Origin of the sequence: Pseudomonas sp. ES3-33, assembly GCF_000952175.1 — a bacterium.
Taxonomy (GTDB): Bacteria; Pseudomonadota; Gammaproteobacteria; order Pseudomonadales; family Pseudomonadaceae; genus Aquipseudomonas; species Aquipseudomonas gregormendelii.
This window is the reverse complement of sequence record NZ_JZRI01000002.1, coordinates 1-56,988: the sequence shown is the minus strand read 5'-3', so window position 1 is coordinate 56,988 and position 56,988 is coordinate 1. Positions and strand designations below refer to the sequence as shown.

General features: G+C 61.3%; 48 protein-coding genes, 1 tRNA gene and 2 pseudogenes. 25 read left to right on the top strand and 26 right to left on the bottom strand.

Annotation, left to right across the window (positions count from 1 at the left end; translation table 11 throughout):
* The first annotated feature begins 58 nt into the window (after positions 1-58).
* Positions 59-439 (top strand): RidA family protein, encoded by a 381-nt coding sequence (locus tag UB23_RS00285; RefSeq protein WP_045057389.1) that lies wholly within the window; start codon positions 59-61, stop codon positions 437-439.
* A 249-nt stretch (positions 440-688) separates the two neighbouring features.
* Positions 689-763, top strand: a tRNA-Gln gene (locus UB23_RS00280).
* A 133-nt stretch (positions 764-896) separates the two neighbouring features.
* Here the strand turns inward: UB23_RS00280 and UB23_RS00275 are convergent.
* On the bottom strand, positions 897-2,087 hold the full coding sequence (locus UB23_RS00275) for a trans-sulfuration enzyme family protein (protein ID WP_045057388.1): 1,191 nt from the start codon (positions 2,085-2,087) through the stop codon (positions 897-899).
* Positions 2,084-3,460: a pyridoxal-phosphate dependent enzyme gene (locus tag UB23_RS00270; RefSeq protein WP_045057407.1), complete on the bottom strand. Its 1,377-nt coding sequence runs from the start codon at positions 3,458-3,460 to the stop codon at positions 2,084-2,086. Before UB23_RS00270 ends, UB23_RS00275 begins: the two co-directional genes overlap by 4 nt.
* 247 nt (positions 3,461-3,707) lie before the next feature.
* On the opposite strand from UB23_RS00270, the gene UB23_RS00265 reads away from it, so the two are divergent.
* The gene (locus tag UB23_RS00265) at positions 3,708-3,917 is read left to right on the top strand and encodes a hypothetical protein (RefSeq protein WP_045057406.1); all 210 of its coding nucleotides are present in this window, start codon (positions 3,708-3,710) and stop codon (positions 3,915-3,917) included.
* Positions 3,918-3,954: 37 nt separating this feature from the next.
* Here the strand turns inward: UB23_RS00265 and UB23_RS00260 are convergent, their stop codons facing one another.
* Positions 3,955-4,485, bottom strand: coding sequence for a glyoxalase superfamily protein (locus tag UB23_RS00260; protein ID WP_045057387.1), 531 nt, complete (start codon positions 4,483-4,485; stop codon positions 3,955-3,957).
* A 337-nt stretch (positions 4,486-4,822) separates the two neighbouring features.
* Between UB23_RS00260 and UB23_RS00250 the strand changes: the two genes are divergently transcribed.
* Positions 4,823-5,329, top strand: a complete 507-nt coding sequence (locus tag UB23_RS00250) for a DUF1543 domain-containing protein (protein WP_045057385.1) — start codon at positions 4,823-4,825, stop codon at positions 5,327-5,329.
* A gap of 84 nt (positions 5,330-5,413) precedes the next feature.
* Here UB23_RS00250 and UB23_RS00245 read toward each other — a convergent pair whose 3' ends face one another.
* The 3 genes from UB23_RS00245 to UB23_RS00235 form a co-directional block, all read right to left on the bottom strand.
* On the bottom strand, positions 5,414-6,748 hold the full coding sequence (locus UB23_RS00245) for an amidohydrolase (protein ID WP_045057384.1): 1,335 nt from the start codon (positions 6,746-6,748) through the stop codon (positions 5,414-5,416).
* A 235-nt stretch (positions 6,749-6,983) separates the two neighbouring features.
* Positions 6,984-7,676 (bottom strand): RES family NAD+ phosphorylase, encoded by a 693-nt coding sequence (locus UB23_RS00240; protein WP_045057383.1) that lies wholly within the window; start codon positions 7,674-7,676, stop codon positions 6,984-6,986.
* Positions 7,670-8,074 carry a hypothetical protein gene (locus UB23_RS00235; protein WP_045057382.1) on the bottom strand — a complete coding sequence of 135 codons (405 nt, stop codon included), beginning with the start codon at positions 8,072-8,074 and terminating at the stop codon, positions 7,670-7,672. The genes UB23_RS00240 and UB23_RS00235 overlap by 7 nt, the downstream gene beginning before the upstream one ends.
* A gap of 191 nt (positions 8,075-8,265) precedes the next feature.
* On the opposite strand from UB23_RS00235, the gene UB23_RS00230 reads away from it, so the two are divergent.
* From UB23_RS00230 to UB23_RS30610, 6 genes and pseudogenes are all read left to right on the top strand, one after another.
* On the top strand, positions 8,266-8,700 hold the full coding sequence (locus tag UB23_RS00230; protein ID WP_045057381.1) for a hypothetical protein: 435 nt from the start codon (positions 8,266-8,268) through the stop codon (positions 8,698-8,700).
* Positions 8,697-10,157: an ATPase domain-containing protein gene (locus UB23_RS00225; RefSeq protein ID WP_045057380.1), complete on the top strand. Its 1,461-nt coding sequence runs from the start codon at positions 8,697-8,699 to the stop codon at positions 10,155-10,157. Before UB23_RS00230 ends, UB23_RS00225 begins: the two co-directional genes overlap by 4 nt.
* Before the next feature lie 8 nt (positions 10,158-10,165).
* Positions 10,166-11,185 (top strand): sensor histidine kinase, encoded by a 1,020-nt coding sequence (locus UB23_RS00220; protein WP_045057379.1) that lies wholly within the window; start codon positions 10,166-10,168, stop codon positions 11,183-11,185.
* A 79-nt stretch (positions 11,186-11,264) separates the two neighbouring features.
* The gene (locus tag UB23_RS00215; protein WP_045057378.1) at positions 11,265-11,831 is read left to right on the top strand and encodes a nucleotidyltransferase family protein; all 567 of its coding nucleotides are present in this window, start codon (positions 11,265-11,267) and stop codon (positions 11,829-11,831) included.
* Positions 11,832-12,012: 181 nt separating this feature from the next.
* Positions 12,013-12,777, top strand: a pseudogene (locus UB23_RS30615) (MCP four helix bundle domain-containing protein); the annotation flags it as partial.
* Entirely contained in the window at positions 12,772-13,635 is an 864-nt protein-coding gene (locus UB23_RS30610; protein ID WP_374091309.1) for a methyl-accepting chemotaxis protein, read from the top strand. The pseudogene UB23_RS30615 and the gene UB23_RS30610, both read left to right, overlap by 6 nt.
* 187 nt (positions 13,636-13,822) lie before the next feature.
* On the opposite strand, the gene ilvD is transcribed toward UB23_RS30610, so the two are convergent.
* Positions 13,823-15,505 (bottom strand): dihydroxy-acid dehydratase, encoded by a 1,683-nt coding sequence (gene ilvD / locus UB23_RS00205; protein WP_045057377.1) that lies wholly within the window; start codon positions 15,503-15,505, stop codon positions 13,823-13,825.
* Positions 15,506-15,890: 385 nt separating this feature from the next.
* Here ilvD and mqo point away from each other — a divergent pair, with 385 nt between their 5' ends.
* The 3 genes from mqo to yecR all read left to right on the top strand — a co-directional run bounded on the left by mqo (position 15,891) and on the right by yecR (position 19,141).
* Positions 15,891-17,540 (top strand): malate dehydrogenase (quinone), encoded by a 1,650-nt coding sequence (gene mqo, locus UB23_RS00200; RefSeq protein ID WP_045057376.1) that lies wholly within the window; start codon positions 15,891-15,893, stop codon positions 17,538-17,540.
* Positions 17,541-17,896: 356 nt separating this feature from the next.
* Positions 17,897-18,208, top strand: a complete 312-nt coding sequence (locus UB23_RS00195) for a DUF6124 family protein (RefSeq protein ID WP_045057375.1) — start codon at positions 17,897-17,899, stop codon at positions 18,206-18,208.
* Between the two features lie 462 nt (positions 18,209-18,670).
* The gene (gene yecR, locus UB23_RS00190; RefSeq protein ID WP_045057374.1) at positions 18,671-19,141 is read left to right on the top strand and encodes a YecR family lipoprotein; all 471 of its coding nucleotides are present in this window, start codon (positions 18,671-18,673) and stop codon (positions 19,139-19,141) included.
* A 388-nt stretch (positions 19,142-19,529) separates the two neighbouring features.
* Here the strand turns inward: yecR and katG are convergent, their stop codons facing one another.
* The 6 genes from katG to UB23_RS00160 all read right to left on the bottom strand — a co-directional run bounded on the left by katG (position 19,530) and on the right by UB23_RS00160 (position 26,824).
* The gene (gene katG, locus UB23_RS00185) at positions 19,530-21,788 is read right to left on the bottom strand and encodes a catalase/peroxidase HPI (RefSeq protein ID WP_045057373.1); all 2,259 of its coding nucleotides are present in this window, start codon (positions 21,786-21,788) and stop codon (positions 19,530-19,532) included.
* Between the two features lie 228 nt (positions 21,789-22,016).
* Positions 22,017-23,030: a proline racemase family protein gene (locus UB23_RS00180; protein ID WP_045057372.1), complete on the bottom strand. Its 1,014-nt coding sequence runs from the start codon at positions 23,028-23,030 to the stop codon at positions 22,017-22,019.
* Positions 23,031-23,067: 37 nt separating this feature from the next.
* Positions 23,068-23,856 (bottom strand): ABC transporter permease, encoded by a 789-nt coding sequence (locus UB23_RS00175; RefSeq protein ID WP_045057371.1) that lies wholly within the window; start codon positions 23,854-23,856, stop codon positions 23,068-23,070.
* Positions 23,853-24,695, bottom strand: a complete 843-nt coding sequence (locus tag UB23_RS00170; protein ID WP_045057370.1) for an ABC transporter permease — start codon at positions 24,693-24,695, stop codon at positions 23,853-23,855. The genes UB23_RS00175 and UB23_RS00170 overlap by 4 nt, the downstream gene beginning before the upstream one ends.
* Complete coding sequence (locus UB23_RS00165; RefSeq protein WP_045057369.1) at positions 24,692-25,759, bottom strand: ABC transporter ATP-binding protein; 1,068 nt, start codon at positions 25,757-25,759, stop codon at positions 24,692-24,694. The genes UB23_RS00170 and UB23_RS00165 overlap by 4 nt, the downstream gene beginning before the upstream one ends.
* Before the next feature lie 15 nt (positions 25,760-25,774).
* The gene (locus UB23_RS00160) at positions 25,775-26,824 is read right to left on the bottom strand and encodes an ABC transporter substrate-binding protein (RefSeq protein WP_045057368.1); all 1,050 of its coding nucleotides are present in this window, start codon (positions 26,822-26,824) and stop codon (positions 25,775-25,777) included.
* A 116-nt stretch (positions 26,825-26,940) separates the two neighbouring features.
* Between UB23_RS00160 and UB23_RS00155 the strand changes: the two genes are divergently transcribed.
* Positions 26,941-27,972: a GlxA family transcriptional regulator gene (locus UB23_RS00155; protein ID WP_045057404.1), complete on the top strand. Its 1,032-nt coding sequence runs from the start codon at positions 26,941-26,943 to the stop codon at positions 27,970-27,972.
* Between the two features lie 223 nt (positions 27,973-28,195).
* Complete coding sequence (locus UB23_RS00150) at positions 28,196-29,323, top strand: GGDEF domain-containing protein (protein ID WP_045057367.1); 1,128 nt, start codon at positions 28,196-28,198, stop codon at positions 29,321-29,323.
* A 31-nt stretch (positions 29,324-29,354) separates the two neighbouring features.
* On the opposite strand, the gene UB23_RS00145 is transcribed toward UB23_RS00150, so the two are convergent.
* From UB23_RS00145 to UB23_RS00130, 4 genes are all read right to left on the bottom strand, one after another.
* Positions 29,355-31,574, bottom strand: coding sequence for an LTA synthase family protein (locus UB23_RS00145; RefSeq protein WP_152644214.1), 2,220 nt, complete (start codon positions 31,572-31,574; stop codon positions 29,355-29,357).
* Positions 31,575-31,679: 105 nt separating this feature from the next.
* Positions 31,680-33,716 (bottom strand): LTA synthase family protein, encoded by a 2,037-nt coding sequence (locus UB23_RS00140; protein WP_045057366.1) that lies wholly within the window; start codon positions 33,714-33,716, stop codon positions 31,680-31,682.
* Between the two features lie 29 nt (positions 33,717-33,745).
* The gene (locus UB23_RS00135) at positions 33,746-34,357 is read right to left on the bottom strand and encodes a hypothetical protein (protein WP_045057365.1); all 612 of its coding nucleotides are present in this window, start codon (positions 34,355-34,357) and stop codon (positions 33,746-33,748) included.
* Positions 34,354-35,646: a sialidase family protein gene (locus tag UB23_RS00130; protein WP_442963616.1), complete on the bottom strand. Its 1,293-nt coding sequence runs from the start codon at positions 35,644-35,646 to the stop codon at positions 34,354-34,356. Before UB23_RS00130 ends, UB23_RS00135 begins: the two co-directional genes overlap by 4 nt.
* 490 nt (positions 35,647-36,136) lie before the next feature.
* Between UB23_RS00130 and UB23_RS30535 the strand changes: the two genes are divergently transcribed.
* The 5 genes from UB23_RS30535 to UB23_RS30010 all read left to right on the top strand — a co-directional run bounded on the left by UB23_RS30535 (position 36,137) and on the right by UB23_RS30010 (position 41,475).
* Positions 36,137-38,140 (top strand): aminotransferase class I/II-fold pyridoxal phosphate-dependent enzyme, encoded by a 2,004-nt coding sequence (locus UB23_RS30535; protein WP_045057364.1) that lies wholly within the window; start codon positions 36,137-36,139, stop codon positions 38,138-38,140.
* A gap of 24 nt (positions 38,141-38,164) precedes the next feature.
* A complete protein-coding gene (locus UB23_RS00120; protein ID WP_045057363.1) occupies positions 38,165-38,947 on the top strand; it encodes a transporter substrate-binding domain-containing protein in 783 nt (260 codons plus the stop codon).
* Between the two features lie 103 nt (positions 38,948-39,050).
* Entirely contained in the window at positions 39,051-39,764 is a 714-nt protein-coding gene (locus UB23_RS00115; RefSeq protein WP_045057362.1) for an ABC transporter permease, read from the top strand.
* A 5-nt stretch (positions 39,765-39,769) separates the two neighbouring features.
* A complete protein-coding gene (locus tag UB23_RS00110; RefSeq protein WP_045057401.1) occupies positions 39,770-40,468 on the top strand; it encodes an ABC transporter permease in 699 nt (232 codons plus the stop codon).
* Entirely contained in the window at positions 40,468-41,475 is a 1,008-nt protein-coding gene (locus UB23_RS30010) for a DMT family transporter (protein WP_045057361.1), read from the top strand. Before UB23_RS00110 ends, UB23_RS30010 begins: the two co-directional genes overlap by 1 nt.
* Here UB23_RS30010 and UB23_RS28090 read toward each other — a convergent pair.
* Positions 41,431-41,916, bottom strand: a pseudogene (locus UB23_RS28090) (TetR/AcrR family transcriptional regulator); the annotation flags it as partial. The gene UB23_RS30010 and the pseudogene UB23_RS28090 overlap by 45 nt on opposite strands.
* Before the next feature lie 163 nt (positions 41,917-42,079).
* Between UB23_RS28090 and UB23_RS00095 the strand changes: the two are divergent.
* Together UB23_RS00095 and UB23_RS00090 are read left to right on the top strand one after the other, a co-directional pair.
* Complete coding sequence (locus UB23_RS00095; RefSeq protein ID WP_045057360.1) at positions 42,080-43,096, top strand: succinylglutamate desuccinylase/aspartoacylase domain-containing protein; 1,017 nt, start codon at positions 42,080-42,082, stop codon at positions 43,094-43,096.
* 230 nt (positions 43,097-43,326) lie between these two features.
* Positions 43,327-43,794, top strand: coding sequence for a cupin domain-containing protein (locus UB23_RS00090; protein WP_045057359.1), 468 nt, complete (start codon positions 43,327-43,329; stop codon positions 43,792-43,794).
* 71 nt (positions 43,795-43,865) lie between these two features.
* On the opposite strand, the gene UB23_RS00085 is transcribed toward UB23_RS00090, so the two are convergent.
* Positions 43,866-44,648 carry an alpha/beta hydrolase gene (locus UB23_RS00085; protein ID WP_045057358.1) on the bottom strand — a complete coding sequence of 261 codons (783 nt, stop codon included), beginning with the start codon at positions 44,646-44,648 and terminating at the stop codon, positions 43,866-43,868.
* Between the two features lie 91 nt (positions 44,649-44,739).
* On the opposite strand from UB23_RS00085, the gene UB23_RS00080 reads away from it, so the two are divergent.
* Together UB23_RS00080 and UB23_RS00075 are read left to right on the top strand one after the other, a co-directional pair.
* Entirely contained in the window at positions 44,740-46,026 is a 1,287-nt protein-coding gene (locus UB23_RS00080) for an NTP/NDP exchange transporter (protein WP_045057357.1), read from the top strand.
* Positions 46,013-46,954, top strand: coding sequence for an aldo/keto reductase (locus UB23_RS00075; RefSeq protein ID WP_082069086.1), 942 nt, complete (start codon positions 46,013-46,015; stop codon positions 46,952-46,954). Before UB23_RS00080 ends, UB23_RS00075 begins: the two co-directional genes overlap by 14 nt.
* Before the next feature lie 156 nt (positions 46,955-47,110).
* Here the strand turns inward: UB23_RS00075 and UB23_RS00070 are convergent, their stop codons facing one another.
* From UB23_RS00070 to UB23_RS00040, 7 genes are all read right to left on the bottom strand, one after another.
* Entirely contained in the window at positions 47,111-49,279 is a 2,169-nt protein-coding gene (locus tag UB23_RS00070) for a TonB-dependent siderophore receptor (protein WP_045057355.1), read from the bottom strand.
* 92 nt (positions 49,280-49,371) lie between these two features.
* Entirely contained in the window at positions 49,372-50,259 is an 888-nt protein-coding gene (gene yghX, locus UB23_RS00065) for a YghX family hydrolase (RefSeq protein WP_045057354.1), read from the bottom strand.
* Between the two features lie 49 nt (positions 50,260-50,308).
* Positions 50,309-50,722, bottom strand: a complete 414-nt coding sequence (locus tag UB23_RS00060) for a heme-binding protein (RefSeq protein ID WP_045057353.1) — start codon at positions 50,720-50,722, stop codon at positions 50,309-50,311.
* Positions 50,719-51,960, bottom strand: coding sequence for a glycolate oxidase subunit GlcF (glcF, locus tag UB23_RS00055; RefSeq protein ID WP_045057352.1), 1,242 nt, complete (start codon positions 51,958-51,960; stop codon positions 50,719-50,721). The genes UB23_RS00060 and glcF overlap by 4 nt, the downstream gene beginning before the upstream one ends.
* Before the next feature lie 3 nt (positions 51,961-51,963).
* Positions 51,964-53,028, bottom strand: coding sequence for a glycolate oxidase subunit GlcE (gene glcE / locus UB23_RS00050; protein ID WP_045057351.1), 1,065 nt, complete (start codon positions 53,026-53,028; stop codon positions 51,964-51,966).
* Complete coding sequence (gene glcD, locus UB23_RS00045) at positions 53,028-54,527, bottom strand: glycolate oxidase subunit GlcD (protein WP_045057350.1); 1,500 nt, start codon at positions 54,525-54,527, stop codon at positions 53,028-53,030. Before glcD ends, glcE begins: the two co-directional genes overlap by 1 nt.
* An 85-nt stretch (positions 54,528-54,612) precedes the next feature.
* Positions 54,613-56,376: an L-lactate permease gene (locus UB23_RS00040; RefSeq protein ID WP_045057349.1), complete on the bottom strand. Its 1,764-nt coding sequence runs from the start codon at positions 56,374-56,376 to the stop codon at positions 54,613-54,615.
* 181 nt (positions 56,377-56,557) lie between these two features.
* On the opposite strand from UB23_RS00040, the gene UB23_RS00035 reads away from it, so the two are divergent.
* The gene (locus UB23_RS00035; protein ID WP_045057348.1) at positions 56,558-56,800 is read left to right on the top strand and encodes a hypothetical protein; all 243 of its coding nucleotides are present in this window, start codon (positions 56,558-56,560) and stop codon (positions 56,798-56,800) included.
* The last annotated feature ends 188 nt before the right edge of the window (positions 56,801-56,988 follow it).

Below are 56,988 nucleotides of genomic sequence, written 5' to 3'. Positions count from 1 at the left end.
TGTAGACTATGCCCGCTCAAGGCGTACCCCAGCCGATCACTTTATGAAAGAGACCCCCATGGCCAACCAAGACATCACCTTCGTCCCTGATCCCGACGCCGATTCCATCTCCTCCGACGTGGCCGGCTTCGGCGGTCTGCTGGTTTCCACGCAGATCCCGACCCACGCCGATGGCAGCCTGGAGCTGGGCGATATCACCCTGCAAAGCGAATGCACCCTGCAGGCACTCAAGGTTGCGCTGGAGCGCGCCGGCAGTTCCATGGATCGTGTCCTGCACCTGACCATCTACCTCACCGACATGGCCGATCGCGCCGCCTTCAACGAAGTCTACAAGCGCTTTTTCGCCAAGCCATGGCCCGTACGCGCCGCTGTCGGCGTGGCCTCGCTGGCGGTGGAAGGGATGCGCGTGGAAGTCACGGCGATGGCGGCCAAGGGCTGAATCCGATCTGTCCGGCGGCCAGGTCAAATGAGCCAAGTCGCCGGTGCAAACCTGCGAATACGATAAGCAGCTGTTTTAAAACAAAATTATTTCCACTTTTTGCTTCCAACATGGCGCAGAAGTTGGTAAATTTGCGCCCATTCCTGCACAGGGCCTCAGCGGACTGGCAGCGAACGTAGCAACGCTCGCCGTTGCTCACCCGCTTCACCATCAAAAAAGACAGTGCCCAGCACTCGTCGCGATCGATACAGGGGCGTCGCCAAGCGGTAAGGCAGCAGGTTTTGATCCTGCCATGCGTTGGTTCGAATCCAGCCGCCCCTGCCATTTTTCTGATTCATATTCCACTGCACAGACGCACCCATCGACTGTAAGAGCTTGCTCGCGATGGGCGTTAACGCTGGCGCTGCGTACCTGAATTTCCACATCGCTCTTGCTCACATCGCGAGCAACCTCGCTTCTACATTGGGTTGTCGATCCTCTGCAACGCCTGAGCCAGATCCGCACGCAGATCCTCCACGTCCTCAACCCCCACCGACAAGCGCACCAGTCCATCGCCGATGCCCAGTTGTGCCCGGGTTTCGGGCGGGATGGTGGCGTGGGTCATGATGGCCGGGTGTTCGATCAGGCTTTCTACACCGCCCAGGCTCTCGGCCAGGGCGAAGATGTGAACGTTCTCCAGGAAGCGCCTGGCGCCGGCCAGGTCGGTGTTGAGGTCGATGGAGATCATGCCGCCGAAGCCGCGCATTTGGCGTTTGGCCAGCTCGTGCTGGGGATGTGAAGGCAGGCCGGGGTAGTAGACGCGGGCGACTTGCGGTTGGCGTTCCAGCCACTGCGCCAGGTCCAGTGCGTTGCTGCAGTGGCGCTCCATGCGCAGGGCCAGGGTTTTTATGCCGCGCAGGGTGAGGAACGCGTCGAATGGGCCGGCAATGGCGCCGACGGCGTTTTGCAGGAAACCCAGGCGCTCGGCAAGTTCAGGGTTCTGGCCGACCACGGCGATACCGCCGATGACGTCCGAGTGGCCGTTGAGGTATTTGGTGGTCGAGTGCAGCACGATGTCGAAGCCCAGCTCCAGCGGGCGCTGGATCCACGGACTGGCGAAAGTGTTGTCGGCCACGCAGATGATGCCTCGCGCGCGGCAGATGCGGGCAATCGCGGCGAGGTCGGTCAGGCTCAGCAGCGGGTTGGTCGGCGTCTCGACCATCACCATCCGCGTGTCGTCCTCCAGGGCTGCTTCGAAGGCGGCCAGGTCCGTCATGTCGACGAAGCTGAAACGGTGCCCGGCGCTGCGTTTGCGAACTTTGTCGAACAGGCGGAAGGTACCGCCGTACAGGTCATTGCCGGAGACGATGTGGGCGTTGGCGTCGAGCAGTTCGAGCACCGTGGAGATGGTCGCCAGCCCCGAGGCGAAGGCGAATGCCTGGGTGCCACCTTCGAGGTCTGCGACGCAACGCTCCAGGGCAAAGCGCGTCGGATTGTGGGAGCGGCCGTAATCCAGGCCCTTGTGCACGCCGGGGCTCTGTTGCAGGTAAGTGGAGTTGGCATAGATCGGCGGCATCAACGCCCCGGTGGATGGGTCCGGCGTCTGCCCCGCGTGAATCACGCGAGTGGCGAAGGCGTGGGCCGGGGCGTTTTCGTCATGCTGGCTCATGCAAGGGATCTCCGTAGGTGGTTGAGCAGGTCGAAGCGGGTGATCAGGCCGTGGAAGCCCGAGGCGTCAGCGATGATCGCCACCAGCCCGCGGTCGAGCTCGGCTTGCAGTTCCGCCAGGCTGGCAGCGGGTGCGAGGGTCTGGACTTTGTCGGTCATGGCGCTGGCGACGCTGAGGCGAAAGTGCGAGGGGTCCTCCTGCATGCCGAACAGGATGTCGGATTCGTCGATGACGCCCACCAGTTGCTTGCCGTTCACCAGCACCGGCAGTTGTGAGACATCGGCCAGGCGCATGCGCTGGAAGGCGGTGAGCAAGGTATCGTCCGGGCCCACGCTGATCACCCGGCCGTCTTCGAAACGCCGCGCGATCAGGTCGCGCAGGTCGCCGTAGCGTTTGTACTGAAGCAGGCCCTGATCATTCATCCACTGGTCGTTGTAGACCTTGGACAGGTAGCGGGTGCCGGTGTCGCAGACGAAACTGACCACGCGCTTGGGCTGGGTTTGTTCGCGGCAGTAACGCAGCGCGGCAGCGAGCAGGGTGCCGGTGGACGATCCACCGAGAATGCCTTCGACCCGCAGCAGTTGGCGCGCGTGATCGAAGCTTTCCTCGTCGCTGATCGAGTAGGCCTTGCGCACGCTGGACAGGTCGCAAATGGAGGGGATGAAGTCTTCGCCGATGCCTTCCACCGCCCACGACCCGGGCGTGCCGAGCGTGCCGCTGCGGCTGTATTCGGCCATGACCGAGCCGACTGGGTCGGCCAGGACCATTTCCAGGTCCGGTTGCACCCGTTTGAAGAAGCGGGTCAGGCCGGTCAGGGTGCCGGCAGAACCGACGCCGACGACGATGGCGTCCAGGTCGTGCTGGGTTTGCGCCCAGATTTCCGGCGCGGTGCTGCATTCATGGGCGAGGGGGTTGGCCGGATTGTTGAATTGATCGGCGAAGAACGCGTCGGGAATGTCCTGGGCCAGGCGTGCGGCCACGTCCTGGTAGTACTCCGGATGGCCCTTGCCGACATCGGAACGGGTGATGTGCACTTCGGCGCCCATGGCCTTGAGGTGCAGGACCTTCTCGGTGGACATCTTGTCCGGCACCACCAGTACCACCCGGTAACCCTTGGCGCGACCCACCAGTGCCAGGCCGAGCCCGGTGTTGCCGGCAGTCGCTTCGACGATGGTGCCGCCGGGTCTGAGGCGCCCGTCACGCTCGGCCGCGTCGATCATGGCCAGGCCGATGCGGTCCTTGATCGAGCCGCCGGGGTTCTGGGATTCGAGTTTGAGAAACAGGGTGCAGGGGCCGGTGTCGAATCGGCTGACACGCACCAGCGGCGTGTTACCGATCAGTTCGAGCACGGCAGGGCGGGAGTCGCTTGGCATGTCATCACCTCGCTTGTTTATCGGCAATGGAGGGTCAGTGATTGGATCGCGATAGGTATGGAAAGGACCATAGGTCGGGATGGCGTGGTTGGCAACCACGGGGCGCACGGACGGGTTGTGGCAATAGCCGCGCTGGCATGCAGGGATACCGGCGGTCAGGCCGGTTGAATCTTGCACGATGCCCGCACTCGATGTTTCACAGGGCTTGGCTCTGCAATGGCGGTGCTATCCGCCCGGGGTTCACTCAATGACATCGGTCGAAGACTTCAGAATACAATCGCACTCGCTCCTGATCGAACTGGACGCCGCAACAATGGGCATGATGCTGCTGGTATCTGCCCGATGCGTTTCCGGGCCTGCGTGGGATGAAGCGACCCAAAGGCACCACGATGCGTATGCGCTGTGGAATGCCTTTCTCAATGTTCCGGATTCGGGTCTCGACGCGGCGAATCAGTGAAAAAGCGGACCGCTGTCGGCGGTCCGCCGTGGCAGTGTCAGGCCTGGCAAAACCGGATGCGGTTGCCGAACGGGTCATGGACTTCAAGGATCTTGCCCCAGCCTTGCTCGACGATATCGGGCCGGCCATAGCCGTAGCGCTTGGCCTGGAGTTCGTCACGGAACATTTCAATATTGTCCATCTGGACAAAGGTCGTCGCGCCCGGGCTCGCATCGCCGTGATGCTCCGAGAGATGCAGTTGCAGGCTACCGCGCTGGATCCCCAGATACAGGGGCAGATCCGCTTCAAAACGATGCTCGAACTCCACGCTGAAGCCGAGGAAGTCGAGGTAGAACTCCCGCGCCTTGGTTTCGTCAAACATTCGCAGGATCGGAATGGCTTTAGTGAAGGTGACCGCCGTTTGCCGGACTTGCGCAGGTAGCAGCGCCGCAGCGGTGTTCCAGTCCTTGTAGCCCAACTGGTGGGCAACCAGTTCCAGCGCCATGGAATGGGACGCTTGCTGGTCGTGCGCTTGCAGTGAGGCGCGCAGGCGCTTGGCCATTTGCTTGGCTTGTTCGATAGAAATCATCACAGCTCCTTTGATCAAGGCATGTTGGTGCTCGCGTTGCCAAACCTCGACCGTCAAGAGTTGCGACTGGATTTGGGTAATGAATACATGCTTTCACCCTTCCTTGCGGAAGCGAGCGGCGGGCAGCATCGGCCCGCGCTGATAGTACACAGCCGCTGGCGTGTGGGGAAGAACCTGCCCACTTACGTAAGCTGGACCTCGCGTCGTGAGTCGTGGTTGCCCGCCTTTGCGCTGGACAGGCACTATGAACAGGATCGGGAGTCTTCTGGACGCTTTGAGCAATAGCAACTGCGGCGCCTCAGGGGAGCGGTAGTCTGGCGTAATCAGGAGGACGGTAATGCTGTTTGTGGTGATGCTGGGAGGCAAACATCCCAGGGCGCGGATTGAGGTTCATGATGTTGTGTTTGCCGTTGCGGATGACCTTCAGGGTACCTATGGGCAATTGCGAGAAGGCTGGTTTGGCCATCCAGCCGGCGTGCACATCGACTCGTGGATGCGCGTCGATGGTGTGGAAGGATGGAAAGTCGAGTTGAGTCCGATGGCACCGGCAGCGGATTCACCGCGCCTGTACTTCATCAACCTGGGTGGTTATGAAACATCGGTGTTTGGTGAAGCTCACCATTACCTGTTGGTGGTCGCCCGGAACAGGAAAGAAGCCGCTGCCAAGGGCAAGCGCCAAATGCCGGCACACTGGAGTCAGTCGCATACTGATGCGCTGATGGACGTGGATGATTGCCTGCCGATCGACCTGGTGGGGGGGCGGTATATCCATCTGGTCGAGGGTGAGCACAGCGGGATCATCCAGGGGAACGACTACATCGTTCTCCCACAGGGGCATGCGTAACCTAGTGTGGCGCATAACCCTGTGGGAGCAAGGCTTGCCCGCGATGAGGCCGCCTCGGTCACCTGATTCCAGCGTTGTGAATACTCAGGATTTGCCCTTTGCGCGCTCGGGATAGTTCAGCACGAACTGCACGTGCGCCTTCACCCCGGTCGCGAAGGTGGCTTCATCGACGGTGAAGTACGGGCTGTGGTTGTTGGGCGCTTTGGACATGTCCTGGCCTTCAGGGGTGGCGCCCAGGAATACGAACAGGCCGGGTACCTTCTGGGCGTAGTAGGAAAAGTCTTCGCTGGGCGACAACGATGACTCAAGCCGCTGGACCTTGCCCGACGCGGCCAGCTCCAGTGCCGGCACCATGTCTTCGGTCAGGGTCGGGTCGTTGATGGTCACCGGGGCATTGTTCACCAGCAGCAACTTGGCTTCGGTTCCATAAGCGCTGGCGATGCCACTGACCAGCGGCGGCATTTTCTGCAGGATGCTGTCGCGTATGTCGGCGTTGTTGGTGCGGATAGTCCCGGTCATTTCCAGGGTTTCGGGAATGATGTTCGCCGCCGAACCGGCATTGATCGTGCCGACACTGATGACCCCCATTCCCTTGGTCAGATCGATGCGTCGGCTGACCAGCGTCTGCATCGCGGCAATGATGCCCTGGCTGGTGACAATTGGATCGTTGCCGCTCCAGGGAGCTGAGCCATGGGTCTGCTGCCCCTTGAGCTGGATGCGGAATGAATCGCTGCTGTTGAGCACCGTACCGGCCTTGTAGAAGAGGTGCCCGCTCGGGTAGCCCGCCATTACGTGCAGGGCAAATATCGCCTCGACTTTGGGCGAGTCCATGGCGCCATCGCGAATCATTGCCTGGGCGCCGATCAAGGTATCGGTCTGGAACTCGTCCACATCGGCCGCGCCTTCTTCGGCTGGCTGGAACAGGAAAACGACAGTGCCGCGCAGTTGATCGCGATGCTCGGCCAATACCTTGGCTGCACCCAACAGCATGGCGGTGTGTGTGTCATGGCCACAAGCGTGCATCACCGGCACGGTCTTGCCCAGCCGCACACCGGTTGCCTGGCTGGCGAAGGGCAGGTTGGTCGCCTCCTTGACCGGCAGCGCATCCATGTCGGCGCGCAGGGCCACCACGGGCCCAGGCAGTGCGCCTTTGAGCACGCCGACCACGCCCGTCTTGCCGACCTGGGTGCGCACTTCGATGTTCGAGGCCTTGAGCTGAGCGGCGACCAGGGCAGCCGTCTTGACCTCCTGGTTGCCCAGCTCTGGATGCTGGTGAATGGTGCGGCGCAGATCAATGACTTGCTGGTTGACCGAGCTGACTGCGGAATCCACCCAGTCCAGGTCAGTCGCCTGGCTCGAAGGGGCGCCAAGTGCAGTCAACAATGCCAGGTACAGGGGAGCTAGGATCGGACGCTTCAAGGTGAGGTTCTCGCTGTGTTTTTATTATCCGGCAGACATTGCCGCACCCAAGGGTATGGGCTCGCACGCGCAGCGGCAAAGGCCAATGACCGGTAATCGCACGGCTTTTGCTGTTTTTTCCCGAGGTTCGCTTGGGGTGAGAAAAGTGTGCAGATTGTGGACAGTGCTCAGCATTTTCCGGATAGCGTCGACCGGCTTTTTAACGAGCGGGATGCAAGTATCGACCTGTCAGTGCTCAGGCCTCGTGTATCTGGTTGACCCCGGTGATCTGCCCGTTCCAGATCATCTCGTAATGGGCGCTCTGGATGATCGACAACACGGGCCTCGGGGTCATCAGTGCCCAGCAGTGGTTGCCCTGCAAGCGCACCGACCGGTAGCGCAAGCCGGGGCAACCTGCCAGCTTCAAGGCCTTGCCCAGGCGCTGGGATGACGCGTAATCGTCGGGCGCGTAAATCGCATCGTTCATCGCCACGGTGGTGGCATCTTTCATCGCCGCATCGACGAACGAACAGGACAACCCACGGAACACAAAACGTTCATAGTTCAAACCACGGACGTTCGACCAGTACAGGCTCTGGTGATGTTGCACTTCCGCCAGGGCAGTTTCCATCGAGGCTGCCAGGTACAACACGCCAAAGCTGCCATCGCTGAAGCGCGAGCCGCCCGGGTTGACGTGGGTGAAGGGCGCGGTGGCGTAGGAACAGCCGGGAATGCCGAAGGGGATTTCGCTACCCGCAATCATCTCCAGCTGACCGAGTTCGTTCCTGAGCCTGGGGTTGGTCAGTGCCTGGATCTGATAGAGCGCTTCGAACTCCCGGGCGTCGGCCACGTCATCGAACAAGTCGATGGGCGGGAACTTCGAATTGACCAGGCGATAAGCCTGTACCGGCTCCCCAGCGAGGGTCGGCAACTGCTCCAGGGTCACCATTGTGCACCCCGCAGGACGTCGATCCGGCGGAAGGTCTCATAGAGCGAGACCATGTCCCCCTGGGACATGATCTCCAGGGGCGAGCGGCCGTTGAAGAACTCGTTGTGATTGGCCATGGCGGGGAAGCCATAAACATTGTCCGGGTTATCAAACACCAGGCGTAGCGCGGCGTGGATGTTGAGGACAAAACTGATACGTTGCATCTGATCGGCATCCAGCGCCACCGACCAGTCAGGGTCACGTTGTTTGGCGCGGGTGTGGGTGCTGCGGGAAATACGCAGGATCCGGCAGGCCTGCTCGCTGGACGCTGCCCATTTCTCAATGATCCCGACCGCCGCCCGCAGGCCGGCCACGCATTGATCCTTGGAAAATGCCTGTGCAGGAAGGGCGTTGGCCATGAAATATACCTCACTTGATAATCTATGGATCAAGTTATAGGCTTTTTGCGTCTACAGATCAAGGCGCTGCTCGACTGGGCAGTGATCATCGCCAATGGCTGCGGCGTCCCCCGCCAGCCTCGTGGTTAATTGACTCCCGACGCGTCCATAGGGTGTACCATCAAGGTCTGTTCACCAGATATCAGTTTGCCATGACCACGCAAAGCCAAGAGAGCCGCCGGATCGTAGCTTCTCTGGCGCACCGTGTTGGCCCCAACGCCGACTCCGCAAGGATTGCCCAGGCGCTGGCCACCACTTTGCAGGATATGGACGCAGCCCTCGCGCCGATCATCGGCAATCAGGGGGTTGTCGCGCTTTACCGCCGCAGCCTGCATCTTTGCACCGCCCGGCACCCGCAATTCGCCGCCACGTGTGCCAGTGTTCCGGCGTCGATGGATGTGCTTGCCCTCGGGTCGGTGCTCGTCGAGCAGAGCGATGCCGATGCGTTGCTCTTCAGCGAAGTCATGCTGACCATCTTCTACGAGCTGTTGACCACGCTGATCGGGCCCTCGCTCACCGCACGTTTGCTTCGTGACGTGTGGGGACCTTCCCTGAGCGACACCCCTTCGCAGGAAATTTCGCCATGAGCACCAAAGTAACTATCAACCGTCTGGCCACGGGCGTGCCAGGACTGGACGAGGTGCTGGGCGGAGGATTACCGGAATTTTCGTTCAACCTGATCGCCGGCCCTCCGGGCTGCGGCAAGACCACCCTGGCGCATCAGATGATGTTTGCCCTGGCAACCCCTGAACGCCCGGCGCTGTTCTTCACCGTGCTTGGCGAACCACCGCTGAAGATGCTGCGCTATCAACAGCAGTTCGACTTCTTCGACAGTGAAGCCATCAACCACTCGGTGCGCTATATCAACCTGGCCGACGATACCCTGGCCGGTGATCTGGACGAAGTGCTGCGGCGCATCGTCAGCGAGGTGCAAACCCACTCGCCGGCCCTGGTCTTTGTAGACTCGTTCCGCTCGGTGGTACTGGCCAGCCAGACCCAGGACAACCCGAACAACAATCTGCCGCAGTTCGTCCAGCAACTGGGCATGTTGATGACCACCTGGCAGGCGACGACCTTCCTGATTGGTGAGTATTTCACCGAAACCGACACCAACCCCATCTTTACCGTGGCCGACGGCCTGATCTGGCTGCGCCAGAGCGTGCAGCGCAACTCCATGGTGCGCAAGATGGAAATCATGAAGATGCGTGGCCAGCCGACGATGCCTGGACTGCACACCTTCCGCATCGCCACATCGGGAATAAAGGTCTTCGCACCGGTTGCAACCGAACACTTCGAAGTACCTCGGGCACCTGTCGGCGAGCGCCTGAAAATGGGTGTGCCGCAACTTGATGAGATGCTCGGCGGTGGCCTGCCGCGGGGCTATTCGCTGCTGGTGGCCGGGCCTTCGGGTTCGGGCAAGAGCATCCTCGCCGCGACCTTCCTGGCCGAAGGTGCGCGCAATGGCGAAACCGGCGTGATTGCCGTCTTTGAACAGCGTCCCAATCATTCGCAGAACGCCACCCTGGCGAGCCTGATCGAGGCCGGCAAGGTCGGCCTGGTGGATAGCCGCGCGCCCGACCTGTCCATCGATGAGATCGTGCATTTGCTGCTTAGCGAAATCCGTCGCCTGAAGGCGACCCGGGTGGTTATCGATTCATTGTCAGGTTTCGAGCTGGCGCTGGCGCCGACCTTTCGCGAGGATTTCCGCGAGTCGCTGTCGCGGATGGTCACTGCGTTGACCGGTGCCGGGGTGAGCGTGCTGATGACTTCCGAGCTGGAAGACCGCTACACCGACCTGCGATTCAGCCCTTACGGCACGGCATTTCTCACCGACGCGATCATCGTGCAACGCTACATCGAAGTGCAGAGCCGCCTGTTGCGCATCATGGCGGTGGTCAAGGTGCGCTCAAGCGCGCACTCTGACGAGCTGCGCCTGTACCGCATAGACAAAAACGGACTGCAGATTGGCGACCGCTTGCCGGATCAGGAAGGTTTGCTCGGCGGCCGCCCAACCCAGCGCCACACCGACCTCGACAATGGATGAGGAATATCATGGACGAGGCTGATGGCCGGAACGAAAAAGCGCTGGCGACTGCCGCTCGTGAATTGTTCCTGCTGGGGCAGAAAACCGTTGAAGCACGGGCAGTGCTGGTGGCCCTGCAAAAGGAACTGAGCGAGGCCAACGCCCAGCGCCTGGACAATCAGCAGGTCGAGCAATTGATCGAGGCCAATCAACAGCTGGTGCTGGCGATCCTGTCGGCGCAGTCCGATGCCGACAAAAACCGGCGTACCGATAGCGAGCAGCAGCTGTTCCTGGAAATGCGCGAAGCCAACGAGCAGTTGGTCATTGCAGCCCTCAGTGCGCAACAACTGCAAGCCTCGGCCGAACACACGCTTTTGTTGCAACGCAACACCCTGGCGGTGGTGGCCCACGAGTTGCGCAATCCGCTGACGCCGATCAGCATGATCGCCGGTCGCCTGGTACGCGTGCCCAGCGCAGAGCTGCCGCGCATGCAGCTACTGATTGAGGGGCAGGTCAGGCATATGTCGCGTCTGGTGGAGGACTTGCTCGATGTGTCCCGTGTCAGTACCGGCAAGTTGCGACTGGATTGCTGCCTGGTCGATATGGTCTCGATCATCGACGACGCCGTCGAAGTGTGCCGGCCGGTGATGCGCGCTCACCGGCTGCAGTTCACGGCCGATGTGCCGCAGCAACCCCTCAGCGTCAATGGCGATGCCGTGCGCCTGACGCAAATTCTCGGCAACCTGCTGGGCAACGCCGTCAAATACACCCCGGCGGGCGGCGTCGTCACGTTAAGGGTCACAGTCCAGGGCCGCGAGCTGCGGATGTGTGTTGGTGATAACGGCATCGGTATTTCCGCCCAGGCGCTGCCCCATATTTTCGAGCCGTTCGTGCAGGACATTACTGCCGTCGGCTTCAACGGCGCCGGGCTGGGCATCGGCCTGACCGTGGTGCGTGAGCTGGTCGAAGCGCACGGTGGCCGCGTGACCGGGCACAGCACAGGCGATGGCCAGGGCAGCGAGTTCGTGGTGACCTTGCCACTGGTTTAAGACCTCACTGATGAAAAACTCGCTTGTTTTGCGGTATCGTCCTGCTTCCAGGGATCTGATTGCTGACAAGGAGTTCGCCATGGTACTGACACCCGATCGTCTGATGGAAATCGCCCGGACCAACCCGGCCAACGTCGAGATCCTCGACCGTCTGCCGGCCCTTGGCCTGAAGCAGTGCATGCTCACTGCCGGCTGCCTGTTCCAGGCCGTATGGAACCATCACGACGCAAAACCCGCCGCGTGGGGCATCAAGGATTACGACGTTTTCTACTTTGACCAGGACTTGTCCTGGGAGGCGGAGAACGACGTCATCCTGGCGGCCAAGGCGCTGTTTCAAGACCTCGACCTCAACATTGAAATCAAGAACCAGGCCCGCGTCCACCTGTGGTACGGCGAGCGCTTCGGCGGGGCGTACCCACAGCTCAATTCGGCGAAGGAGGGCATTGATCGCTACCTGATCGAGGGCACCTGCATTGGCGTGGATGTGCTGAGCGGCGAGGTGTATGCGCCTTATGGCCTGGATGATATCGAGAAGGGACTGTTGCGGATCAATCCGGTGAACCACCAATTTGATCTGTTCGAAAAGAAAGCGCTCAGCTATCAGGCGCGCTGGCCTTGGCTGGAAATTGTCTATCCGGGTGTTTGAGGCCCTCATAGGCTGCGCCGGCGGCGTTTCTCCTTGGGCAATACCTTGACCTTGCGATCGTTGCTGGCTCAACCGGGGAGCCAAACGCTCGTTTGCAAATAGCCTTCAATTAGCGCTTCACGCAGTCGATAACCTGATCAGAACAGCCATCTGCAGCATGGCTGCACCCAACTGATCGGGGATGCACAGAGTGTCGATAAAAATACGTTTGATACTGCTGATTGGTACCGGTTTGCTGACGGCATTGATCATGAGCCTGGTCAGTTATGTGGGAAACACGCAGATGGCGGAGGCGGTGAGCGATAGCGAAGTCAGCATGGCCGCGCTGCGCAATCACCTCGAAGCCGACATGATGCATGACGCCCTGCGCGCCGACGTGTTGTCGGCGATGCTGGTTGGCCTGGGAAAGAGCAACAGCAGCCAGGCCGAGGTGCGCAACTCCATCGATGAGCACGCGGGCCATTTCCGTGAAGTGCTGGGCAACAACCTCAAGCTGCCGGTCAACACCACCATCCAGGCTGGCCTCAATCAGATCAAGCCGAGCCTCGATACCTACATCAGCGCCGCGGAGCGGATTGTCGGGCTGGCGCTGGAAAATCCTTTGGCTGCGCAACAGGAACTCGGCACGTTTAATGCCGCGTTCAGCCAGCTCGAAGACCAGATGGCTGCGCTCAGCGAACTGATCGAAACCGATACCCAGCAAACCAGCGTCGGTACGCAACAGGCCATCAGCAACGCCAATATTGCCCTCGGTGGTGTGCTGATCGCCAGCCTGTTGTTGCTGCTGGTGCAGGGGCGCTGGGTGCTGCGCAGTATCATGGGCCCGCTGCAAACCGCCAGTCGCATCGCCGACAGCATCGCCCACGGCCACCTGAGCGAGGCAATTGCCGAACCTGCCGGCAAAGATGAAGCCAGCGCCCTGATTCGCAGCCTGGCGACCATGCAGCGCGACTTGCGCGGTATGATCGAGGTCGTGCGCAGCAACGCCCACGGCGTGAGCGGCATGAGCGAACGGTTAAGCAATGGCTGCCATGAGGTAGCTGACAGCAGTCAACAGCAAAGCAGTGCCGCCAGCACCATGGCCGCAGCCGCGAGCGAAATGACCGCCAGCATCGAAGAGATCACCCGGCATGCCGAGCGTGCGCTGAACATGGCGAACCAGGCGGAAAACCTGGCCAAGGAAGGCGGCCGGGTGATCCATCAAGTGGTCAGCGACATGGATGGCATCGCTCGCTCGGCGCAGCAGTCGGCGCAGGTCATCCGCACCCTGGACAAAGAGTCCGAAGGGATTTTCAGCATCATCCAGGTCATCAAGGGCATTGCCGACCAGACCAACCTGCTGGCACTGAACGCCGCGATTGAAGCCGCCCGCGCCGGAGAGCAGGGCCGTGGTTTTGCGGTGGTAGCTGACGAAGTGCGCAGCCTGGCGGGGCGTACCAGTGCGTCGACCCAGGAAATCGCCGGCATGGTTGCGCGCATCCAGCAAAGCACCCGCGAAGCGGTCAGCAGCATGGAAGCGGGGGTGGCTCAGGTCGACAAGGGGATGGCGGTGACCGCCGAGGTCGAGCGGGCGATCCGGGAAATTCTCGATGCCACGCTCAATACCACCCAACTGGTCAACGACATCACTCGCACCATTGGCGAACAAAGCCTGGCCAGCAACGAAATCGCCCATCAGGTGGAAATGATTGCCGGGATGTCAGAGGGCAACAGCCGTGTGATTGGCGAGACGGCCAACACTACTGATGAGCTGGCGAGCCTGGCAGGGCAGTTGTCGCAGTCGGTGAACAGGTTCCGGCTTTGAAGCCGTGACCGGCCCTGGCACAGCCTGCGATCCTTTGATACTGCTGTGTCCTCTGCCCAAAAATGCATCGGAGGTTTTTTCACGCCTGCAACGAACTCGCTGGAGGCGCAAAACCCTTGTCCGCTGCGACTCCCTGTGGGAGCGAGCCTGCTCGCGATTGCGATCATGCAACCAGTCCGGAATCGGCTCAGAGATATTTATCCGTCACAGCGCCTTCCGAGGCGCTGGACACGGTCTTCGCATATTTGGCCAGCACCCCGCGTTTGTACTTGGCCTCCGGGCGCACCCAAGTCGTCTTGCGCCTGGCCAATTCAGCCGCCGCAACTTCCACGGTGATCTGCCGGGTTTCGGCATCGATAACGATTCGGTCGCCATCCTCGATCAACGCAATCGGCCCGCCCTCGAATGCCTCCGGGGTGATATGGCCCACCACGAATCCATGGGAGCCGCCAGAGAAGCGGCCATCGGTGATCAGCGCTACTTCCTTGCCCAGCCCCTTGCCCATGACCGCCGAAGTCGGCGAGAGCATTTCGCGCATGCCGGGTCCGCCCTTGGGTCCTTCGTAGCGAATCACGATCACATCGCCTGCCTGCACCTCGCCGTTGAGAATGCCCGCCAGCGCGCCTTCTTCACCGCGATAGACCCGGGCAGTGCCTTCAAATCGCAGGCCCTCCTTGCCGGTGATTTTGGCCACCGCGCCATCGGGGGCCAGGTTGCCGCGCAGCACGACCAGGTGGGAGTCCTTCTTGATCGGCTGGTCGAAGGGCAGGATCACGTCCTGGCCGGCCACGTAATCGGCAACATCGCGCAGGTTCTCGGCCAGTGTCTTGCCGGTCACGGTCATGACATCGCCATGCAGCATGCCGGCGTCCAGCATACGTTTCATCAGCGGCTGGATGCCGCCGATGGCTACCAGTTCGCTCATCATGTACTGGCCGCTGGGCCGCAGGTCGGCCACCACCGGCGACACTTTGCCCAGCTCGACGAAATCATCCAGCGTCAGCTCGACGTCCACGGCGTGGGCCATGGCCAGCAGGTGCAACACGGCGTTGGTCGAGCCGGCAAGGGCGATCACCACGCGAATCGCGTTTTCAAAGGCCTTGCGGGTCATGATGTCCCGCGGCTTGAGGTCGAGCTTGAGCAACTCCATGACCTGTTGCCCGGCGCGGAAGCTGTCTGACGTCTTGTCGGTACCCACCGCATCCTGGGAGCTGGAACCGGGAAGGCTCATGCCCAGGGCCTCAATGGCCGCAGCCATGGTGTTGGCCGTGTACATCCCGCCGCAGGAGCCAGGGCCGGGAATGGCCACTGCCTCGATCTGCTTGACCTGGATCTCGTTGATATCGCCACGCGCATGCTGGCCCACGGCTTCGAACACGGAAATGATGTCGGTATGGCCCGCACCCGGGCGAATGGTGCCGCCATACACAAAGATCGAGGGGCGGTTCAGGCGTGCCATGCCGATCAGGCAGCCGGGCATGTTTTTGTCACAGCCACCCACCGTGACCAGTCCGTCGAAGCCTTCGCAACCGGCCACCGTTTCGATCGAGTCAGCGATGACCTCCCGCGACACCAGTGAGTACTTCATGCCTTCGGTGCCGTTGGCGATGCCGTCGGAGATGGTGATGGTGTTGAAGATCACCCCTTTGGCACCCGCCGCATTCGCTCCGCGTTCGGCCTCCCGCGCGAGCTTGTCGATGTGCATGTTGCAAGGGGTGACCATGGCCCAGGTCGAGGCAATGCCGATCTGCGGCTTGGCGAAATCCTCGTCGGTAAAACCCACGGCCCGCAGCATGGCGCGCCCCGGCGAGCGCTCCACGCCGTCGACTACCTGAGAGGAGTATTTGCGCAAATCGGGTTTGTCGCTCATTTAGATGCCTCGCCGGCTTGGGTGAAAAAACACCTTGAGTATAGTGGCCCGGACGTCTGCAGCCGGACCAGCGAGTCGGGAACAGACGCGCGGGTTTGTCCTGACGTGATATTCTTTGCAGTAACTTGGTTCGATCCATTCAGTTTGCGTGTCCATGCGACGCGCCAACGGAATCACTGTCGCTCAAGCAGCTGAAGCCAATAAAGATAAAAAGTCAGTTCAGTAGGGACATATAAACTGAGGTCGATGCACTCAATCGGCCTTGTGTGCCCACCCTCCAATCCAGCGGCGCGAGCACCCACGACATCCTGCCTGAATGTCGTGAAATACGGGGCCCGAGACTGCGGATGGCAGGGCGGATGGCGTTTTATCATAGGTGCTACAGATGTTTAAGAAAATGAACACGGCCCTGCTTGGGCTGGCTTTGTCGATGGGGATCACGTCCGCTCAAGCGGAAGAGGCAAAGAAAGTCGATGTGCTGCTGATCGGCGGCGGCATCATGAGCGCGACCCTGGGTGTCTGGCTCAACGAGCTGGAACCCGGCACCTCGATGGAAATGATCGAGCGTCTGGACGGCGTGGCCCTGGAAAGCTCCAACGGCTGGAACAACGCCGGTACCGGTCACTCTGCCCTGGCCGAGTTGAACTACACCCCGGAAGACGACAAGGGCAATGTGTCGATTCCCAAGGCCGTTGAAATCAACGAGGCGTTTCAGATCTCCCGTCAGTTCTGGGCCTGGCAGGTTCAGCAAGGCGTGCTGAAGAACCCGCGTTCGTTCATCAATTCCACGCCACACATGAGCTTTGTGTGGGGCGACGACAACATCAGTTTCCTCAAAAAGCGTTACGAAGCCCTGCAGGCGAGCCCGCTGTTTGCCGGCATGCAGTATTCCGAAGACCCGGCTGTGATCAGCAAGTGGGTGCCGCTGATGATGGAAGGGCGTGACCCGAAACAGAAAGTTGCCGCCACCTGGTCGCCAATCGGTACCGACGTCAACTTCGGCGAAATCACTCGCCAGTTCGTCGCGCACCTGCAGACCACCCCGAAGTTCGACTTGAAGCTGTCCAGCGAAGTGCAGGACATCACCAGGAACGAAGACGGTACCTGGCGCGTCAGCTACAAAAACCTGAAAGACGGCAGCAAGTTCGAAACCGACGCCAAGTTCGTCTTCATCGGCGCTGGCGGCGGTGCCCTGCACCTGCTGCAGAAGTCCGGTATTCCTGAAGCCAAGGAGTATGCAGGCTTCCCGGTTGGCGGCTCGTTCCTAGTGACCGAGAACCCGACCATCGCCGAGCAACACCTGGCCAAGGCCTACGGTAAAGCCTCCGTTGGCGCACCACCGATGTCGGTTCCGCACCTGGACACCCGTGTCCTGGACGGCAAGCGTGTCATCCTGTTTGGCCCATTCGCGACCTTCAGCACCAAGTTCCTGAAAGAAGGTTCGTACCTGGACCTGCTGACCACCACGACCACGCATAACGTGTGGCCAATGACCAAGGTCGGCATCAAGGAATATCCGCTGGTCGAGTACCTCGCCGGCCAGCTGATGCTGTCGGACGAAGACCGCCTCAACGCCCTGAAGGAATACTTCCCGAACGCCAAGGCTGAAGACTGGCGCCTGTGGCAAGCCGGCCAGCGCGTGCAAATCATCAAGCGTGACGAAGCCGCCGGTGGCGTGCTGAAGCTGGGCACCGAGATCGTGGCTTCGCAAGACGGCTCCATCGCCGGCCTGCTGGGCGCCTCCCCAGGTGCATCGACCGCCGCGCCGATCATGCTGACTGTGCTGCAGAAGGTGTTCAAGGACAAGGTCGCTTCCCCGGCCTGGCAGGAAAAACTGCACCAGATCGTGCCGAGCTACGGCACCCAGTTGAACGGCAGCCCTGAGAAAGTGGCTGAAGAGTGGGCCTATACCGCCAAGGTACTGCAACTGACTCCGCCGCCGGCGATGGGTCAGGTAGCGGCTCCGGTGGCTGCTCCGGCTGATGCCGAGAAGGCTGCTCCGAAGGCTAACGCTGCAAGTGACATGGCTTTGTAAGTAGAAGCGCTGTTGAAGAGCCCGCTGAACCGGTGACGGTCAGCGGGCTTTTTTGTGGGTGTTGTTATGGGAGGATCGCCAGCATGGAGGGTTCCAACCACGGCGCTTGCACTTCGCAAGCCTCATCGCTAACCTTGCCTTGCCGCTGCAAATTCAGCGGACGGGTGTGGTAGCCCGGTTATTTCATAGACCCAGAACGCCTCAGGGCGTTTTTTTTGCTGGCTGCTTTGTGGCGGCTGTGCATGGGAGGCTTCGGCCTGCCGGGTTCCTATGACCGGTCTACCACCCTGTGTACAGTCGCCTCCTCACTTTGCGTGGTAGCGGGTGAAGAGGAACTCATGTCATAGGAGTTCCACATGATCAAAGAAACCCCGAATCCTCCGAAAACGGATGGTCACACAGAAATCGATTCAACGTTTGAATCCCGTAAACCAGCCATGGCAAAACGCTGTGCTCCTCCAATGTTTATCATCGCCCCTGATGTAAACGCTGAAACGTTACTAACCCACGCTTGCGAAACCCTTGCCTCGGCCGGCGTCATGGCCAGTGAGTTGGCTTTTCTCCTCAGCGGTCCGAAATGCAATTTGGCATTGGGTATTCTACAGATGATTTCGTTGGCAGAATTGTCGGTGGATCGGTTGTTGGATGAACTTGAACTTGAGAAATAGCCGAAGGTCTTGGAAGGCCTAGCGAAAATAAGCCTGCCAGTAGAAGCACTGTTGAAGAACCCGCTGAACTGGTGACGGTCAGCGGGCTTTTTTGCGGGTGTTTATTATAGGAAGTAGGAAGGTTCTGACGGGTAGTCGGAAGTTGGGATATGAAACTTCATTGATTGATGATCGGGGCCGGGAGTTGTCTGGCATCAAGTTGGTTGAATAAATCTGCCTGATTTAGGGTGAGCTATTAGAAGTCGCGATGAACTTCTTGAGTACTGTTTTCCCTGGTCAGGAAGACCCACAATGGCGTTATGGAACATCGTGCCCTCGTGGTTCGAAATCGAAGACCGGACAACTCACAATATGGGCTATCAGGCGGACGTGCACGAATACAGCTCAATGACTTCGCAAGCTGCTACAGTAAGGCGTATTGCCACTATTTGATGCAGTCGCCGACTGAAAAGGATTTTCTCGATGTATAAGCTGATTTTGCTGGTCATGCTGGCCGTAACAATCACTGGCTGCTCCACCCGCAAGGATTTTTACGCCACAGGAGGCAGTCGGGCAGATGGCTCGATTGATATGGCTTACGATTTCAGACCCTTTGAAACGCCTATTGTCGACATCAACCAGGCTGAATCGATCGCGACCAACAAATGCGCTGTCTGGGGTTATCAGCGGGCGGAGCCATTTGGAGGGAAAACCCAGATTTGCCAGACTCGTGATGGATGGGGAAATTGCACCGCTGGCCAGATAGTCGTCAAATATCAGTGCATCGGCAACATCACGCCGTCAACTCAGGCAGCAGCGCCCGCAGTCACACCCGTTCCGGCAGGAATCATGTCGGCTGCCCAGTACAAGGAAACTAGGTTGAAGGCATTGATGGAAAAGAACCTGCCTTATAGCGAGTACCAGAAGCAGTATCACGCGATCATGGCGGAGTAGTTTTTGTGGATATAGCAGCGGATAATCTGCCTCCGCGCCCCGGCTGGTAGTCTTTAGTGCAGCTGCCGAAGGCAGACAGCGACTACCTGCAGGAGCGGCAGAAGGTCGTAGGGGACGAGGGACGATTCAACTATGATGCGACGCGGTCGGCATCTGATCCGTATTTTTCATCGCCATCTGCATCTGTAACGCAAACAGTCTGCGGCTCACAATAACTGCATATTGAACAGGCAGGAGCACCCTCATGGGCAAGATGGCGATTTTCCTCGGTGGTTTTCTCGTACTGACGGTGCTGATCGGCGCTCTGGCCACGATCTCGCCGGTGTAGCCTTCGCGCCTCAAAGCAAAACGCCTCCAGCAGGAGGCGTTTGCGTTTCAGGGCTCAGGCTTATTTCACATCGAACCGATCCAGATTCATCACCTTGGTCCACGCCGCAACGAAGTCCTTGACGAATTTTTCCTGGCTGTCGCTGCTCGCATAGACTTCGGCAAGCGCCCGCAACTGCGCATTCGATCCAAACACCAGGTCCACACGTGTCCCGGTCCATTTTACCTGGCCCGTCTTGCGGTCACGTCCCTCAAACTCCTGCGCGTCGTCCGAGGTGGGTTTCCATTCCACGCCCATGTCCAGCAGGTTGGTGAAGAAGTCGTTGGTCAAGGCTTCCGGCCGTTGGGTGAACACGCCGTGCCGGGTCTGGCCGGCGTTGGTGTTCAGCACCCGCAGGCCGCCAATCAGCGCGGTCATTTCCGGGGCCGTGAGGGTCAGCAGTTGGGCCTTGTCGATCAGCAGTGCTTCGGCCGGTACGGTGTAGCGGGTCTTGAGGAAGTTGCGAAAGCCATCGGCGACAGGTTCGAGGAAGGCGAAGGACTCAACGTCGGTCTGTTCCTGGGTTGCATCGGTCCTGCCCGGAGTGAAGGGCACGGTGAGGGTGACCCCGGCATTCTTGGCCGCCTGTTCGACGCCGGCGTTGCCCGCCAAGACGATCAGGTCCGCCAGCGAGACTTTCTTGCCCCCGTTGCTGAACTCGTTCCGGATGCTTTCAAGTTTGGCCAGCACGCTGCCCAGTTGCTCCGGCTGGTTGGCGTGCCAGGATTTCTGCGGCTCCAGGCGCAGGCGTGCGCCGTTGGCACCGCCGCGTTTGTCGGAGCCGCGGAATGTCGAAGCCGCCGCCCACGCGGTTGAAACCAGTTGCGAGACGGACAGGCCGCTGGCCAGGAGCTTGCCCTTGAGTGCGGTGACATCGCTGTCATTGATCAGCTCGTGGTCGACTTCGGGGATCGGGTCCTGCCACAGCAGTTCTTCGCTGGGCATCTCCGGCCCGAGGTAGCGCGATAGCGGGCCCATGTCGCGATGGATCAACTTGAACCAGGCGCGAGCGAAGGCGTCGGCGAGTTGGTCGGGGTTCTCCAGGAACCGCCGGGAGATGGGTTCGTAGATCGGATCGAAACGCAGCGCCAGGTCCGAGGTGAGCATGGTTGGGTTGCGGCGTTTGTTCGGGTCGTGGGCATCAGGAATGATGCCGGCGCCGGCGCCGTTTTTTGGCGTCCATTGGTGCGCGCCGGCCGGGCTTTTGGTCAGTTCCCAGTCGAAGCCGAAGAGGTTTTCCAGGTAGTTGTTGCTCCATTGGGTGGGCGTGGTGGTCCAGGTCACTTCCAGGCCGCTGGTGATGGTGTCCGGGCCTTTGCCGGTACCGAAGCTGTTTTTCCAGCCGAAACCTTGTTCCTCAAGGCCCGCCGCTTCCGGCTCCGCGCCAACATTGTCCGCAGGGCCGGCGCCGTGGGTTTTGCCGAAGGCGTGGCCACCGGCGATCAGCGCGACGGTCTCTTCGTCGTTCATGGCCATGCGGCCGAAGGTTTCGCGAATATCCAGGGCCGACTTGACCGGGTCTGGCTCGCCTTCCGGGCCTTCGGGGTTGACGTAGATGAGGCCCATTTGTACGGCGGCCAGGGGTGTTTCCAGGTGCCGACCGGGTTCGACCCTGCTGTCTTCATTTTCTCCGGGCTCGGCAACCAGTGGGCCTTCGCCGGGCTTTTGCATGGGTTCTTTGTGACCTTGATCGTAGCGACTGTCACCCGCCAGCCACTTGTTCTCCGAGCCCCAGTAGACGTCTTCATCCGGCTCCCAGACATCCGGACGGCCGCCGGAGAAACCAAAGGTCTTGAAGCCCATGGATTCCAGCGCAACGTTGCCGGTGAGGACGATCAGGTCAGCCCAGGAAATGTTGCGCCCGTACTTTTGCTTGATCGGCCACAGCAGGCGGCGGGCCTTGTCCAGGCTGACGTTGTCCGGCCAGCTGTTGAGGGGGGCAAAACGTTGCTGCCCGGAGCCCGCTCCGCCACGACCATCAGCGGTGCGATAGGTGCCCGCGCTGTGCCAGGCCATGCGGATGAACAGCGGCCCGTAGTGCCCGAAGTCCGCCGGCCACCAGTCTTGCGAGTCGGTCATTAACGCGTTCAGGTCTTGCTTGAGCGCCTGGAAGTCCAGGCTCTTGAATGCCTGGGCATAGTCAAAGCCTTCGTCCAGCGGATCGGACAGGGACGAATGCTGGTGCAGGATCTTCAGGTTCAGTTGGTTAGGCCACCAGTCGCGGTTCGTCGTGCCACCGCCAGCGGCGTGATTGAACGGGCATTTCGATTCATTTGCCATGTGTGAGCTACCTTTGGGTGATCATCCGGGCTATTCGCGCCTTGTGGGAACGGCCAGCTTGTGGCGCCAGAGCAGCCCTAAGGGTAGACCCGAGTTGGGCACTCAGCTAATAGGTGGAGTGTTAGGGGACGATAGGGAAAGTCTCTTACACAGGGTGTCGGGCGGTTGCGAGGATGCGCGCGCCGCAGAGGGGCATGCCCGGCGTGGTGCGCCGGGCGCGGGCAGTGGTCAGTTAACGACGAAACCTGCACCGACCGGGTCGTTACGCTCAATGACCCAACGCGAGGTCCCCAGGATACTCGCGGTGCCCTTGACGGTCGGGCGCACCGCACGGGTACCGTTGAGGTCGACTTCACCCAACAGGCAGCCTTCAAACGTGCCGCTGCCCAGCAAGCCTTCAGACAGGATCGGCTGGTTCAGCCCGAGTTTGCCCCGGGCTTCGAACATCGCCATCATCGCGCTGGTGCCCGTGCCGCCTGGGGAGCGGTCGAGCTGGCCAGCGCTGAACACGTGGACGTTCTTGTAGAACGCTCCGTCGATGGTTGCCGGATGCCAGAACGTGATGAAGTTGAGGTCGTTGATGTGCGCCTCGGTGGGGTGCTGGATCTTCAGTTGTTTCTGGATCTGATCCCGCGCCAGCAGACCGAGGCGCGACAGTTCGCTGCCGTTCTCCGGGCTGATGCGCAGGTCACAATTGGTCAGGTCGACGATGCCGAAGTAATTGCCGCCCCAGACCAGGTCTGCCTTGAGGTCGCCATAGCCTGGCAGGTGCACCGGAATGTCCTGGGCCGCCACGTAGGCCGGGACGTTTTCGAAACGGGTCCAGAGGACTTTGTCGCCTTCAGATGCGACTTCCGCGACCACCAGCCCTGCGGTGGTTTCAAAGCGAATTTTGGTGATGCCATCAGCACCACGCGGGACCAGGCCCAGGGCAACCATGGCCATGCTGACGGCGATCGTGCCGTGGCCGCACATGTGGGAATACACACTGCCGTCCATGTAGATCAGGCCTGCGTCGAATTCACTGCTCGAAGGCGGGGTGAGGAAGACGCCGAACATGTCCTTGTGGCCGCGAGGTTCCCGCATCAGCGCCTTACGCAGCCAGTCGTAGTTCTGCTCAAGAAAGGCACGCTTGGCCAGAATGGTCGAACCTGTGGGGTAGGGGATGCCGCTGTGCACGATGCACAGTGGTTCACCTTCGGTATGGGTATAGATGACATCGAACGTGTCTTGCATACGCATGACTGAACTCCTGGCTTGCGGGATTTAGGGGTGGGATTTATTTGCGTTCTGACAAAAGATCGAGACCGATACACAGGTCCAGAATGATGACGGCAATGACGACCACGACGATGGTCGCCCCTGAGGCGGCAGCAATGGTTGGGTCGACGGTGTACTGCACATAGTTGAAAAGCTTCACCGGTATGGTGTTCAGGTCCGGGGTTGTGTTGAAGATCGACAGCTCAACGTTGATCCACGACGAGATGAAGGCAAAGATAGAACCGGTGACGATCCCGGGCCGGATCTGTGGCAGCACCACCAGAAAGAAGGTTGCCCAGGGGGTACCGCCCAGGTCACTGGACGCTTCCTCCAGCGCACGTTGCTCTGGCGTCAGCATCGACAGCACCGAGCGCAACACGAAGGGCGAGATGATGATGGTGTGGCCGATCAGCAGCGCGAGGAAGCTGCGGGTCAAGCCGAAGTAGCCACCAAACTGCAGCAGCGCTGCGCCGAGCACGATATGCGGGAACACCAGCGGGGACGTCAGGGCAGCCAGGATCGCCTGTTTTCCGGCGAACTCGTAACGCGCAATCGCCAGGGCCGCCGGCACGCTGAGCAGCACTGCAACACATGTCGCGACCAACGCCAGGACCGTGCTGGTGGCAAACGAGGCCACATAGCTTGGGTCGCTGAGCATCTTGGCGTACCAGTCCAGCGTCCAGCCTTGAGGCGGGAATGCGAGGAAAGAAGAGGCGGGGGAGGAGACGCCCATGATCACCACCAGGGGCAACAGCATGTAGCCGAGCACTGCCCAGGCCACCAGGCGAACCAGCATTCGAGTGATCATTGATTGCTCCCTCTGACACTGCCAACCCGACCGGCAAGGCCGACCATGACCAGGGTGAAGATCAGCAGCACCACGCTCAGGGCGCCGCCGTAGTTGAAGTCGAATACCGAGCTGTATTGCTGGAAAATCAACATCGACAGCACCGAGATCCTGCCGCCCGACAGCAGTGCCGGGGTGACATAGGCACTGGCTGCCAGGGTGAACACCATGATCGAGCCGGAGATGATGCCAGGCATAGTCAGTGGTAGCACCACGTGGAAAAACGTGGCCCGGGGACTGGCGCCGAGATCTTCGGAGGCTTGCTCGTAGGCCGGGTCGACCTGCGCCAGGGCATTGCCTGCCGCGAGCACGATGAATGGCAGGAGGATGTAGACCATGCCGATCAGGATGCCCAGCTCGGTGCCGAGAAACCGCACTGGAGTGTCGATCAGGCCAGTGTCCATCAGGCTCTGATTCACCAGGCCCTTGCGCCCCAGCAGCACCATCCAGCCGAACGAGCGGACGATGTTGCTGGTGAACATCGGCACCACCAGCAGGATCACACAGGCGCGCCGCCAGGCCCGCCACTTCACGACACGCACCAGGTACCAGGCCAGCGGGTAGCCCAGCAGCAAAGACACCAGGGTGGTCAGCGCGGCGATGCGGAAGGTCACCAGGATGACGTCCCAATGGTACTGATCGCCCAACACCCGAATATAGTGATCGACGGTAAAGGCCTGGTCCGCGCCCTGGGTGAAGCTGGCGAAGATCACCACGGCAAACGGCGCAAGAAAGAACGCCGCGAAAAATGCCAGGGCTGCAAAGAGCATCAGCAGCGGGGCGAGCGTCTTGCGTTTCATACCGACTCCCCGATCGGGTGCAGATGAGCGGGGTTGAAGCCCAGGCGCACCGTGCTGCCGGCAACCATGTCCGGCCCTGGAAAGCCCATGGTGCGCGCGATGATCATTTGCCCGTCAATCAGGGCATGGATCAGCGTATGGCTGCCGACGGTAACGACGTCGCTGACGGTACCGTGGATTTCGTGGCAGCCGGGCGTCTCGGCAGCAGCGGGTTCCAGCACCTGCAAATGTTCGGGGCGCAGCACGGCCACGCCTTGTGACGGGATGGCACTTGTGTTGCGCACCAGCGGTTGGTTGCGGATACCCAGGCGTATTTCATCGTTGCCGGTGACCTGGTAGTCGATGAGATTGGCTTCGCCGATAAAGTCAGCGACGAAACGCGAAGCCGGTGCGCTGTAGATGGCGCTGCTGGTACCGGTTTGTTCGATGCGGCCGGCATTCATCACCACGATACGATCGGCGATGGTCATCGCCTCTTCCTGGTCATGGGTGACGAAAATAAACGCAATCCCCAGCTTCGCTTGCAGATGCTTGAGCTCCAGCTGCATGCGTTTGCGCAGTTTCATGTCGAGCGCCGAGAGCGGTTCGTCGAGCAACAGCAATTTCGGTTTATTGACGATGGCCCGGGCCAATGCAACCCGCTGCTGCTGGCCGCCGGACATGCCGCTTGGGTAACGCTCGCCCAGCGCTTCGAGGCCCACCAGCGCCAGCGCTTCACGAGCCCGTTCGCGGGCTTCGCCACGGTTGACGCCCTGGCGTCGTGGGCCGTAGGCGACGTTTTCCAGCACCGTCATGTGCGGAAACAGCGCGTAGTTCTGAAAGACCGTGTTCAGTGGCCGACGGTAGGGTGGCAGGCGACTGACGTCCTGGCCGTCGATCGCAATGCTCCCGGAATCAGGCTGCATGAAACCGGCGATCGAGCGCAGCAGGGTGGTCTTGCCACAGCCGCTGGGACCCAGCAGGACGATGAACTCGCCCTGCTCGATGTCCAGGTTGATATTGTCCAATGCCTGGTAAGGCCCAAAGTTCTTGCAGACGCTGTCGATGCTCAATAAAACTGACATTGCAGACCTCTTGAGCTATTTGGCGGTGACTTTGCGGTTCCAATCGTTGGTGACACTGGCGCGCTGGGCGTTGATCTGCGCCCAGTCGAACAGGCGCAGGTCCTTGATCGATCCGCCTGCGCCCCATGGCAACTTGCGGGCGACCTCCTGCGAGACTTCCACGCCTTTCACCGCCGGGCCCAGGTACAGCTTGCCGGCCAGGCAGGACGCCGCTTCCTGGGTCAGTGCGGTATTGATGAATTGCTCAGCGGCCTTGGTGTTGCGCGCGCCCTTGATCAGGTGCAGGCGCGCGTCGGTCGCCCATGCTCCTTCCTTGGGAATGGTGAAGCCGATGGGGGCTCCCTTGTCGATCAAGTCCCAGGCACCGACGTTGAAGTGCGCGCCGATGATCGCTTCGCCACTCTGGAAAGCGTTGGTAGCGGCGCCCGAACTGTCGAAGAACAGCGCGGTGTCCAGTGCTCCCAGCTTGCTGTAAAGAGGTGCCAGATCGGCGCGATCGATACCCCAGACATCGGCCATGAAGAACACGAAGGGCACCCCGGAAGAATTGGCGGGCGAGGGCAACGCTATCGCAGCAGCGTACTCGGGCTTCCACAGGTCCTTCCAGCTGGTCGGTGCCTCTTTGATTTCCCGGGTGTTGTAGGTCAGGCCCAAAGAGTAGAAGCCGCTGCTGACAGCGAAGGTATGGCCCGCTTCGGCGTACAGCCCTTTTTCCTCGACGTTTTTCAGGTTGGGAATGGCTGCCGGGTCGAGGTCGGCGATCACGCCTGCCGCGTAAGCGAGTTCGCTGATGCCGCCATCCATCCACGCGACGTCGATGGCGGGGCTGGATTTTTGCTGTTGAAGCTTGGCGAGTGTCGTGGTCGAGGTGCCGACTTCCGCTGCCACGGCAATGCCGGTGGCTTTGGTGAAAGGTTCTGCAACACAATTGAGGAACGCGTCTCCCCAGTTGCCGCCGTACAACGCGACGGTCAGTTTTGGCTGATCCGCCATGGCGCCTTGCGAGGAGATGCAGCCCGCCAGCGATAGCGCGACTGTGATTTTAGTGCGGGTTGTTGTTCTCATCTCATGTCCTCTGGGGCGTAGTCGAGCTGTTCCCCTTGTCTGCATCTTGCTCGTAACGTCGATACGAGCGCTTGCACACCGGGGTCTTAAAGTTGAATAGTTGGGTCATGCCCAAAATGACTCAGAATCTCCACGATTGCCATGTATCGAGCGGCACCGACGCGCAGGCGAACACTCGCCCGCAGTTGTCGGTGGGACTGGTGTTGCTCGACCAGTTCACCCTGGCGGCGTTTTCCGGATTTGTGGATGTGCTGCGGTTGTCTGCAGATATCGGCGGCGCCAGTCGGCAGATCCATACTGCCTGGCGTGTGATGAGCGTTGACGGGTTGCCCCGAACCTCCAGCGCCGGGATCACGCTGGAGGTTACAGGCGCATTGGAGCAGGACCTGGAGCAGTTCGACTACATCGCCATCTGCGGTGGCAACGATTACCCCAATACCCATTTGCCGGGGTATTTGCGGGACTGGTTGCAGCGCGCAGCAAACAGCCGCACCCGATTACTGGGCATCTGCACCGGCACCTTCGCACTCGCCCAGGCAGGTGTGGTAGGAAACCGCTCGGTCTGTGTGCACTGGAACGTGCTGGACGCGTTTCGCGCGCGGTTTCCGAAAACGCCAGCAGCGGTGGACCATCTATTCATCGACGAGGGAGATTTGATTACCTGTGCCGGTTCAACGGCGGCAATCGACCTGGGCTTGTACCTGGTGGCGCGCCACTGCGGGCGCGAAAAAGCCCAGCAGGCCGTGCGGCATATGATGTTGCAGGGGATTCGCCAGGGGCGTCAGCCCCAGGCGCATTTCTATGCGAACCTGGCGGACATCAAGGATGAGCGGGTGCGCCAGGCCGCGCACTACATCGAGCAGCGCATGGACAGCCTGCCCACGCTGGACGCCATTGCGCGCTATGTCGGCCTTGGGCGTCGGCAACTGACTCGCGCGTTCCAACAGTCGCTGGGCATTTCGCCCATGGAATTCCAGCGCTCGTTGCGGGTGGAATACGGCAGCTGGTTACTGCTCAACAGTCACAGCAGCATCACGCAAATTGCCATGGACTGCGGGTTCGCCGATGGCGCGCATTTTTCACGGGAGTTTCGCACGCGCTTTGGTTTGTCACCGCGTCAGTTCCAGCGTCAGGGACAAGCCGGTTGATGCACTACAATATTGAACGTTGAACCTGTAGGAGCGAGCTAGCTGCCGAAGAACTCCAGCGCGCCGTGGGGTATCAAGTTCTCCGCGTTATCGTTGACGATCCCCGCGAGCAAGCTAGCTCCCGTAACGAATTTTCGTCGCAAATGAGTGTTATTCAATAGCGGGCACTAGTGGCGGGCTGCCACAATCGCGTTTTTACCGGCAGCATGATCAGGCGGATCACATGGATCGAATTGGGCCTCGGTACGACCAGCAAACGCAGATCGCCGATCAGGTGCGCTCGGACCGGTTGCACCAGTTGTTTCACCAATCGGTTTCTGCGGTATTTGGCAGTTACCTGGCCGCTCTCATGCTGTGCTGGCTATGCTGGGACAACCTGGATCACAACGTGGTGTTTTCCTGGATCGCCTTGTTGTCGGTGTCGTCGTTATTGCGTCTGGGAATGTTTATTGCCTATTTCCGCAGCCCCGACCTGGAGCGTACCCCGCAACGCTGGGAGCTCATATACTGGCTGACGCTGGTCCTGTCGGCAGGCATCTGGGGGGGCGGGGCACTGGCGGTGATGCCCACGAACGACCTGTTATCCCAGGCGCTGGTCATGTTGTTCGCGGTGGGGATGTCGGTCAGCGCCGTGTCCTGCTATTCGTCCTATAGCCACATGACCCTGGCGTCGATAGCCCTGGTGTTGCTGCCCTGTACTGTCTGGCTGTTGTTCCAGTCGTCAACGATTCAGGTGGGCATGGCCCTGGCGGTGCTGGTGTTCGCTTCTTTTGTGGCCGGCGCGACCCGCAAGTTGTCCCAGGCGCTGGAAACTGCCTTTCGCCTGACCCGGGAAATGGAACAGGCGCACAGCATTTCCACCCGCGCCGCGCAGACCGACGAGCTCACCGGATTGAACAATCGGCGTGCGTTCTTCGAGCAAGCGCAGCAGTTGTACAGCCACTGCATGAATCACCGATTGCCACTGTGCGTGGTAATGCTGGACATGGATCATTTCAAGCACATCAATGACACCTACGGCCATCAGGTCGGGGACCAGGTGTTGCGGCAGATGGGGGTGGTGATCAGCAAGTCGTTCCGGCCTACGGATGTGTATGGACGCTTAGGTGGCGAGGAGTTCGCGGTGTTGTTGCCCGACACTTGCATCGAGGTGGCGCTGGATATTGCAGAGCAGGTCACGCGCTCCATCGCAGGGTCGATGACCGGGCCGGTGCACTGCATCACGGCCAGCCTGGGGGTCGCGTCGATGGGGAGCGAGGATCATGATTTGCACAGCCTGATGAACAACGCGGACAAGGCGTTGTACCGTGCCAAGGCGCGAGGGCGTAACCAGGTAGCGGTGTCGGAATAACGCAAGGCTGCTCAGACCGCGCACCCGTTACTCAGCTCGACTCCGCCGTATCATCATCAAGGGTTTCGCCAACCGGTTCTTCCTGTCCCGGCAATTCGGTAATCACGCTGAAGTCACTGACCTCGACGGCGCCTGTACCGTATCCCAGCAAGTGGAAAGAAAAAGCCTTGCGCGACTCGGGATTGTCGAAGCTGAAGTCCATCTCCAGCGGCTGGTCGGCGGTGACCAGCATTTCAGCCGGCAACCCTACTTGAACGTCCCGTTCGAATTCCTTGGTCTTGAGCAGGATGTAGGCATTGTCCTGGCTGTCGACCGAGCGCACGGTCAGGCGCACCCGGGTGTGCGAGCCCTTGGGCATTTCCAGGTATTGCGCGCCGATGAGGTTGTCGGCCCAGTCATCCTTGATTTGCGCCTGCAGCGGAATGCTTGCCGGGCTGCCGAACTGATAACGCTGGTTCAGGGGCGTCTGCATCAGGGTTTGATCCAGGGCCGTGGCGCGCGCCGCAATCTGCCGGGCACGCTGGCCGCCGTATTGGCCGAGCAGCTTCGCCCGCTCTGCGATGAAGCCTTCACTGGCGTAGTACCGGCAGCGTTGCTGGAAATCGCACTCGGTGAAGGTGCCCTGGCCATCGTGATAGCGCAGGTTGCCGTTGGTGTAGGACATGATCTCGCGCCCGGTGGCGTAGTCGCGAAACAGGGAGCGGCCGCTCAGGGTGGCCGGCACGGGCAGGGCGAAGTAGTCGAGGATCGACGTACTCAAGTCCACGTGGCCGTACACCCCGGGTTTGATGTGTGGCAACTGCGCCTGATCCGGTGCGAGGGTCAGGTTGAACCCCCATGATGAAGCGAGGCGCACGCCATCGATGCCATGGGACTCGTCGGAGGTGATCACCACCAGGGTGTCCTTGAGCACGCCCTGGCGCTCCAGGTCGCTGAGGAACTGGTCGAGGGCATCATCCAGGTAACCGACCGCTGCCTGCTTGGGGGTGTCGTAGCGTTGCAGGTAGTCTTCGGGGGCGGAATAGGGCTGGTGGGTGCCGACGGTGAGCAGGGTCAGCATCCACGGTTGTTTTTGTTTCTTGAGCTGGCCGACATAGTCCAGCGCACCTTCGAAGAAGGCCTTGTCGTCCTTGCCCCACGGGAAGTCCAGATACGATGCGTTGGTGAACCATTCAAGGCCCAGGGTCGTGTCGAAGCCGATGTGCGGCATGATCTTGTCTTTGGCCATGAAGCGCAGGCCGGCACCCTGGAGGTAATGCGTGGCAAAGCCGTTCTTGCGCAGCTGTGCCGGCAGGCAGTCCTGGTTGCGCGCGCTTTGGGTGAGCATCTCCACGCCTTTGGGAGTGCCGTTGTCGAGTTTGTCGTAGTCACCGCACAGCATGGCGTACAGGCCGCGGATGGTCTGGTGGCTGTGCAGCACGTAGTCAGGGGTATTCATGCCGCGTTGCGCCCAGCGACTGAGTCGCGGCATCAGGTCCTCCTGATAGCTGCTGTGCAACGCTTCGCGGTTGGCCCCGATGTAGGCACCGGGAATGCCTTCCAGGGCGATGACCAGCACATTGCGCGCCTGTCCGCGACCGGCCAGCAGCCGCTGGCCGTCCAGGTCGAGTTGGACCAGGCCAGCCATCTGCGGCGGCACGTCGACGACGTCGCCCTCCAGCCATTCCTCCACCGCCATCTGCACGTTGCCCGTGCCAGCGGCCATCAATTGATGGGGCAGGTTGTAGACCCGCCACTGATCGGCATCAGTAGGCTGCAAGTGCTGCGCTCCCCAGTGGGCAATGAGCAGCAGCAGCGGAGCGCTCCAGGCATGACGGGGCAGGGACGGCGAGGGGGGCGAGGGCGCAAGCCAATGGCTGAGCAACCATACGCCCAGTGCGACCAGCAACGAGGCTGCCAGCCAGGGCTGGGCGAAGCCGCCACCGGTGGAGTTTTCCAGGAACTGCGGGTCGATCAGGTAATGCACATCCGACACGTTGGGCAGTCGGCCGACGGCACTGACCAGCTCGGCGCTGGCCACCGTCAGGAAGCCCCATGCCAGCAACACCGGCAGTGCCAGCCACCAGGGGCGACGATGCAACAGCACCAGCAGCAGGCTGCCGATGGCCAGGTCCGACAAATATCCGTGAGGATTTGACCAGCCCAGTGCTGCGCGCAGGCACAGGGGCACGACCAGTACCAGGCCGAGCAGGGCAATAAGACGCGCGTAGGGTTGCTGCAACCCGAGACGGAGTTTGTTCACAAAATACATTCCAGCCACTAAATCGTCACACAAGTGTGCTGGATGGTATCAAGTGCCGGCAAAACTGGCCCGGATATATAAGGTCACATTTGTCCGCCAGCACTTGTCAGGCCGTTACTTGCGCACGTTCTGGTAGAGCATCAGCCTCGAAGTTTCGTGCATGCCACGGGTCAATTGCACGAGGCGCTTGAACTCCTCGGGGTTCTGCCGGGCCACGTCATCCGTCGGGGTCATCGACGCCAGGTCGTGCAAGGTCGGCGAGCTGCCGTCGTGTTCCATCTGCACCATGAAATGCTGGGTCACGCCGGCAATCAGCGGGAAGGTGCCCTCACGCAAGACCAGCGGCACCACGCGTTCGCCTTCGGGGGCGGGTTGCTGGATATCCCGGCCCATGCCGCTGTTGCGAAACTCCAGGCCCGCCATGCCGGCCACGGTGGGCAGCAAATCCACCAGGCCCACGGCTTCCTCGACGGTGCGCGAGCCCAGCAGCGCAGGGGCATGGATGATCATCGGCACGGCATTGCTTTCCAGGCCCAGCTGTTCGTAGGCCGGGGCCAGAAACGGGATCTGCGCGATGCGGGTGTTGTGATCGCCAAACAGCACGAAAATGGTGTTCTCGTACCAGCCGCCTGCCTTGGCGATTTCCATCAGGCGACCGATGTTGAAGTCCAGCAGGCGCACGGCGTTGTACTGCTCGACACTGCGCGAGCCGGCAGCCTGAACTTCGGCCAGGGTCGGGTGCTTGACCTCGAAGCCGTCATTGAGCGCGGGGATGGTAAAAGGGCGATGATTGCCGGCGGTTTGCACATAGGCAAAGAACGGTTTGTCCTTGGGCAGCGCCTGCAGGATCGTGTCGGTTTCCTTGAACAGGTCCAGGTCGGAAATCCCCCAGACATCGACGACCGGCGCTTTCCAGTCGCGCTCCTCGTACAACCGCACGCCATCGATGCTCTGGCGAATCAGGGCGTTCATGTTGGCCCAGCCGGAGTTGCCGCCGATGGTGTAGATCTTCTCGTAGCCGGTGAAGGCGTTGATCAGGGTGTTCTGCTGGGTGATCAGCGGGTTGCGCGTCGCGGTTTCCTGGCGGGTGACATCGGGCACCCCGGAAATGCTCGCCCACACGGTTTTTGCGGTGCCGGTGACTGGCACGTAGAAATGCTCGAAGAACCAGCTCTGCTTGGCGAGCCGGTCAATGTTCGGCGTCGGATCGATCGGGTTGCCGTAGGCCCCGACAGCGCTGGTACCCAGGGATTCGAGCATCACGAACATCACGTTCGGTGGGCGCGAGCCGGGAATCTTGTAGGGTTGCGGCGCCTGGTGCCTAACAAAATTGAGGGTTTGCGCGTCCGGCTGGTCGACGCCCAGGTAGCGGGACATGACTGCGTAGTGCTCGCGCACCTGCTGTTCGTCGTACCGGGACTGGCCAACCTTGACCGTGTCGTAGAGGAAAATCACCGGGTTCAGGCCCAATGCCGCGATCTGGTTGTTGCTGGAGAAAAACGCATCGCTCCAGCGCAGGGGAACCGGATTTTCCAGGTTCATGTTTTCTACTCGGCCGAGGATGCCCAGCAGCACCAGCACCACCATCAACGCACTGCCCCAGGTGGCGGAGAGTGGGTGAATGACCTTGCGCGGGCGATCCAGCGTGACCCGTTCCAGGCGCATCAAGGCAAGGGTCACCAGCGCTACCGTGGCCAGCCAGCCGAGGCTGATCCAGATCACCGGGTACGTCTGCCAGACCATGTCGCGGGAGATCTGCGCGTCCTCGATGAAGCGCAGCACGGTGGCATTGATGCGCACACCAAGGTAGGCGTAGTGACCAAAATCGATGATGTAGATCAGCAGCAGAACACTCAGGGCCGCCACCAGATAGACCCTGGCGACAAGGCGCAGCACGCGGCTGGTGGTCAGGTTCCAGCGCGGAATCCACGCCAGCAACGCCAGGGGCAACACGGTGAGGATGGCCAGGCGCAAGTCGAAACGAAAGCCGATGCCCAGGGTTTCCACAATGGCGGGTTGGGCGCTCAGGGCGCTAGAGTCAAACCCTGAAAAGCCGAAGAAGAACACCACTCGCAATACCGCGAACAGCGCAAACACGATCGCGGTCGCGCCCACCCAGTAATGCAAGCGTCTCGATTGCAACCAACCCATCCCTGTTCCCCTGTTTAAAGTCGTTAAATCTAAATGGACCTGTGGCTAGCCGATCCACGCCGGCTGAGGAACCAGCGATAGGCCTGGCGGGTGCCGAGCACCAGCAGCGCAACGCAGCAATACAGCCCCAGCAGTGGATCCACCAGGTAATCCCAATAGTTGTGCGAAGGTTTGAGCCCCACCATAAAGGCCAGGGTCGCGCCCGCCAGCATGGCCACTGCCAGGCCGTTGCGCAGGTAGTACAGGCCGAGCGTGAGCAAGGCAATCAAGGTCAGCAGCACGCGCGGGCTGAAACCCAGCCGGTATGGATCGACGTACGTCCAGCCCAGCGTCGCCGGATACAACAGCACGGCCATGGCGGCGAAGATCACCAGCACGCCGACATATCCACGTGGCGCAGGCGCGAGGATTTCCAGGCGGCGCAGGCACGCCCACGCCATCAGGATCATCGTGGTAATCGCCAGGTCATCGATGTGACTGCGCAGATAAGCCGCCACCGTCAAACCGTCCAGAGGAATGAAACTGGCGGCGAGCAAGGCCAGCAGCAGCCCCCCGCGCCAGAGCCGGCCGAGGCCAAAGCCGGGCAGCAGGAGGAATATGATCATTGCGAAACTGAGATGGGCTTGCCACAGGTTGATCATTTCAGGCGCTCGGACAGCCAGGCTTCGTTGAAGGTGACGTGCTTGATGAAGGTGTTGTTCCAGGAATAAACCAGGTGATACATGCCGTCTGGGCTGCGGATGAAGTAGGGGTACTCGTACTCGAACTCACACCCGCGACTGGTGCAGACCCTGGTGTCCAGGTTGCTCAGGAACTGCGCTTCCAGTGGCTGGCGCAGCGCTCCGCTGGAGTCGCGAAATTTCTGGCCGATGATGTCCTTGTAGGCTTGCGGGGAAAACGGCTCGCCTTCCGGGTCAGGTGATTTATCCAGGTCGCGCAGGGCGCGCCAGTCGTCCATTTTAGCATCGGTGCCGTACAGGCTCAGCTTGAAACGGCCTTCGCGCAGGTCATTGAGTGCCACCAGCAAGCCATGTTTCGGCGTGGCGACCGCTGCCAGCGAAGAGTTTGGGTTGGACGGGTCCAGCGGATAGGGTTCGCTCCAGGTTTGCCCGGCGTCTTCGGTGCGCGTTGCCAGCACTCGGTGGTGGGTCTCGCCGGCATAGCGCAGCAGGGCCACGCCGCGCTGGCCATCCAGCGGCACCACCGTCGGCTGCAAAGAATTGGTGCCACGACTGATACGGAATTTGTCGATGACATCGCCGTCCGGGCTCAGGTACAGGTACTCGGCAAACTTGCCGAGAAACTCGTGATACACCGGAAGGCCGATCGAACCATCGGCATGAAACACGGGTGCCGAACGCACCAGGGTACTGATATTCAGAAAGGGCGAGGTGATCAACTGGCGCGGCGCAGACCAGTTATCGCCTAAGTCATCGGAGACCATCACATTGACTGCACTGCCGGCCCAACCACCCATCGACACCGAGACATAGAAGAGCCACAGGCGATTGTCCGGCGCCAGCGCCACGACCGGGTTGCCAAGCTTGCGAATGTATTTTCGAGTGCCTTGCTGGGTCGACTGCCGAGTCGCCAACACCTGCTCCGCGCCCCATTCACCGGTTTTCGCGTTGAACCGGGCGGAACGCACCTGCACGTCTGCAGCGCCTTCGCGGGTGCCGGCGAACCAGACCGACATCAGGCTGCCGTCAGGCAGTGCGGTAACCGCCGAGGAATGCACAAAGTCCACCAGGCCAGAGGACGCGAAGCGACTGGTGTAGACGGGCTTGGCCACTTTGTCGGCCACCGCCATCACCGGGCTCATCAGGGCGAAGGAGGAATGGACAGCGGCAGGGTGGGTAAACCAGGCGCCCGCGAACAGGCACACCAACACAACGTAAACGGCAAGGCGGGGAGGATTGATGCGCATCATACGGCTCGGCATCTCAAGGGGCCTGATCGAGCGGCGTAACCTATCACTAGTAGTTCTATATTCGGAGTTAAGCCAGGAGTGTATTTGTAAGGGGATGTTTGTATCTGCTGGGACTTTCGGCGAGCGCATGTACTCAGTAGGGCTGAAAGTCCCGTCTCAGAGACGTCGATGCGTGAATGGAAAAACTCCTGAACTGGAAGTTCGCGCTATTAGCTTTAGATGTTTGGTACGAAACCCATCAACCGAAAGGATGAATAACGTCGGCCTTGGTAGATGTGTGTCGCCGGCCCTGCTCGTGATGCGGCCCGCACATTCACAGCAAAAGCGTACCTTGAAACGGCAGCACTGTCGTAAAAACGACCTCTTGACACTGAACACGAATCTGCAGGAATTATCTGTTGAACGACTGTTCAGCTTCGATTATGTTGAGACCCACTTCCCCGGCTGGTAGCGCGGGCTTGCGTTTCTTCTTATCGAACGAGGCACTTGCATGCGGTTTTCACCCTTTGTTCAGCGGATAACTGGTGACGGCGTTGCCGCCTGGGATATTCACTACGCAGCGTATGAAGCCCAGCGCCGGGGCGAGGATGTGATTATCCTCAGCGTCGGCGATCCGGACTTCCCCACCCCTGACTTCATCACTGACGCCGCCATTCATGCCCTGCGTGAGGGCGATACCCACTACACCGAAATCGCCGGTCGCCTGAAATTGCGCGAAGCGATTGCCGCCCGCCATAGCCCCCTGTTCCACCGTGAGCTGCACGCGTCCAACGTGATTTTGACGGCAGGGGCGCAGAATGCCCTGTTCGCCGCATCAATGTGCCTGCTGACAGCTGGCGACGAAGTGATCGCCCTGGACCCGATGTACGTCACCTACGAGGCTACCCTGAAGGCGTCCGGCGCGACGCTGGTGCGCGTACCGTGCGCTGCCGATGGCGGTTTTCGCCTGGATGCCGCAGTGCTGGCCAAGGCCATTACCCCGCGCACCAAAGCCCTGTTCCTGTCCAACCCGAACAACCCTACCGGCGTCGTGCTCAATCGCGAAGAATTGCAGGCGATCGCCGAGCTGGCCGTTGTCCATGACTTGTGGGTGGTAGTGGATGAAGTCTATGAAAGCCTGACGTTCGAGCGTGAGCACCTGAGCCTGGCAGCGATGCCGGGCATGGCCGAACGTTGCGTGGTGATCGGCAGCCTGTCGAAATCCCACGCCATGACCGGCTGGCGCATCGGCTGGATCATCGCCAACGAAACCCTGGTGGCCCACGTCGAAAACCTGGTGCTGAGCATGCTCTATGGCCTGCCGGGTTTTGTCATGGAGGCGGCACTCAAGGCCGTGCAGTCCCATGCGGACGTCACCCACGGCATGCGTGACATTTACCGCCGTCGCCGCGACCTGGTGGTGAAGAGCCTGGCGGATTGTCGCGGGATATCGGTACTCAACCCGGACGCGGGGATGTTTGTGCTGCTGGACGTGCGCAGCACCGGCCTGACGTCGCTGGAATTTGCCTGGCGGCTGCTGCGCGAGGCGCATGTTTCGGTATTGGATGCGGCTGCATTCGGTGAGCCGGCCCAGGGTTTTGTGCGGCTCTCGTTTACCCAAGGCGAAGAGCGATTGGCCCAGGCCTGCCAGCGCATTCGCAAATTTGTCCTGGTTTTGAGCGGTGAAGCGCCGCGCCCGGTGATCAATCGGGTGAGCAGCGAGGCGACGATCGAGGCGGTGGCCCGCAAGACCATGATCGAAGTCGATCGCCTGCACAAACGCTTTGGCAATATCGAGGTGCTCAAGGGTGTTTCGCTGACCGCCCGTGAAGGTGAAGTGATCTCCCTGATTGGCGCCAGCGGCTCGGGTAAAAGTACCTTGCTGCGTTGCATCAATATGCTCGAAATACCCGACCAGGGCCGCATCCTGGTGGATGGCGAAAGCATCCATCTGAACCAGAATCGGCCGGGGGCGCCATTGGTGTCCGACGCCAGACAACTGGTGCGGATCCGTTCGAGCCTGGGCATGGTGTTCCAGAACTTCAACCTCTGGCCCCATCGCACCGTGCTGGAAAACCTTATCGAAGCACCGACCCAGGTCCTGCGAGAAAGCCGCGCGGAGGCCACCGAACGGGCCGAAGCCTTGCTCGAACGCGTGGGACTGGCGGCCAAGCGCAACGAGTACCCGGCGTTTCTCTCCGGTGGCCAGCAGCAACGGGTCGCCATCGCCCGGGCCTTGGCCATGCGGCCCAAGGTCATGCTGTTCGATGAACCCACCTCCGCACTCGACCCGGAACTGGTCGGCGAAGTGCTGCGGGTGATCCGCTCTCTCGCCGAAGAAGGCCGGACCATGATCCTGGTGACCCATGAAATGGCCTTCGCACGCGATGTCTCCTCCAAGGTCGCCTTCCTGCACCAGGGGCTGATCGAAGAAACCGGTTCGCCGGACGATGTGTTCGTACACCCACGCAGCGAGCGTTGCCGACAATTCGTCAACGCTCATCAGACTCGCTGATCAATAAAAAGACGGGGAACAATCATGGGAAATCGACGTTTGGCAAACTGGATGACGGGCGTGGCATGCGTGCTGCTGGCCGGGATGAGCGCAGCCCAGGCGGCACCGATCAGGTTTGCAGTGGCGGCAGAACCTTATCCGCCGTACACCGAGAAGCAGGCGAACGGTGAGTGGAAAGGTTTCGAGGTTGACCTCATCCATAAGCTGTGCAGCGAGATGAAGGCCGAGTGCGAGATCAAGGAAGTGGCATGGGACGGCATCATTCCCTCCTTGCTGGCGAAGAAGATCGACGTGATTTTTTCCTCGATGTCGGTGACTGCCGAGCGCGAGAAACAGATCGCCTTCAGCAAGGCTTACTACGATTCGGCAATCGCGGTGGTCGGGCCCAAGGGCACCACCGTGAGCAAGTTCCCGGATGATCTCAAAGGCAAGATCATCGGCGTGCAGAACTCGACCGTCAGCGCCAGCTACCTGAAGGCCAACTACGAAAAGATCGCCGAGGTGAAGTACTACGACACCCAGGACTCGGCCAACGCCGACCTGATTTCCGGCCGTATCGACCTGATGATGGCGGACGGCACGGCCATGGCCTCTTTCGTCAAGACGGCCGATGCCAGCAACCTGGCCTACCTCGCCACCGTGCCTTACGACCCGATTTTCGGTAAAGGCGTCGGCGCTGGTTTGCGCAAGGATGACACTGAGCTCAAGGCCAAACTGGACCAGGCAATCTCTAGCCTGCTGGCAAGCAAAGACTATGACGAACTGTCCCAGAGCTACTTCGGTACGAGCGTGAAACCTGCGTTCTGACGCCGGGCTGCAAGATGACCTGTGGGAGCGGAGCTTTTGGTCCCGCAGGGGCTCCTCCCACACGAGGGAGTGGTGATGTCTGGTTCGCCGACTGGAGACCGAAATGCCAGCAATGTTCGATTTGATCAATTTCAGCGAAACAGGCTGGGGCAGCGCGTTGCTCAAGGGCCTGTTGATGACCCTGCAGATTTCTGCGGGCGCTTTCGTGGTCGGTTTGTTTATCGGCCTGGTGGTGGCCTGTCTCAAGTTGGGCGCGCCTAAACCCATCGCGGCGCTGATGCGCGGCTACACCACGTTGTTTCGGGCCATTCCGGAGTTGTTGCTGATCCTGCTGCTGTACTACGTCGGCTCCATGCTGCTCAATTCGCTGATGGCCAGGATGGGTTACGACGCGGTCAACGTCAGCGGCCCGCTGGCGGCAATCCTGGTGCTGGGACTGGTCCAGGGCGCCTATGCCTCGGAGATTTTTCGCGCGGCGATCCAGGCGATCCCCTATGGCCAGATCGAGGCGGCGAGGGCGTTCGGGCTCAGCGGGTTCGGCCTGTTCCGGCGAGTTACGCTGCCGATCATGGCGCCCTATGCCATGGCGGGGATGGCCAACCTGTGGATCAACCTGATCAAGGACAGTGCCCTGATCAGCGTGGTCGGCACCAATGAGCTGCTGTACACCGCCAAGCAAGGGGCGGGTTCGACGCGGCACTATCTGTTGTTCTACCTCACGGCTGCGGCGATGTATTACGCCGTGACGTTGGTGTCCAACTACCTCTCGGGACGGCTGGAGCGACGCATCCGTCGCTGGATGCCTTTGGCTGAGTGAATGAAATGATTCCAGCGTGGATAGTTGAATATGCGGCACTCCTGGGCCGTGGATTGCAAACGACCATCAGCATTCTGTTGATCTCGATGGTGTTCGGTTTCGCCCTGGCGGTGCTGGTGGCGTTGGCGCGGATCTCGAAAAACAAGTTCATCGCCAAGGCCAGCCTGTTCTACACCAGCGTGCTGCGGGGCACGCCGCTGCTGATCCAGATCTACATTTTCTACTACGGCCTGGGCAGCCTGTTTGCGCAGTTCCCGCTGATCCGTGGCAGCTTTTTCTGGCCTTATTTGCGTGACGGCTATTGGTATATCGTGTTCGCGCTGGTGCTGTCGGTGGGTGCCTACGTCGGCGAGGTGATTCGTGGTGGGCTGCTGGCGGTGCCCAAGGGTGAAATGGAAGCGGCCTCGGCGTTCGGCATGACTGCGCGCCAGTCCTTGTTGCGGGTGCGCCTGCCGCGGGCCATGCGCCTGCTGTTGCCGACCCTGGCCGGGGAGACGGTGATGCTGCTCAAGTCCACGGCCTTGGCCTCGACCATTGCGATCATCGACCTGCTGGGCGCGGCCAATGTGGTGCGCGCACAAACCCTGCAGGTGTATGAACCGTTGCTGCTGGTGGCCGGGGTGTATGTGTGCCTCACCTTCCTGATCGAGGCCCTGTTCTCGTTCTTCGAGCGGCGCGGGACACCTGTGCGCAGGTCGGTTTGATGAGTGCGCCACGGATGGTTGATCGGTCATTGCAGGGCATCGGCCTGTGCACCCTGGGGTACGCGTTCCTGGCCTTGCAGGACGCGGTGATCAAGGCATTGGTGGCCGATTATTCGGTGGTCACCATCCTGTTCTGGCGCAGCTTGCTGGTAGTGGTGGTCTGCGTGGCTGCGGGGCGCTTGCGCCTGGTGCAGAAAGCCTGGCGTTCACCAAGCCGGCGCTTGCTGGTGCTGCGCGGTTTGCTTTCGATCATCGCCTGGGTGCTGTATTACACCGCTGCCCGAGACCTGTCGCTGGCGGAGATGACCACGCTGTATTTCTCCGCGCCGATCATGGTGACGGTACTGGCGGCGGTGATCCTCAAGGAACGCGCGAACGGGTGGCAATGGTTCACCCTGGTCGTCGGCTTCATCGGCGTGATCATCGCCTGCCGACCAACACGGTTGACCGACCCGTTGCCGGTGGTGCTGACCCTGCTGGCCGCCATGTGCTGGGCGTTCACCTACATCCAGTTGCGGCAGGTGGATGACCAGACATCGGTGCTGGAGCAAATGTTGATCACCAACGTGGTGTTTGTTATTTGCATGACCCTGGCCTTGCCGTGGACTCATACGCCAGCACCGATGCCGGACTGGCTCGGTATGCTCGCAGCTGGCCTGGTGGGTGGTATCGGCCAGTTCCTGCTGTTCGCCAGTTTCCGTCGGGCGACGGCGACCTTGCTGGCGCCATTCGAGTACACCGGGTTGATTTGGGCGTTCCTGCTGTCGAGTCTCATCTGGGGTACCCGGATGGACGTTTCGCTGATGATCGGCGCGGGGCTGATCGCCATCAGTGGCACCCTGGCGATGATCTTCGGGCGTCATGCCTCACAGGACGTCGTCGGCGCTGAATGCTCCGTTTCGCAACCCCTTTACCCAGCAGCGACAGATATGCAGGCCGTTGGCGGGGCTGAAGGTTTCGGGGTTGAGGCACCACTCGATCCAGAGTCCGTCGAGCGTCGCGGATAGGCCGATGGCGGCCAGGTGAGTGTCGTGGATCACAAACCCTTCGCTGGCCGCCAGGTCGTCGAGCAAATGGCGCAGCAAGTCGAGATAGGCTCGATAGCTTTTTTCGTGAGCCTGGCTGACGTGAACGGAGTGGCGGATCAGGCTCCAGAACACCACCCAGGCGCCGAGTAATTGCGGGTCCATGACCCGGGGGGCAAATGAGCCGGTGAGGAAGGCGTCCATCTTTGCGGCGGGGGTGTCGGCCTGTTCTATTTCCTGCATCAGGGCGCTCGTCAGTTCGTTGGCGAGCTTCTGGTAAGTGTCGGCGATCAGCGCATCGATGCTGCCGAAGTGATGATTGAGCAGGCCCACCGACACCCCGGCCTCGGTGGCGATGCGGCGCACCGACAGCCCGGCGTGGCCGTCGCGCACCAGGCAACGCAGGGCAGCAGCCACGAGCATTTCGCGGCGCGCGTCGGGTTCGGTGCGGCGGTTTTTCGCTGGGGCACGGGTCACGGGTTAGTCCTTGGAGTCGGTCATACGTTGCCGAGCTTAGTTGAACGTCTGTTCAATCACCAGCGGCAATGCCTTGGTTTTCGAGTGGTCATGACGGGAGGACAAACGGATGGTGCAGGATATTTCGTTGGATGTTCGCAGCAACAACGGCGACCCGTTGCAAGTGGGGGCCTGGCGTTACCAGGGTGATGGCAGCGGCCCCAAGGTGCACCTGCAAGCCGGGGTGCACGCTGACGAAATTGCCGGGATGCTGGTACTGCACCTGTTGATGCAACGCCTGCAGGTTGCCCAAGCCCAGGGGCGGCTCAGGAGTCAGGTGACGGTTGTGCCCCAGGCCAATCCCCTGGGTATTGGCCAGTTCCGCCAGGGCCGCCTGCTGGGGCGTTTTCATGACGCCACAGGGCACAATTTCAATCGTGGTTTTGACCAGTCGGCGGCGCAGCAACACCCGTCCACCAATGTCCAGGAATGGCAGAAAGCCCTGGTGCAACTGGCCGCCGATGCCGATGTGATGCTCGATCTGCACACCGATGACGAGGCACTGCCGTACCTCTATGTGCACCGCAGCTTTGCCGCCCAAGGCCGCGAACTGGCGGCAGCGATGAAGATGGACGTGGCTATCATCTGGGACGATGGCGGCGATGGTTCTTTTGAGGAAACCATTATTGCGCCCTGGCTGCGCAAAGGGCTCAGTGACCGCAATATGGCGGCAACCCTGGAGTTGCGCGGGCAGGGCGATGTCGGCGACCAACTGGCCGAACAGGATGCCCAGGGACTTTACACCTGGCTGTGCCGCTGCGGAGCCATTGATGAGGCGCTAAGCCCGGAGGATTGGCCGGTGCAAACCTTGGAAATGGGCCAGATGGAGACCGTCCTTGCACCGACGCCCGGGGTCTTGATCTTCGAAAAACAGCTGGGAGACCCTGTTGAGGAGGGCCAGCGTTTTGCCCGGATCCTGCGCCGGCCCGGTGATCCCTCCAGCGAAGTGGTGTTGTTCGCCGAGCAGGCGGGGCGGATGGTCACCCGTTACCGCGATCGACTGATTGGCCAGGGCATGGTGGTGGCGAAATTCACGGGTACGCGTGTCTCCCGCCACTGGCACGGGGGCCTGCTCGACCCTAACTGACCGCTGGCCGGGCACTGGATAAAAGCGCCGCTCGACGAAGGACAATTCGCTGATACTGGCGCGAGAGTGCCGACCGGGGCTGACGTGTCACTGGTTTGTATCCCTGCGTATCAGGTGTGCCTGCAGCCACTTGCGCATACATATCCAGGGTGGCTTGGACACTTGGCTGATACATGGCGGCGTTTGAATGGGGCACACCGCATCTGCGGTACTACCACTGGAGAATCGCGATGTCCCTGTTCAATGTTCGTAAAACCGCTGGCGCACTCGGCCTGGCCATTGCCGCGACCACATTGGCCGCTGTCACGGGCCTGGCCCAGGCCCAGGAGGTCAAGTCGTCCACTCAGGATGCGCCGGCGACCAAGAGCTGGCAGACCGGCCTGCACCGCACCGATCTGCTGCACCGGGACATGGACGTTGCGGGACAGGAAGTGCTGCAGGTGCGCGTGGATTTCGAACCGGGCGTGGTCTCGCCCAAACATTCCCACCCGGGGGTTGAGGTGGCCTATGTACTGGAGGGCACGTTTGAGTATCAGCTTGAAGGGCAGCCTGCAGTGACACTCAAGGCGGGGGATTCGCTCTATATCCCGGCAGGGGTGGCGCATGTTGCGAAGAATACAAGTGCGACTACCAGCTCGGAACTGGCGACCTACATCGTCAAGAAGGGGGCGCCGTTGGTGAAGATTGTTGCTCAATAGGTGATGCGCTCAAGAAGGCGAGCATGCTGGAATTATTCAGCATGCTCGCCTCAGGAGCGCAACACTCAACCTCACAAAGCCTCCCGCAGCAGCCTCAGGTAATCCGCACTGGCGGAAATGGAATTATGCCCCACCCCCGGTATCACCCTGAGCACGGCCACCCCCGGAGCGAAATGCTCGAACAGCCGCTGGGTGCTCGAGCGCGGGATCACCTCGTCTTGCTCTGCCGCCATCAGCAGGGTCGGCACGCTGATCTCCCGGGCATATCGCCAGGACTCAAAACGATCCTGTAACAGCCACCGCACCGGGAAGATCGGAAACTGCCGCGCAGCGAGTTCTTCCAGGCTGTTATAGGGCGTGATCAGCACCAGGTGCGATGCCGGGCGCTGGCTGGCCAGGCGCACCGCGACACCGGAGCCCAGGCTACGGCCCACCAGCGTCACCTGCGGGTGCCGGGCGTACACCTCGTCGAACAACCCCAGGGCGTCGCGCTGAATCGCTTCCTCGGTCGGCGAGCCAGAGCTGCCGCCAAACCCTCGGTAGTGCAGAAAATACAGCGCGTGATCGGCAAAGGCTGCTGAAAACGAGGGCAGGTTGCGCGACACGTCCTCGGCGTTGCCTCCGAAATAGATCAACGCCTTGGGGCCCTCGTGCTCGCGCACCGAGACCAGCACCTGCGCGTCGGAACGGGGCAGGGTCAAGAGCGCACTGGCCACGGATCGAGGCTGCGGGTAATAGATGAGGGCGCGCTGGAATATCCACAGCGCCATACAGAGCACCAGGTACAGCGCGATGACGATGCCTGCGATGATCATCAGGATGCGCGACATTCGACTAACGTTAGGGAGCGGCATTGACGACTCAAGGGTGGAAAACGGCGATCACTTGATCGCTGTCGCAGTGTAGTCGATCGGCCCCGTAGCGCGCCGGTCCGGGAGGGAAGCGATGCCCATCGCGCTGAAATCGCTGAATATTCTGCCCGCGGAAAGAACCGCGCTGATGCTGGGTTTTGCCTTCCATTTTTGTGTGCTCGCCAGCTATTACCTGGTCCGCCCCCTGCGCGATGCCCTGGGCCTGGAGGGCGGTGCGGACCAATTGCAGTGGCTGTTCAGCGCCACCTTCGTGGTGATGTTGCTGATGGTACCGCTCTACGGTGCGCTGGTGTCCCGGCTGCCGGCAACGCGTTTCGTGCCCTTGATCTATCGGCTGATTGCGCTGTCGATGCTGGTGTTCGGGCTGTTGATCGCCAATCACGTTGCGCCGGTGACCGTCGGGCAGGTGTTTTTTGTCTGGATCAGCATTTACAACCTGTTCATCGTCACGATCTTCTGGAGCGTGCTGGTCGACCGGTTTTCCAATGATCAGGGGCGGCGGTTATTCGGTTTTATTGCCGCCGGTGGCACCTTGGGCACCTTTATCGGGCCGCTGCTGGCCGCGACCATGGCCGTGCGCCTGGGCCCGATGGCCCTGACGCTGGCGGCGGCGGTGCTGCTCGAGATCGCGGTGCGTTGTTACCGGGCCTTGCTCAGGTGCACAGTGTCGCGTAGCGACAACCGCTCGCCGGATGACCAAAGATTGGGCGGCAGCATGCTGGCCGGCATCACGCTGATCCTGCGCTCGCGCTATTTGCTTGGGCTGGTGGCGTTCATGCTGCTGCACACCAGCGCCGCGACCCTTTTGTACTTTGAACAAGGCCGGATCGTCGCAGGCAGCTACGCTGATGTGGCAAGCCGCACTCAATTTTTTGCTCTGGTTGATTTGCTGGTGTCGGTGCTGACCCTGTTATTCCAGCTGCTGTTGACCGCGCCGTTGATCCGCTGGGTCGGCGTGGGCGGGGCGCTGGTGATGTTGCCCTTGGCGAGCGTCGTGGCCTTCTCGGCGATGGCCATGGCGCCGGTACCTGCCGCCGTTGCCCTGGCGCAAGGGCTGCGTCGGGCGGTGGAATTTGCCTTCGTTCGGCCAGCGCGAGAGGTGCTGTGGACAGTGGTCAGCCGCGAAGAGAAGTACAAGGCCAAGAACGTGATCGAAACCCTGGTCTATCGCGGCGGCGATGCCGCCAGTGGCTGGCTGTCTGCGGGGCTGACGGCAGTAGGCGCAGGGTTTGGCCTGGTGGCCCTGGCGATTCTTCCGGTTGCGGGCGTATGGGCAGGGTTGTGTTTCTGGCTGGCCAGGCGGCAGGAACAACGGGCGGCCAGCACCCGAATGGAGGAGCAACATCATGAGCCACACTGATGGAATCACCCGTCGCCGACTACTCACGCTGGCTGCCGGTGTCTCGGCGGTCTTAACGTTCGACCCAGCCGGGGCGCAAGCGCCGCCGATCGCCACAGGAGGCAAGAGCATGCAGACCCGAGGCATTCCTTCCAGCGCCGAGCCGCTGCCCGTCGTTGGGTTGGGCACTTATCGCGGCTTCGATGTCGCCCCCGCGGACCCGGCCTACAAGCAACTGCCGGCCGTGCTGGATGCACTGTTCGAGAAAGGCGGGACGCTGGTCGACAGCTCGCCGATGTACGGGCGCGCCGAGCAGACCACCGGTGAGCTGCTGTCGATCCACGAGCCGCGCTCGCCGGCTTTCCTGGCGACCAAGGTATGGACCCGTGGTCGCGAAGAAGGCATTGCGCAGATGGAGCAATCATTCAAGCTGCTGCAAACCGACCGGATCGACCTGATGCAGATCCACAACCTGCTGGACTGGAAAACCCATCTGCCGACGTTGCGCGAATGGAAAGAGCAAGGGCGCATCCGCTACATCGGGATCACCCATTACACCGCGTCGGCCTATGACGAGGTGGAGGCGGTGCTCAAGGCTGAACAACTGGACTTCCTGCAAATCAATTACGCCCTGGATGATCGCGCAGTCGAAAAGCGCATTCTGCCGCTATGCCGCGAACGTGGTGTGGCAGTGATCTGCAACCGGCCGTTTGGCGGCGGTGGCCTGATTGCGCGCCTGAAGGGCAAGCCCCTGCCGGGCTGGGCTTCGCAGGTACAGGTCAATAGCTGGCCGCAATTGGCGCTGAAATTTCTGCTGTCGCATTCGGCGGTGACCTGTGTGATCCCAGGCACCGGCAATCCGCGTTACATGGCCGACAATGCGGCGGCCGGATTCGGCCCGATGCTGACCGGGGCGCAGCGTGAACAGCTGATTGACCTGGTGAACTGATGAGCTCCAATTCGGCTCACCCGTTAACGTTTACCATCCTGTAGGAGCGAGCTCGCTCGCGAAAAACCTGAGTACGCCGCGGGCTGTCAGGCACCCCGCATTATCGTTAACGCCCATTGCCAGCAAGCTGGCCCCTACAGGTGATTTCGGCAGCCGTCAGAAATTGACAGAAGCACTCAAGCGCGCCGTCAGCGGCGCGCCCTGGAATACGTAGTCATCGCCCATGTATTCTCCGGCATCGCGCCAGTAGCGCTTGTCGAACAGGTTGTCGACGCTCAGGCGAAAGACCGTCTCGTAACCATCAATACGCGTGCTGAATCGGCTGCCGACATTGAAGATCGCGTAGGCGCCGGTTTCCACTTCGCCCACCTGGCTCGCGTATTTGCTGGCGCTGTACTGCACGCCACCGAGCAATGCCAGGCCGTCTATCCAGGGCAATGCATAGTCGCCGGAAAGGCTGGCGCGCAAGGTCGGCACATTGATCGTCTGGTGGCCCTCATAAGCCGCCGTTCCCGTGCCGCTGACCCGCGAACGAATCGCCGCGACACTGGCACTGATCTGCAGGCGTTGGGTCGCCCAGCCATTGGCGGACAGCTCCAGGCCGGTGTTCTTCTGTTCTCCCTGTTGCGCGAAAGTGAAGGTGCCGTCGTCGTTGGGGCGCGAGTACTGATACGCCTGGCGAATCTGAAACAGCGCCGCGCCCAGGCTGATGCGCTGCCAGTCATACTTGACCCCGGCCTCGATCTGCCGGGACACGGTTGGCGCGAGGATTTCGAAGGCGTTGGTGGTAAACCACGCCGCCTCGCCGCCCAGGGACAGGCCTTTGCTATAGCGGGTGTACAGCGACAGGTTCTGCACCGGCTTGTAGATCAGCGCAGCCTGGGGCAGGAACTCGTACCGGCGGGTATGGCGAGTGGTTTCGCCCTGGCTGTCGAAGGTTTCTTCGTCCAGACGCACCGCGCGCCCGCCCAATACGGTTTGCCAGTGCTCGTTGAAGCTGATCCGGTCATTGAAAAACAGCCCGTACTGGCGGCTGTCCAGACGTCGCTGGGAGTCATTGAGCGGGCCGTCATAACGCGCGAAGTCTGCAGGCTCGCTGTTAATATTGGCGCTGCCGATCATCACGTTGATCGGGTCGCGCTTGTCCACCACCCGGCGGAACGCACTGGTGCCCAAGGTCAGTTCGTGGCCCAGGCCCGCCGTGTCGAAACGCCCGCTGAGGGTCGCCTGCAGTTCGTCGTTGCGGCGGGTATCGTCGGGGCTGCGGAAGTCGTAGATATCGTAGTCGCCCTCCGGGCTGAAGTCATTCGGCACTGCGGCGTCGGCGCAGCTGGCGGCACCGTAGCAACCCCAGGCGAACGAGCTGTAGTCGTCGATCACCACCCGGCTGCGCGAAGCGCTGATGTCGGTTTTCCATGCATCACTGAAGCGGTACTCGAACTTGCCGTTGAGGTTCAGCGCATCGGTGCTGACCGGGTTGGAGCCGCTCTGGTGGGCCAGCAGTTTTTTCGGCGAGGCATGGTGCGGCAGTCGGGTGCCACCCAGCAGTTGGTAGCCAGGCGCCGAGCGCTGTTCCCGGCTCTGGTACTCGGCGTCCAGTTGCAGCAGCGCATCGGGGCTGATGTTCCAGTCAAAGGCCAGGGAGGCAAAATCCCGCTGACCGTTGGCATGTTCAACGTAGGAATGGATATCTTCATGGGCCAGGTTGGCGCGCAGGCCGAACTGTTGTTCGCTGCCGAAGAACCCGCCGATATCGGTCGCCAGATAGCCGCTGCCGCGGTCATCGGTCGAGACCGTGACCTGGCGCACATCGGTCGGCCGCTTGGTCACGTAGTTGACCAGCCCACCGGGCTCCGACACGCCGCTTTCCAGGCCCGACAGGCCCTTGAGCAGTTCCACCTGCTGCTTGTTTTCCAGCCCGACGTTCTGTTCGCCAGTGATGGTGCGACCATTGATCCTGTAACTGCTGGCGGAGTTGAGCGAGTAGCCGCGCACCACGAAGTTCTCGTAATAGCCGACCGGGGCATAGGCTTGACCCACCGAGGCGTCATTGCGCAGGACTTCGCTGAGCAGGCGCGCCTGTTGATCCTTGATCAGCGCATCGGTGATGACCGTCACCGCCGCCGGGGTGTCGAGTAGCGTGGTCGAGTCGAAGCCGGCGACCGATGCGCTGTCGGCCTGATAGCCTGAGTTGTCTTCGCCGGTGACGGTGAGCGCCGGCAACTCGGTGTCAGCCGCCAGCGCGCTGTTGGCCGATAACAGGCACAAGGTCAGTAAATTGAGGGCGGACAAGCCCTGGTGTCCTGTCCGGTAAAGCCTGTCCATGCATACTCCTCGAAGTCTGACCCGCACTCAAAGCGCGCCATCATACAGAGGACGTATCCTGGCCGGCGATTGTAAATGCCAGCGCCAAGCGTTTACACCAGATAGCGCTGGAACCAGCCCAGGGTCCTGTCCCACGCCAGGCTTGCCGCAGCCTCGTCATAGCGGGGCGTGGAGTCATTGTGAAAACCGTGATTGGCGCCGGGATAGATGTGGGCCTCGTAGGTCTTGCTGGCGGACTTTAGCGCCTGCTCGTACGCCGGCCAACCTTCATTGATGCGCGTGTCCAGTTCGCCGTAGTGCAGCATCACCGGGGCCTTGATTCGCGGCACGTCTTTGGTCTCCGGCTGGCGCCCGTAAAAGGACACGGCGGCCCCCAGTTCCGGATAGGCCACGGCCGCGGCATTGGCGACACCGCCGCCGTAACAGAAGCCGGTGATGCCGACCTTGCCCGTGGCGGCGTCAAGCTTCATCAGCCACTCGATAGCTGCGAAGAAGTCGTTCATGAGCTTTTCCGGGTTGACGGTCGCCTGCAACTCGCGGCCCTTGTCATCGTTTCCCGGATAGCCACCCACGGAGGTCAGACCGTCGGGGGCGAGGGCGATGAACCCCGCCTTGGCAAGGCGTCGGGCGACGTCTTCGATATAGGGATTGAGACCGCGATTCTCATGTACCACCACCACTCCCGGCACCTTGCCCGGGGCTTTGGCCGGGCGCACCAGGTAGGCGCGCACCTGCCCGTTGCCCTGGGGTGAAGGATAGGTGATGTACTCGGCAATAATGTCCGGGTCGGTGAAGGCGACTTGCTCGGCCAGGGCATAGTTGGGGCTCAGGCTCGCAAGCAGGGCGCCAGCGGTCAGTCCGCCGAAGGTGAATAGCGCCGCGCGGTCAAGAAACTCGCGTCGGTTGATCTTGCCGTGGGCGTAGTAGTCGTAGAGTTCGAGCAGTTGCGGGGCGAAGTCCTTGGCGGTCAGGCTGGGCATCGGCAGGTTTCCTCTTCGTCGATTGATTCACCATTGGGGCTTGGCTTGATCAGGCGTTCGGGTTGCCCAGGCACTGCGCCCCCGCCTTGGCCACCTGTGCATCCTGTTCGGCCTTGACGCCTGATACCCCCACCGCGCCAATCACCTGGCCCTCGATGATGATCGGTACGCCACCCTCCAGGGACGTCAGCAAGGGCGCCGAGAGAAACGCATGCCGACCGCCATTGACCATGTCCTCGTAACCTTTGGACTCGCGCCGACCCAGCGCCGCAGTGCGGGCCTTTTCCGTGGCGATGTAGGCGCTGATCGCGGCAGCGCCGTCAAGGCGTTCCAGGGCCAGGGGATGGCCGCCGTCATCGACCACCGCGATGGTCACCGCCCATTGATTACCCAGGGCTTCATTGCGCGCAGCGGCGAGGATCTGACTGACCTCGACCTGGCTTAAAACGAATTTGCGGTTCATGGGGATACTCCAGCAGGTGGGGAGGGCAGTGCCGCTTCGACCAGTTCGATCCAGTGCCTGACCGAGGTGCGACCGGCGCCGTCGAGGTGCGTTTGGCAGCCGATATTGGCGGTAGCAATCACGTCGGGGCGCCCGCTTTCCAGGGCATTGAGTTTGTTGTCTCGCAATTGGCGGGCCAGTACTGGCTGGGTCACCGAATAAGTGCCTGCCGAGCCGCAGCACAGGTGACTGTCCGGCACGATGGTGAGGTTGAAACCCAGACGTACCAGCACCGCCTCGACCGCCCCCCCGAGCTTCTGCGCGTGCTGCAAGGTGCAAGGGCAGTGGAACGCCAGGCGTTGCTCGGCCTGCACGCCTAGTGTTTCCAGGGGTTCGTCACGCAACACTTCAACCAGGTCCCTGGCCAGCGCACTGACTTTTTGTGCCTTGGCGGCATAGGCCGGATCGGTGCCCAGCAGGTGCCCGTAGTCCTTGATGAACGCGCCGCAGCCGCTGGCGGTCTGCACAATGGCCTCGGCGCCACTCTCGATGCCTGGCCACCACGCATCGATGTTGCGCCGGGCGCGATCGAGGCCGGCGGCCTGGGCATCGAGATGATAATCCACGGCGCCGCAGCACCCGGCTTCGCGGCTCGGGGTCACGCTGATGCCCAGGCGGTCCAGTACCCGCGCGGCGGCGGCATTGGTATTAGGCGACAGGCCAGGCTGCACGCAGCCTTCGAGCATCAGTACCTGCCGGGCATGGCGCGCGGCCGGTCGGGCTTTTGCCGGCCAGGCACTGCGTGGCAATTTGGCGCGCAGCGTGTCCGGCAGCAGCGCCCGGAACACTTGACCGCTGCTGACCAGGCTCTTGAACAGCCCAGGGTTGGGCACGACGTTGCGCAGTCCCTCGCGCAACAGGCGCTGTGCCAGGGAGCGCGGGACCGCTGCATCGACCACCGCCCGGCCGATATCCAGCAGGTTGTGGTAATCCACGCCGGAGGGGCAGGTGGTTTCGCAGTTGCGGCAGGACAGGCAGCGGTCCAGGTGCAGTTGAGTCTTGCGCGTGACCTCGTGGCCTTCCAGTACTTGCTTGATCAGGTAGATTCGTCCGCGTGGCCCGTCCAGCTCGTCGCCGAGCAGTTGATAGGTGGGGCAGGTGGCATTGCAGAAGCCGCAGTGCACACAGCTGCGCAGGATGCTTTCGGCTTCTTCGGCTCGGGGCAACTGGCGGGCCTGTTCGCTCAACGTGGTTTGCATGGCTCAGAGCTCCGCGTACAGGCGACCGGGGTTGAAAATACCCTGGGGGTCGAGTTGCTGCTTGAGGTTGCGGTGGTAGCGCATGAGGGCGGCAGGCAATGGCTGGAAAGGGCTGTCGATCAATCCATGGCTGTAACAGGTCACGTGTCCGCCGACCTCGCTGACCACCTGGCGAATGAACGCGGCTTCAGCATCGGTCTTGAGCCAGCGCTGGGCACCGCCCCAATCGATCAGTTGTCGCCCCGGCAGTGACAGGCGAGGGGTGTTGTGCGGTACGGACAGCCGCCACAGCGGCTGATCCTCATCGAAAAAACTCAGCCTGTGTTCGTTGAGATCGGCCCAGTACCCGGCGTCCAGCAGCTCGCCGCCCAAGCGCTCGTGGGCCGCGGCCACCGAGCCTTCGCCGCCTTCCAGGCGCAGGTGCAGGCGTGTGCCATCGTGGCAGGCCGCGCTGATCGGCAACGGCTGCTGGCCCCATTCGCTGAGGCGATCAAGGGCGCGTTCGACGTCGAGCTCCAGGCTGATGCTCAGGCATTGCCGAGGCCTGGGCAGCACCTTGAGTGATACCTCGGTCACTACCCCGAGGGCGCCGTAGCTGCCAGCCATCAGACGCGACAGGTCGTAGCCGGCGACGTTCTTCATCACTTCGCCGCCGAAGCGCAGATGCTTGCCGTGGCCGGTGATTACCCGGGTGCCGAGGACGAAATCGCGAACCGAACCCGACCAGGGCCGTCGCGGTCCCGACAACCCGCAGGCGATCATGCCGCCGACCGTCGCGCCCTCGCCGAAGGACGGCGGTTCGCAGGGCAGCATCTGCTGCGAGGCAGCCAGCACTTCAGCCAGTTCCACCAACGGCGTGCCGCATCGTGCGGTGATCACCAGCTCAGTCGGATCGTAGCTGACGATGCCCCGATGGGCGCGGGTATCGAGCACTTCACCGGCAGTGATGCGCCCCAGGAAAGCCTTGCTGTTTGAGCCCTGGATACGCAGTGGGGTAATGCCCTGCAACGCCTGGTTGACTTGCTCCAGAAGTGCGGCGCTGTCATCGAAGTCATCTTCGTGGCGCATCAGAAACGCTCCAGCTCAGGGAAGGGCAATTGCCCCATGTGCACATGCAGCGCGCCGAATTCTGCGCAGCGGTGCAAGGTGGGGATGTTCTTGCCGGGGTTGAGCAGGCCAGCGGGATCGAACGCTGCCTTGACGGCATGGAACAGCGTCAGTTCATCACTGTTGAACTGGGCGCACATCTGGTTGATCTTCTCGCGGCCGACGCCATGTTCACCGGTGATGCTGCCGCCGACTTTCACGCACAGCTCGAGAATCCTGCCCCCCAGTGCCTCTGCCCGATCGAGCTCCCCCGGTTGGTTGGCATCGAACAAAATCAAGGGGTGCATGTTGCCATCGCCGGCATGGAACACGTTGGCTACGCGCAGGCCGTATTCGGCAGACAAGGCGGCGATGGCCTGCAGCACGCCGGGTAATTCCCGACGCGGTATGGTGCCGTCCATGCAGTAGTAGTCCGGCGACAGTCGCCCGACCGCCGGAAAGGCGTTCTTGCGTCCGGCCCAGAAACGCACGCGTTCGGCTTCGTCCCTGGCCTGGCGCACTTCGGTGGCGCCTGCCTGTTCGAGCACCTGGCGGACCCTGTCGCAGTCATCGTGGACATCGGCTTCGACGCCATCGAGTTCACACAGCAGGATGGCTTCGGCGTCCACCGGATAGCCGGCATGGATGAAGTCTTCGGCGGCGCGGATGGCCAGGTTGTCCATCATTTCCAGGCCCCCGGGGATGATGCCGGCACCAATGATGTCGCCTACCGCACGGCCGGCTTTTTCGACCGAATCAAAAGCGGCCAGCAGCACCTTGGCGGTCTGGGGTTTGGGCAGCAGCTTGACCGTTACTTCGGTGATGACGCCGAGCATGCCTTCAGACCCGGTGAACAGGGCAAGCAGGTCGAAGCCCGGTGAGTCCAGGGCATTCGACCCCAGGCTCAGGTGCTCGCCCTCCACCGTGAGGATGTCGACCTTGACCACGTTGTGCACGGTCAGGCCGTACTTGAGGCAGTGCACACCTCCGGCGTTTTCCGCGACATTACCGCCGATGGAGCAGGCGATCTGTGACGAAGGGTCCGGGGCGTAGTACAGGCCAAATGGCGCCGCGGCCTGGGAGATCGCCAGGTTGCGCACACCCGGCTGGACCCGTGCCGTGCGAGCCGCAGGGTCGATGTGCAGGATGTTGTTGAAGCGCGCCATCACCAGCAGCACGCCTTGCTCCAGCGGCAGTGCCCCACCCGATAGCCCGGTGCCCGCACCCCGGGCGACTACCGGAACCTGCATCTCGTGACACAGCTTGAGCACCCCTTGCACTTCGTCCAGGTGACGCGGCAGCACCACCAGCAATGGCGTGGTGCGGTACGCCGAGAGGCCGTCGCATTCGTAGGGTTTGAGCTCTTCCTGCTGATGCAGCACTTCCAGGTCCGGCAGGCGCGCATGCAGGGCCTGTAGCAGGGCAGCCCGGTCGACCTGCGGCAGCACGCCGTCGACGCGTTCATCGTAGAGAATGTTCATAGTCGCTTTACCCTACTCCGTTCATGAACGCCCGGGCAGCAGCCCGGGCAGGTAGGTCAGAAGCGCAACAACCGGCTGATCCCGTTTAATGCCCACCCACGACCATATCGCTGAATGGCGCCACATACGCCTGCAACGTCACCAACCCGCCGACCAGAATCGCCAGGACGATCGAGTGGAAGAACACATACCGCAGGATTTCTCCTTCATGGCCATACCAGCGAGTGGCAGTGGAGGCCACCACGATCGACTGCGCATCGACCATCTTGCCCATGACCCCGCCGGAGCTATTGGCAGCTGCCATCAGCACCGGGCTGAGCCCCAGTTGTTCGGCAGTGACCCGCTGCAGGCCGCCGAACAACACGTTCGACGCCGTGTCGGAGCCTGTCAGCGCGACGCCAAGCCAGCCCAGCAGGGTGCCGAACATGGGGTAGAAAATCCCCGTGGCAGCAAACGCCAGGCCCATCGTTGCGTCCAGGCCTGAATAGCGCGTGAGGAAGCCCAGGGCGAGCATCGCGACGATGGTGATCAGCGAGTAGCGCACCACCCAGATGGTGCGCACGTACTGCTTGATCAGCTGCGGAATCGAATAGCCCATCAACAGCCCGCCCAGGATCGCCGCCAGCAGGATGCCGCTGCCGGTGCTGGTCAGCCAGGTGAACTTGTAGACCGCTTCTTCGGTTTTTGGCGCAGGCACTACTGGTGGGACTTTTTCAATTTGCTGGTGGATCGTGCCAAAGGTGATCACCGGGGCAAAGACCGGATTCGCCTCGCGCAACGGTTTGCCTTGAGGATCGAGCTTGGCCGACTGGGTCACAGGATCAATGGCAGGGCGGGTGTCGAACATGTTCTTGAAACCCTGGGTACCCCAGGCGAACACGAACACGGTGAGGATGATCCACGGCATCCACGCACGCATCACGGCGGGTTTGGCATCCGCACCAAACGCGGCGCTGGCGACGGGTTTTTGATCGTGCTCGGCATCAATTTTCGAATTGTCGACGCGACCTGAAAGGGCTGCGGAGGTGTGTACGGTGGCCGGTTTCCACACCCTGAGGAAGCCGGTCAAACAGGCCATGGAGATCAGCGCAGCGATCACGTCCACCAGCATCGGGCCATGGTAGTTGGACACCAGGAACTGCGGCACGGCGAAGCTGACCCCGGCGACCAGGATCGCCGGCCAGATTTCCAGCATCTTGCGCCACCCGGCAAACGCCCAGATCAGCCAGAACGGCACGATCACCGAGAAGAACGGCAGTTGCCGACCGACCATCATCGACAGCTCCATTTCATCCAGGCCCGTGACCTTGGCGAGCGTGATGATCGGCGTGCCCAGTGCGCCAAACGCCACGGGCGCGGTGTTGGCAATCAGCGCCAGGCCGGACGCCGCCAGTGGCGAGAACCCCAGACCGATCAGAATCGCCCCGGTGACTGCCACCGGTGTGCCGAAACCTGCGGCGCCTTCAAAAAAGGCGCCAAAACAGAAGGCGATCAACAGCAGTTGCAGGCGACGATCGTCAGTGATCCGCGCCAGTGAGTCTTGCAGCACCTTGAACGAGCCATTTTCGGTGGTCAGGCGGTGCAGGAAAATGATGTTGAGTACGATCCAGCCAATCGGCAACAAACCGTTGGCGGCGCCATACAGGGCCGCGGAGCCTGCCATGTCGGCCGGCATGCCAAAGGCGAAGATCGCGATGATCAGGGCTGAGCCCAGGGCTAGCAGGGCCGCCAGGTGCGCCTTGATATGGAAGAACGCCAGGGCCGCCAGCATCACCACCACTGGCACGGCTGCCATGAGGGTGGAAATGACCGGGTTGTTGAACGGATCGTAGATTTGCTGCCAGACCATGTTCCACCTCTGCTTTTTATTGTTGGACGTGCAGACCCCGAAGGGGCGGTGGTTTCCAGTATAGGTGGCAATGCGCCGCTGTCAGGCCGGGGTTTTCGGGCATTTTGACGAATCATTTTGGTGCGCTGGCGTGAGCTAAGATGAGTACTGACCCGAACCCAACGACCGGAGGATTACCGTGATGACTGAGCGCCATTTGGAACACAAGGAAACGCTGTCGAATGGATGCTCGATTGTGGTGAAGGCGGAAATTTTGCGCGACGGTTCGTTAAAGATGTTTATCGGCGTTTATCGTCCGGACGGGGTACCGGTTTCCGAGGACCACGATCCACGACCGCATTTACTGGACATGGAAGCGGCGCTGGATTGGGGGGTAGATGTTGCGAAGGGGATCGGGAATGGGCAGAGAACACTGGGGCCTTGAGGGCGCCATCGCTGGCAAGCCAGCTCCCACAGGATTTGTGGTTGACCACAGGGTTGGGTAAGTCCCAACCCTTGTGGGAGCTGGCTTGCCAGCGATGCTTTTTTAGTGCTTGAACATCACATGCCGTACCACGGTGTAGTCCTCCAGCCCATACATCGACATGTCCTTGCCATAGCCGGACAATTTCT

What these genes read in the sequence shown, in the direction of transcription:
- yghX (WP_045057354.1), bottom strand. Translation starts at nt 50,259, where the DNA reads ATGCCCAGCCTGACCGCCAAGGACTTCGCCCCGCAACTGCTCGAACTC.
- katG (WP_045057373.1), bottom strand. Translation starts at nt 21,788, where the DNA reads ATGGCAAATGAATCGAAATGCCCGTTCAATCACGCCGCTGGCGGTGGC.
- UB23_RS00110 (WP_045057401.1), top strand. Translation starts at nt 39,770, where the DNA reads ATGATTCCAGCGTGGATAGTTGAATATGCGGCACTCCTGGGCCGTGGA.
- mqo (WP_045057376.1), top strand. Translation starts at nt 15,891, where the DNA reads ATGTTTAAGAAAATGAACACGGCCCTGCTTGGGCTGGCTTTGTCGATG.
- UB23_RS00075 (WP_082069086.1), top strand. Translation starts at nt 46,013, where the DNA reads ATGAGCCACACTGATGGAATCACCCGTCGCCGACTACTCACGCTGGCT.
- UB23_RS00220 (WP_045057379.1), top strand. Translation starts at nt 10,166, where the DNA reads ATGGACGAGGCTGATGGCCGGAACGAAAAAGCGCTGGCGACTGCCGCT.
- UB23_RS00170 (WP_045057370.1), bottom strand. Translation starts at nt 24,695, where the DNA reads ATGAAACGCAAGACGCTCGCCCCGCTGCTGATGCTCTTTGCAGCCCTG.
- UB23_RS00260 (WP_045057387.1), bottom strand. Translation starts at nt 4,485, where the DNA reads ATGATTTCTATCGAACAAGCCAAGCAAATGGCCAAGCGCCTGCGCGCC.
- UB23_RS00265 (WP_045057406.1), top strand. Translation starts at nt 3,708, where the DNA reads ATGACATCGGTCGAAGACTTCAGAATACAATCGCACTCGCTCCTGATC.
- ilvD (WP_045057377.1), bottom strand. Translation starts at nt 15,505, where the DNA reads ATGAGCGACAAACCCGATTTGCGCAAATACTCCTCTCAGGTAGTCGAC.
- UB23_RS00115 (WP_045057362.1), top strand. Translation starts at nt 39,051, where the DNA reads ATGCCAGCAATGTTCGATTTGATCAATTTCAGCGAAACAGGCTGGGGC.
- UB23_RS00250 (WP_045057385.1), top strand. Translation starts at nt 4,823, where the DNA reads ATGCTGTTTGTGGTGATGCTGGGAGGCAAACATCCCAGGGCGCGGATT.
- UB23_RS00090 (WP_045057359.1), top strand. Translation starts at nt 43,327, where the DNA reads ATGTCCCTGTTCAATGTTCGTAAAACCGCTGGCGCACTCGGCCTGGCC.
- UB23_RS00180 (WP_045057372.1), bottom strand. Translation starts at nt 23,030, where the DNA reads ATGCGTATGCAAGACACGTTCGATGTCATCTATACCCATACCGAAGGT.
- UB23_RS00150 (WP_045057367.1), top strand. Translation starts at nt 28,196, where the DNA reads ATGGATCGAATTGGGCCTCGGTACGACCAGCAAACGCAGATCGCCGAT.
- UB23_RS00080 (WP_045057357.1), top strand. Translation starts at nt 44,740, where the DNA reads ATGCCCATCGCGCTGAAATCGCTGAATATTCTGCCCGCGGAAAGAACC.
- yecR (WP_045057374.1), top strand. Translation starts at nt 18,671, where the DNA reads ATGTATAAGCTGATTTTGCTGGTCATGCTGGCCGTAACAATCACTGGC.
- UB23_RS30610 (WP_374091309.1), top strand. Translation starts at nt 12,772, where the DNA reads ATGCAGCGCGACTTGCGCGGTATGATCGAGGTCGTGCGCAGCAACGCC.
- UB23_RS00035 (WP_045057348.1), top strand. Translation starts at nt 56,558, where the DNA reads ATGACTGAGCGCCATTTGGAACACAAGGAAACGCTGTCGAATGGATGC.
- UB23_RS00085 (WP_045057358.1), bottom strand. Translation starts at nt 44,648, where the DNA reads ATGCCGCTCCCTAACGTTAGTCGAATGTCGCGCATCCTGATGATCATC.
- UB23_RS00215 (WP_045057378.1), top strand. Translation starts at nt 11,265, where the DNA reads ATGGTACTGACACCCGATCGTCTGATGGAAATCGCCCGGACCAACCCG.
- UB23_RS00095 (WP_045057360.1), top strand. Translation starts at nt 42,080, where the DNA reads ATGGTGCAGGATATTTCGTTGGATGTTCGCAGCAACAACGGCGACCCG.
- UB23_RS00070 (WP_045057355.1), bottom strand. Translation starts at nt 49,279, where the DNA reads ATGGACAGGCTTTACCGGACAGGACACCAGGGCTTGTCCGCCCTCAAT.
- UB23_RS00130 (WP_442963616.1), bottom strand. Translation starts at nt 35,646, where the DNA reads ATGATGCGCATCAATCCTCCCCGCCTTGCCGTTTACGTTGTGTTGGTG.
- UB23_RS00040 (WP_045057349.1), bottom strand. Translation starts at nt 56,376, where the DNA reads ATGGTCTGGCAGCAAATCTACGATCCGTTCAACAACCCGGTCATTTCC.
- UB23_RS00275 (WP_045057388.1), bottom strand. Translation starts at nt 2,087, where the DNA reads ATGAGCCAGCATGACGAAAACGCCCCGGCCCACGCCTTCGCCACTCGC.
- UB23_RS00155 (WP_045057404.1), top strand. Translation starts at nt 26,941, where the DNA reads ATGACTCAGAATCTCCACGATTGCCATGTATCGAGCGGCACCGACGCG.
- UB23_RS00270 (WP_045057407.1), bottom strand. Translation starts at nt 3,460, where the DNA reads ATGCCAAGCGACTCCCGCCCTGCCGTGCTCGAACTGATCGGTAACACG.
- UB23_RS30010 (WP_045057361.1), top strand. Translation starts at nt 40,468, where the DNA reads ATGAGTGCGCCACGGATGGTTGATCGGTCATTGCAGGGCATCGGCCTG.
- UB23_RS00145 (WP_152644214.1), bottom strand. Translation starts at nt 31,574, where the DNA reads ATGTATTTTGTGAACAAACTCCGTCTCGGGTTGCAGCAACCCTACGCG.
- UB23_RS00285 (WP_045057389.1), top strand. Translation starts at nt 59, where the DNA reads ATGGCCAACCAAGACATCACCTTCGTCCCTGATCCCGACGCCGATTCC.
- UB23_RS00175 (WP_045057371.1), bottom strand. Translation starts at nt 23,856, where the DNA reads ATGATCACTCGAATGCTGGTTCGCCTGGTGGCCTGGGCAGTGCTCGGC.
- UB23_RS00195 (WP_045057375.1), top strand. Translation starts at nt 17,897, where the DNA reads ATGATCAAAGAAACCCCGAATCCTCCGAAAACGGATGGTCACACAGAA.
- UB23_RS00230 (WP_045057381.1), top strand. Translation starts at nt 8,266, where the DNA reads ATGACCACGCAAAGCCAAGAGAGCCGCCGGATCGTAGCTTCTCTGGCG.
- UB23_RS00225 (WP_045057380.1), top strand. Translation starts at nt 8,697, where the DNA reads ATGAGCACCAAAGTAACTATCAACCGTCTGGCCACGGGCGTGCCAGGA.
- UB23_RS00140 (WP_045057366.1), bottom strand. Translation starts at nt 33,716, where the DNA reads ATGGGTTGGTTGCAATCGAGACGCTTGCATTACTGGGTGGGCGCGACC.
- UB23_RS00240 (WP_045057383.1), bottom strand. Translation starts at nt 7,676, where the DNA reads ATGGTGACCCTGGAGCAGTTGCCGACCCTCGCTGGGGAGCCGGTACAG.
- UB23_RS00235 (WP_045057382.1), bottom strand. Translation starts at nt 8,074, where the DNA reads ATGGCCAACGCCCTTCCTGCACAGGCATTTTCCAAGGATCAATGCGTG.
- UB23_RS00060 (WP_045057353.1), bottom strand. Translation starts at nt 50,722, where the DNA reads ATGAACCGCAAATTCGTTTTAAGCCAGGTCGAGGTCAGTCAGATCCTC.
- glcF (WP_045057352.1), bottom strand. Translation starts at nt 51,960, where the DNA reads ATGCAAACCACGTTGAGCGAACAGGCCCGCCAGTTGCCCCGAGCCGAA.
- glcE (WP_045057351.1), bottom strand. Translation starts at nt 53,028, where the DNA reads ATGCGCCACGAAGATGACTTCGATGACAGCGCCGCACTTCTGGAGCAA.
- glcD (WP_045057350.1), bottom strand. Translation starts at nt 54,527, where the DNA reads ATGAACATTCTCTACGATGAACGCGTCGACGGCGTGCTGCCGCAGGTC.
- UB23_RS00165 (WP_045057369.1), bottom strand. Translation starts at nt 25,759, where the DNA reads ATGTCAGTTTTATTGAGCATCGACAGCGTCTGCAAGAACTTTGGGCCT.
- UB23_RS30535 (WP_045057364.1), top strand. Translation starts at nt 36,137, where the DNA reads ATGCGGTTTTCACCCTTTGTTCAGCGGATAACTGGTGACGGCGTTGCC.
- UB23_RS00135 (WP_045057365.1), bottom strand. Translation starts at nt 34,357, where the DNA reads ATGATCAACCTGTGGCAAGCCCATCTCAGTTTCGCAATGATCATATTC.
- UB23_RS00120 (WP_045057363.1), top strand. Translation starts at nt 38,165, where the DNA reads ATGGGAAATCGACGTTTGGCAAACTGGATGACGGGCGTGGCATGCGTG.
- UB23_RS00160 (WP_045057368.1), bottom strand. Translation starts at nt 26,824, where the DNA reads ATGAGAACAACAACCCGCACTAAAATCACAGTCGCGCTATCGCTGGCG.